General features: G+C 42.3%; 48 protein-coding genes (1 of these 48 running past the window's edge). 28 read left to right on the top strand and 20 right to left on the bottom strand.

The features are described from left to right. Positions 1–245 precede the first annotated feature (245 nt). The 12 genes from MKHDV_RS08475 to MKHDV_RS08530 all read right to left on the bottom strand — a co-directional run bounded on the left by MKHDV_RS08475 (position 246) and on the right by MKHDV_RS08530 (position 15,953). Positions 246–1,808, bottom strand: coding sequence for a hypothetical protein (locus MKHDV_RS08475; RefSeq protein WP_160714273.1), 1,563 nt, complete (start codon positions 1,806–1,808; stop codon positions 246–248). Positions 1,809–2,378: 570 nt separating this feature from the next. Next, positions 2,379–3,443, bottom strand: a complete 1,065-nt coding sequence (locus MKHDV_RS08480; RefSeq protein ID WP_160714275.1) for a Gfo/Idh/MocA family protein — start codon at positions 3,441–3,443, stop codon at positions 2,379–2,381. 84 nt (positions 3,444–3,527) lie between these two features. Then, positions 3,528–3,992 (bottom strand): DapH/DapD/GlmU-related protein, encoded by a 465-nt coding sequence (locus tag MKHDV_RS08485; protein WP_160714277.1) that lies wholly within the window; start codon positions 3,990–3,992, stop codon positions 3,528–3,530. 9 nt (positions 3,993–4,001) lie between these two features. After that, entirely contained in the window at positions 4,002–5,363 is a 1,362-nt protein-coding gene (locus tag MKHDV_RS08490; protein ID WP_160714279.1) for a hypothetical protein, read from the bottom strand. After that, positions 5,311–5,814, bottom strand: a complete 504-nt coding sequence (locus MKHDV_RS08495; RefSeq protein ID WP_160714281.1) for a hypothetical protein — start codon at positions 5,812–5,814, stop codon at positions 5,311–5,313. The genes MKHDV_RS08490 and MKHDV_RS08495 overlap by 53 nt, the downstream gene beginning before the upstream one ends. Beyond that, positions 5,814–7,142, bottom strand: coding sequence for a glycosyltransferase (locus MKHDV_RS08500; RefSeq protein ID WP_160714283.1), 1,329 nt, complete (start codon positions 7,140–7,142; stop codon positions 5,814–5,816). Before MKHDV_RS08500 ends, MKHDV_RS08495 begins: the two co-directional genes overlap by 1 nt. Before the next feature lie 63 nt (positions 7,143–7,205). Next, positions 7,206–9,611 carry a glycosyltransferase gene (locus tag MKHDV_RS08505; protein ID WP_160714285.1) on the bottom strand — a complete coding sequence of 802 codons (2,406 nt, stop codon included), beginning with the start codon at positions 9,609–9,611 and terminating at the stop codon, positions 7,206–7,208. Between the two features lie 75 nt (positions 9,612–9,686). Continuing rightward, entirely contained in the window at positions 9,687–10,457 is a 771-nt protein-coding gene (locus tag MKHDV_RS08510) for a hypothetical protein (protein ID WP_216846893.1), read from the bottom strand. Positions 10,458–10,459: 2 nt separating this feature from the next. Further along, entirely contained in the window at positions 10,460–12,601 is a 2,142-nt protein-coding gene (locus MKHDV_RS08515) for a tetratricopeptide repeat protein (protein WP_160714289.1), read from the bottom strand. Further along, positions 12,582–13,715, bottom strand: a complete 1,134-nt coding sequence (locus MKHDV_RS08520; RefSeq protein WP_160714291.1) for a DegT/DnrJ/EryC1/StrS aminotransferase family protein — start codon at positions 13,713–13,715, stop codon at positions 12,582–12,584. Before MKHDV_RS08520 ends, MKHDV_RS08515 begins: the two co-directional genes overlap by 20 nt. Positions 13,716–13,728: 13 nt before the next feature. Then, complete coding sequence (locus tag MKHDV_RS08525) at positions 13,729–14,868, bottom strand: glycosyltransferase (RefSeq protein WP_160714293.1); 1,140 nt, start codon at positions 14,866–14,868, stop codon at positions 13,729–13,731. After that, the gene (locus MKHDV_RS08530; RefSeq protein ID WP_160714295.1) at positions 14,862–15,953 is read right to left on the bottom strand and encodes a glycosyltransferase family 1 protein; all 1,092 of its coding nucleotides are present in this window, start codon (positions 15,951–15,953) and stop codon (positions 14,862–14,864) included. The genes MKHDV_RS08525 and MKHDV_RS08530 overlap by 7 nt, the downstream gene beginning before the upstream one ends. Before the next feature lie 335 nt (positions 15,954–16,288). Between MKHDV_RS08530 and MKHDV_RS08535 the strand changes: the two genes are divergently transcribed. From MKHDV_RS08535 to MKHDV_RS08595, 13 genes are all read left to right on the top strand, one after another. Beyond that, positions 16,289–16,864 carry a D-sedoheptulose 7-phosphate isomerase gene (locus MKHDV_RS08535; RefSeq protein WP_160714297.1) on the top strand — a complete coding sequence of 192 codons (576 nt, stop codon included), beginning with the start codon at positions 16,289–16,291 and terminating at the stop codon, positions 16,862–16,864. Positions 16,865–18,192: 1,328 nt separating this feature from the next. Next, entirely contained in the window at positions 18,193–19,758 is a 1,566-nt protein-coding gene (locus MKHDV_RS08540) for a type II secretion system protein GspL (protein ID WP_160714298.1), read from the top strand. 1 nt (position 19,759) lies between these two features. Then, entirely contained in the window at positions 19,760–20,263 is a 504-nt protein-coding gene (locus MKHDV_RS08545) for a hypothetical protein (RefSeq protein WP_160714300.1), read from the top strand. An 11-nt stretch (positions 20,264–20,274) separates the two neighbouring features. Next, positions 20,275–21,825 carry an AAA family ATPase gene (locus MKHDV_RS08550; protein WP_160714302.1) on the top strand — a complete coding sequence of 517 codons (1,551 nt, stop codon included), beginning with the start codon at positions 20,275–20,277 and terminating at the stop codon, positions 21,823–21,825. A 10-nt stretch (positions 21,826–21,835) separates the two neighbouring features. Beyond that, the gene (gene gspG, locus MKHDV_RS08555) at positions 21,836–22,294 is read left to right on the top strand and encodes a type II secretion system major pseudopilin GspG (RefSeq protein WP_160714304.1); all 459 of its coding nucleotides are present in this window, start codon (positions 21,836–21,838) and stop codon (positions 22,292–22,294) included. Continuing rightward, positions 22,257–22,721, top strand: a complete 465-nt coding sequence (locus MKHDV_RS08560) for a GspH/FimT family pseudopilin (protein ID WP_160714519.1) — start codon at positions 22,257–22,259, stop codon at positions 22,719–22,721. Before gspG ends, MKHDV_RS08560 begins: the two co-directional genes overlap by 38 nt. Before the next feature lie 68 nt (positions 22,722–22,789). Next, on the top strand, positions 22,790–23,737 hold the full coding sequence (locus tag MKHDV_RS08565) for a tetratricopeptide repeat protein (protein WP_160714306.1): 948 nt from the start codon (positions 22,790–22,792) through the stop codon (positions 23,735–23,737). Positions 23,738–23,981: 244 nt separating this feature from the next. After that, the gene (locus MKHDV_RS08570; RefSeq protein ID WP_160714308.1) at positions 23,982–26,012 is read left to right on the top strand and encodes a hypothetical protein; all 2,031 of its coding nucleotides are present in this window, start codon (positions 23,982–23,984) and stop codon (positions 26,010–26,012) included. A 275-nt stretch (positions 26,013–26,287) separates the two neighbouring features. After that, a complete protein-coding gene (locus tag MKHDV_RS08575; protein ID WP_160714310.1) occupies positions 26,288–28,153 on the top strand; it encodes an STT3 domain-containing protein in 1,866 nt (621 codons plus the stop codon). After that, positions 28,143–28,856, top strand: a complete 714-nt coding sequence (locus MKHDV_RS08580; RefSeq protein WP_216846894.1) for a glycosyltransferase family 2 protein — start codon at positions 28,143–28,145, stop codon at positions 28,854–28,856. Before MKHDV_RS08575 ends, MKHDV_RS08580 begins: the two co-directional genes overlap by 11 nt. Next, on the top strand, positions 28,853–29,218 hold the full coding sequence (locus MKHDV_RS08585) for a DUF2304 domain-containing protein (RefSeq protein ID WP_160714312.1): 366 nt from the start codon (positions 28,853–28,855) through the stop codon (positions 29,216–29,218). The genes MKHDV_RS08580 and MKHDV_RS08585 overlap by 4 nt, the downstream gene beginning before the upstream one ends. A gap of 31 nt (positions 29,219–29,249) precedes the next feature. Then, entirely contained in the window at positions 29,250–30,488 is a 1,239-nt protein-coding gene (locus tag MKHDV_RS08590) for a type II secretion system F family protein (RefSeq protein WP_160714314.1), read from the top strand. Between the two features lie 8 nt (positions 30,489–30,496). Continuing rightward, on the top strand, positions 30,497–31,657 hold the full coding sequence (locus MKHDV_RS08595) for a glycosyltransferase (protein ID WP_160714316.1): 1,161 nt from the start codon (positions 30,497–30,499) through the stop codon (positions 31,655–31,657). Positions 31,658–31,725: 68 nt separating this feature from the next. Here MKHDV_RS08595 and gspN read toward each other — a convergent pair whose 3' ends face one another. The 4 genes from gspN to MKHDV_RS08615 are packed head-to-tail and all read right to left on the bottom strand — an operon-like array spanning position 31,726 to position 37,172. After that, a complete protein-coding gene (gspN, locus tag MKHDV_RS08600) occupies positions 31,726–32,667 on the bottom strand; it encodes a type II secretion system protein GspN (protein ID WP_160714318.1) in 942 nt (313 codons plus the stop codon). 16 nt (positions 32,668–32,683) lie between these two features. Beyond that, the gene (gene gspE, locus MKHDV_RS08605; protein WP_160714320.1) at positions 32,684–34,372 is read right to left on the bottom strand and encodes a type II secretion system ATPase GspE; all 1,689 of its coding nucleotides are present in this window, start codon (positions 34,370–34,372) and stop codon (positions 32,684–32,686) included. 8 nt (positions 34,373–34,380) lie between these two features. Next, positions 34,381–36,339, bottom strand: a complete 1,959-nt coding sequence (gspD, locus tag MKHDV_RS08610; RefSeq protein ID WP_254060441.1) for a type II secretion system secretin GspD — start codon at positions 36,337–36,339, stop codon at positions 34,381–34,383. 2 nt (positions 36,340–36,341) lie between these two features. Next, positions 36,342–37,172 carry a type II secretion system protein N gene (locus MKHDV_RS08615; protein WP_160714324.1) on the bottom strand — a complete coding sequence of 277 codons (831 nt, stop codon included), beginning with the start codon at positions 37,170–37,172 and terminating at the stop codon, positions 36,342–36,344. A 359-nt stretch (positions 37,173–37,531) separates the two neighbouring features. Here MKHDV_RS08615 and MKHDV_RS08620 point away from each other — a divergent pair, with 359 nt between their 5' ends. From MKHDV_RS08620 to MKHDV_RS08635, 4 genes are read left to right on the top strand one after another with little or no spacing between them, the layout of a single operon-like run. Next, positions 37,532–38,452: a glycosyltransferase gene (locus MKHDV_RS08620; RefSeq protein WP_160714326.1), complete on the top strand. Its 921-nt coding sequence runs from the start codon at positions 37,532–37,534 to the stop codon at positions 38,450–38,452. Between the two features lie 48 nt (positions 38,453–38,500). After that, a complete protein-coding gene (locus MKHDV_RS08625; protein ID WP_160714328.1) occupies positions 38,501–38,902 on the top strand; it encodes a prepilin-type N-terminal cleavage/methylation domain-containing protein in 402 nt (133 codons plus the stop codon). Continuing rightward, complete coding sequence (locus tag MKHDV_RS08630; protein WP_160714330.1) at positions 38,871–39,551, top strand: type II secretion system protein GspJ; 681 nt, start codon at positions 38,871–38,873, stop codon at positions 39,549–39,551. The genes MKHDV_RS08625 and MKHDV_RS08630 overlap by 32 nt, the downstream gene beginning before the upstream one ends. Next, a complete protein-coding gene (locus MKHDV_RS08635; RefSeq protein WP_160714332.1) occupies positions 39,551–40,582 on the top strand; it encodes a general secretion pathway protein GspK in 1,032 nt (343 codons plus the stop codon). The genes MKHDV_RS08630 and MKHDV_RS08635 overlap by 1 nt, the downstream gene beginning before the upstream one ends. Positions 40,583–41,230: 648 nt before the next feature. On the opposite strand, the gene MKHDV_RS08640 is transcribed toward MKHDV_RS08635, so the two are convergent. The 4 genes from MKHDV_RS08640 to MKHDV_RS08655 form a co-directional block, all read right to left on the bottom strand. Then, the gene (locus MKHDV_RS08640; RefSeq protein WP_160714334.1) at positions 41,231–41,893 is read right to left on the bottom strand and encodes an HAD family hydrolase; all 663 of its coding nucleotides are present in this window, start codon (positions 41,891–41,893) and stop codon (positions 41,231–41,233) included. A 298-nt stretch (positions 41,894–42,191) separates the two neighbouring features. After that, complete coding sequence (locus MKHDV_RS08645) at positions 42,192–44,531, bottom strand: xanthine dehydrogenase family protein molybdopterin-binding subunit (protein WP_160714336.1); 2,340 nt, start codon at positions 44,529–44,531, stop codon at positions 42,192–42,194. Next, positions 44,524–45,024 (bottom strand): (2Fe-2S)-binding protein, encoded by a 501-nt coding sequence (locus MKHDV_RS08650; protein WP_160714338.1) that lies wholly within the window; start codon positions 45,022–45,024, stop codon positions 44,524–44,526. The genes MKHDV_RS08645 and MKHDV_RS08650 overlap by 8 nt, the downstream gene beginning before the upstream one ends. A gap of 14 nt (positions 45,025–45,038) precedes the next feature. Further along, entirely contained in the window at positions 45,039–45,908 is an 870-nt protein-coding gene (locus MKHDV_RS08655) for a xanthine dehydrogenase family protein subunit M (RefSeq protein WP_160714340.1), read from the bottom strand. 404 nt (positions 45,909–46,312) lie between these two features. On the opposite strand from MKHDV_RS08655, the gene MKHDV_RS08660 reads away from it, so the two are divergent. The 11 genes from MKHDV_RS08660 to MKHDV_RS08705 all read left to right on the top strand — a co-directional run. Next, on the top strand, positions 46,313–47,680 hold the full coding sequence (locus MKHDV_RS08660; protein ID WP_160714342.1) for a sigma-54-dependent Fis family transcriptional regulator: 1,368 nt from the start codon (positions 46,313–46,315) through the stop codon (positions 47,678–47,680). A gap of 376 nt (positions 47,681–48,056) precedes the next feature. Further along, on the top strand, positions 48,057–48,986 hold the full coding sequence (locus tag MKHDV_RS08665) for a DMT family transporter (protein WP_160714344.1): 930 nt from the start codon (positions 48,057–48,059) through the stop codon (positions 48,984–48,986). Positions 48,987–49,117: 131 nt separating this feature from the next. After that, on the top strand, positions 49,118–49,618 hold the full coding sequence (locus MKHDV_RS08670) for a (2Fe-2S)-binding protein (protein ID WP_160714346.1): 501 nt from the start codon (positions 49,118–49,120) through the stop codon (positions 49,616–49,618). Continuing rightward, positions 49,611–51,980, top strand: a complete 2,370-nt coding sequence (locus MKHDV_RS08675) for a xanthine dehydrogenase family protein molybdopterin-binding subunit (RefSeq protein ID WP_160714348.1) — start codon at positions 49,611–49,613, stop codon at positions 51,978–51,980. Before MKHDV_RS08670 ends, MKHDV_RS08675 begins: the two co-directional genes overlap by 8 nt. Continuing rightward, positions 51,980–52,663: a xanthine dehydrogenase family protein subunit M gene (locus MKHDV_RS08680; RefSeq protein ID WP_216846895.1), complete on the top strand. Its 684-nt coding sequence runs from the start codon at positions 51,980–51,982 to the stop codon at positions 52,661–52,663. The genes MKHDV_RS08675 and MKHDV_RS08680 overlap by 1 nt, the downstream gene beginning before the upstream one ends. A 10-nt stretch (positions 52,664–52,673) precedes the next feature. Then, positions 52,674–52,964, top strand: coding sequence for a hypothetical protein (locus MKHDV_RS18705; RefSeq protein ID WP_256370007.1), 291 nt, complete (start codon positions 52,674–52,676; stop codon positions 52,962–52,964). Positions 52,965–52,973: 9 nt separating this feature from the next. Continuing rightward, on the top strand, positions 52,974–53,597 hold the full coding sequence (locus MKHDV_RS08685) for an NTP transferase domain-containing protein (RefSeq protein ID WP_160714350.1): 624 nt from the start codon (positions 52,974–52,976) through the stop codon (positions 53,595–53,597). Positions 53,598–53,607: 10 nt separating this feature from the next. After that, positions 53,608–54,417 (top strand): selenium-dependent molybdenum cofactor biosynthesis protein YqeB, encoded by an 810-nt coding sequence (gene yqeB / locus MKHDV_RS08690; protein WP_160714352.1) that lies wholly within the window; start codon positions 53,608–53,610, stop codon positions 54,415–54,417. A gap of 3 nt (positions 54,418–54,420) precedes the next feature. After that, positions 54,421–55,215 (top strand): selenium cofactor biosynthesis protein YqeC, encoded by a 795-nt coding sequence (gene yqeC / locus MKHDV_RS08695; RefSeq protein WP_160714354.1) that lies wholly within the window; start codon positions 54,421–54,423, stop codon positions 55,213–55,215. 41 nt (positions 55,216–55,256) lie between these two features. Then, complete coding sequence (locus MKHDV_RS08700; RefSeq protein WP_160714356.1) at positions 55,257–56,825, top strand: BCCT family transporter; 1,569 nt, start codon at positions 55,257–55,259, stop codon at positions 56,823–56,825. Positions 56,826–56,844: 19 nt separating this feature from the next. After that, positions 56,845–57,671, top strand: partial view of a molybdopterin-binding protein gene (locus MKHDV_RS08705; protein WP_160714358.1) — the 5' portion only. The gene runs 193 nt beyond the window's last position; the window shows 827 of its 1,020 coding nt (coding positions 1–827); its start codon is at positions 56,845–56,847; its stop codon lies off the right edge, out of view.

Raw genomic sequence — 57,671 nt, forward strand, 5'->3', positions numbered from 1 at the left:
CAACGTAAAGAAGCAAAGTTGTTTTCTTTTTCTGGAGGGCAATTCCAATATGAAATGTAGCCAGAGTGCAAATAAGTAAGACCAAAAGATGTTGGGGCTCACCCCAAGCATAAAACAACAAACTACAAATAAATAAAAATGCATTCAATACAATGGTATGGCTATATTTTTTCTGTAAATGACAAAAAAGCCATGTATGAATAAATAGTACAAGTGGAAGAAAGATAAAGACGAAGACTAACGAGCTAAAAACCATTTGCAATTTCCTCTTGGAACATCTCTTGCGGTGAGAGCAAGGAAAGAATGCGATATGTCCCCTTCACTGCGCCTGGATCAAATCGAAGCTTTATTCTCTGGCTAGGCCTTGCATATATTGGGAGGTACACATAGTTAACTCCTTTATGGATACCAACCTTCAAAGAACGCTTTTCGCAGAACTGCTCCTCCTTACCTTGTGCATAGTATACTTGTGAATATGTGTCTTCAGATGAAGACAGTCTTGCTATAATTACCAACCGGCCATCCTTGTTTGGCATTTTTGCTCGCATAAACACTCTAGGATCCCTCGATGTGGCATCAAGTTGGATGTAATTTTTTTTCTTCAAAACATTAACATTGCGAAATGTTAATTTTGTTAATGGAGATATCTCTAGAATAGGATCTGCTAGAATTCTATCACCAGCAATTAATAATCTGGGATCATTTTCTTTATATATTTCGGTATATAGCCTGAAATCATTTTCTTTGTATATTTCTGTGGATAGTCTAGGATCGTTTTCTTTTTTTTGAGTAAGAACTTTCGCCTGCCTTTCAGCAAAAACTTCAAAGACCATGTCTGGTTTTTCATTAGAAACAATTTTCTGAATAAGAGATAATGACTCATTTGTCCTAATATGAATTAGTTTTTGCACATTATGTATCAAAGGAAAAACAAATTCGTTTTTACTGTTAGGAAAAGGGGTTTGATGGGTAGTTTTAAGATATGAATCTGTTATAAATAAAAGAGACTTTTCCCCTTTTGGGTTGATTGAAATGGTTGGTTTCCAGTGAGGTCGTCTTTCGTTCACAGACATGTCTTTGTAATCTTTTGCAGGTAGTAACTTAATACCACTCTGGTTAAGCGTTAGCCACGGGACTCTCTCCTCGCCGTAAGCGGCGATTACTTTTTTATTATCTATCGAATAAGGTTTAATTGCTGAAGAAGGCAACTTAAGTTTTTCTACTATTATCTTGTATGCAATATCTAGTGCATTTGCGTTCCAATGTTCTATGTCATATGTCTTGTCAAAAAATAGAAGCTGATTATGATTATTTAAAATTTCTGTGAAATCCAAAAAGTGAAGAGGAGATTCTTTCAATAGAGAAATTAGAGGATCTCTCCAGTTTTGTTTTTTCTTAACCCAGCTTGGAAGAAATTCAGGATATAACGTTGATTTGTTTGGTGCTAGCGCCACAAAATAAGGTATCCCTTTTGTCTTCCAATATTCTTGATTTCCCAGTAACAACGATCTTAGTTCATATCTTTCTTCCATTTTCAAAGGGTGCAATCCTAAATAATTCTCAACTATTTCTTTAGAGTAAAGATGTCCCTCCGTCCCATTAACAGCTTTTCGTGCTGGTGCAGATAAGCCAATCTCCCATAAATTTACGTACAGAGAAATAAAATTAGTACGTAGTGGCATGTGGTCAGAAAGATAATCATTGAGTAGCGAAAATGAAAAGTCATCTAGCTTAGGCGACTTAGTAAGAGCTCGGTTTTCAAAGATTCTCACTTTGGGAACAGAAAGATCACTCAGTTGAATTAGCATTGGGGTAGACGAGATCAATAAGAAGCAGAAGACAAATATTTTTTTAAAGTGCATTGTTCGAGCCGAATATTTTAGAATTACGATATGATTATAAATAGTTGCTGTATTGACAATCTACAATCCTCTCCAGCAAGTCAAATAAATGGGGGTGGCCAAACAGTGTTTCCAAAAATAATGACCGTCACTTTCGATTGTTAATATGAAAGATAAATATAACAATAGCGGTTAGTGGAGATGAATTCTCTCTTGCTTTCATCTCATACAATTCGTTCAAAACTATCGAATGGCATGAAAAGATTCAGTTGAATGCAGAAACAATGTGATCAAATCAAAGACGATAGGACCACCACATGCCTCCAGCCCTATTAAGCAAGTTCAAGATTATGTCACTCTTGTTTATTACTTTACAACAAGCCCCTTACGTATCACCTACTCAAAAAAACAACTTGACTGCCATATTATTAGGATTAGTAAAAATCACATTATGGAAAAAATTGACGCCCAAAAGATACCTTTTGGACGTCAATTTTTATAAAAAAATAGGGAGAACTATCCGTCCCCTTAAATATCCTATTTGCCTCCAAGCCTACAAAGCTTAGGCACAAAACGAAGTTTAATTTCTTGTCCGGTCTCGATGGACTCATAAATTGCCGAAATCAATTCCAAACTTTTCCGACCTTCAAGACCATCAACAAGCTGGCGTGATTTACCCTTGATACAAGATACAACATGATTATAGTATTCTTGATGACCAAAGCCGTAAACATTCGGTGGGTTAACTGAATATTTAGTCAACACATCTTCATCTTCAGGACGAGACGTTTCAAAATTCCACGTTACCATCTGGTTTACAGCAAAACCACCAATAACAACCGTTCCCTTTTCGCCTAGCACAGAAATGCTGCCCTCAAGATCAACAGGACGTGTGGCTGTTGTAGCCTCAATAATTCCAAGCGCCCCATTTTTGAACTTCAGCATAACTACTGCCGTGTCTTCCGCTTCAATATCAACTAGCGCAGTTCTACTCTTTGCAAAAACACTCTCGACATCTCCCATCATCCACTCAAGCAAATCAACATGATGGCTTGCTTGGTTCGTCAACACCCCGCCGTCATACTGCCATGTTCCACGCCAGTCATCCTGATCATAATAGCGCTGTGGTCTGCACCAGCGAACACGTACAGTCCCCATCACCAATTTACCAAAGCGGTCTTCTTCTAGAGCCTCTCGTAATTTTACAACCGGAACATTAAACCTATTTTGCTTAATCACAAAAAGCTTAACATGGTGTTCATCACATACCTTAATCATTTCATCAGCATCTTCAACAGTGAGTGCCATCGGCTTTTCAACTATAAAATGCTTATTGTAAGGCGCCAGTTCTAAAACATTACGGGCATGATTTCCACTTTCAGTCAAAATACTCAACGCATCAATTTCATCACCGTGCTCTTTCATCATCTCATGCATATCGGTAAACCAAGGAACTCCCCATGCTTCACCTAATGCTTTAGCGCGTTCCTCTACAATATCACAAACTGCAGAGAGCTTAGCTCCAGCAATTTGATCTCCTCCCAGTAAATCAGAATGCCTTTTAGAGATGCGACCACAACCGACTAAAGCAATACGAATCATTATACCCTCTACTTTACTGAATATATTAACTAAAAATAACTAGTAATAGTGCAGCACTGAACAAACACATACTTAAAAAAACAATTACAAGTCACGGATCTTTCTAGCTGGACAACCGGCGTATATTCCAGAAGTTTCAATATCAGACACAACAACTGCTCCTGCCCCGATCACTACATTTGCACAAATCGTAACAGGAAGGATTGTCGCGTTAGACCCAATGCTAACATTATCATCAACTTTAGTTTTCTTCCAAAGCTGTTGGTCGCCACGCGCAGGTCCACCAGTTGCAAAGGTGTCATTTATAAACATCACACCATGCCCAATTACGCAGTCTTTCCCAATATTGACAAGCGAACAAATGAATGAATGTGACTGAACCCTAGTTCGTTTACCAATAACGACATCAGATTGGATCTCCACGAAGGGACCAACAAATACATCATCATGAATAACGCAACCGTACAAGTTAGATGGGGTTATAACAGTAACATTTTCACCAAATATCACATTAGATGCAATACTAGCTTCTCGAAGCTTTACACTCATATCGCCTCCCTACACAAAATCGCACAATGATGAGACGTCATCAGCGAGTACGCCACTATTGGCCGAATGTTGCATTAACATCGACTTAGAATTGCCTATTCTAGTCTTAATAATATCAGCATGCTCTAAGCACCATTCCACAGAGAGCAACTCTGTTCCACCCAAATGGTCATACAATATTGCGATCTCCTCTCCCGACACACAATAAGCATTTGCCTGTGTTCCATAAACAATAACAACTTGGGTCTTATCACTTAGTAGATCCAAAAGAGGGCGCCCCTTTGCTGGCAAGTGATTTAACACAAGGGAATCTAAAATAAGAAGTTCTACTGGTGCAACGATTGAATTAATTAAAAAAACAGCTATTAACGAACGTTTATGCAATCGGGACCAATCATTTTGTGATATCGGCTCTGAAAAATCCAACCGAATCATTTTTTCGAAGTCACTTTCATGCTTTTCCCAATAACCGACATCTTTCAAAATTTTTTCTGTATACTGAGGAGTAACATCTTTATGCAGTCTAAATGTACTTTGAAAAGATTCTCCACCAACAGGTTCAAACACGTTGCTAAAACAAGCTAATTTATCAGAAGAAAAACGTATCTCTTCTGGATTCAAGGACAACGTTTTTGCCAAAATCCAATCTAATGAATTGCTATCAAGCTCAAACGGAATCATAACTGCAATACAGCTTTGTCCTCCTAACACACTATCTTCAAAATTTATTTGCGAGAATTCTCCTTCCCTTTTCAAACCCGTGGCCTCTTGACCACCAGCTCTTTCTAAGAAAATTGAAACTCGCTGGATCTGTGGGAAAAATCTATTTATTGCTAGTAAAATAGAAGAGACCGTTTTTAAACTGCTCACCGAAAAACGTAACCCAAGCAAATAGGCTGTCAGCCTATGCCATTCACCACCAGACTCCACAAGCTGAAAACCAATAAAAATAAGAATGAAAAAGAAGCCTGCCCCTAGTATTATCGAATTAATACATACAGCTAAGTCAGAACTAAGCATATAGCGACGATATGCTTCAATTTGATCATGCGTCTTTCCTTCATGTAGAAAATGATCAACAATCCTTGTTACAGACGAGTGCTTCCCAGATATCCCAAGATAATACCTCCAAGCACTCCGTTTTTCTGCACTTGCAAAAGGAGAAATTTGTTCATAACTTTGATAAGCTTTTGCAGACTCAACGTTAACCTTTACTAAACACCAACCCCCTATAGCAGCCACGGGGAACAAAACTAACGTAGTTTCCCAATCTAAAAATAACAAAGCAGAAACAGAAAAAAGCAAAACACATAACGGCTCAATAAGGTGTAGCAGTTTTAAAAAAAGCGCGAGAACATAGCTTACAATCACTATTTATTATCCGGCTAAATACGACCTCAGGATATCGAACACACGCCATATCATTATCGACAGCAGAACCACGCACCCAAGCTTCAAATGATTTTTTAATTAAAAATCGCTCGTATACTAAAGATAATACTAAAGCTTTGCTTTTAACTTTGAACACGAGATAAGACGATATTGCAATGGAAAGTAGGATTCCGCTTGCAACTCCCACCAAGAGAAACAGAGATTCTCGCGGATAAAGCGATATGCCCCCAAAAGAAAACTCCCCTCCTTTGTCTAGCAATTTTGCGTAATAAAGAACCTGCCCGATAGCAAAAGCCTGAAATGCCAAGCCTGCAAAACCAACAAGCACGATAAAAAGAGAACGCTTTTTAAAACGAAGTAGAGAGTCCTTTGCAAGCCATTTAATGACTTCAAAATAGGTAGGAACAGATTGAGTAAAAAATTTTCGCATCAAACCCTACCAATAGCCCGCGTATAAACCTCACGCATTTCTTCCAAAAAATTATCGTAGGCCCATGCAGACCTTGCAGCGGCCACTTTTACGTTCCAATCCTGTGATTCCTTCAACGACATTGCTTTTTTCAAAGATTGAACAATCACATCAGTCTCGTACGAAGGACATATGACCCCGACGTCAAACGCTGATACATGCTTTCTAAGTTCTGGAAAATCAGGCACAACTACGGGCAACCCCGAAAATATACTTTCAAAAAACTTATTTGGCAGAACATAGTAATGACTTAAACAGTTATTGTGGAAAAAGACACCGCTCACATTGGCTGTGGAAACGTAGGAGATAACCTCGTCTTGCGGAACAGCTGGCAAAAAATGTACACGGTCACCCGTACCATTATTATTTGCTATAGACTTTAACTGTTCTACTGTGGCAATCCGCTGTGGGCCAACAACCGCTAAATGCGCATCTCCTAACTGTTTGAGGGAAGAAAGTAATATTTCAACCCCTCGGTTGTATGTTACATAACCTACATAAAGCAGCAAAGGAATCTTGTCTGAAAGCCCACAGTCTTCTCTCACGGTTCTCGCACTGTTCTTTATTCCCCAAGCTTTCCAAGGGCTGTTATATACAATAGAAACAGGGATGCCTTTTGCTTTGCCCTTCAAAACCTCCGCAATACTTTCGCAGACCGTCACAATACCATCAACAGAATTTAACAAACGAGCTTCATAACGGGTCCAAAGTTTTCTCTCAGCAATACTCCAATCAATATTCCTATGAGCCTCTAATTCATGCGAATCATAGATCACTTTGGCTTTTATTTCTTTTTTTACCTTCACCGAAGCGGAGAGCGGCCACATATCGTGACAATGAATAATGTCAGGCTGAAGCTCTTTTAGTGCCGCAGCAAAAGTCTTTTTATGAATAGCTTGCTGTAACACAGCCCTCAAACCTGTAATCTTCAAAAAAGCCCAAAAACAACCCTCAACTATATTTAAGACAGTTGTATAAAAGTATTTCAGCGTAAACTTGTTTGCTTTAGTACTGGCTAACAATGGTTTCTGACTACTTGTTTTTTGTTGCGGAGTAGACTTACCTTTACGTAAGTGTTGTAAAGGAGAATAGGGAGTGACTCTGCATACAGAAATATCCTGATACAATTCCCTAGCGGGACTATCTCCTAGTTTTACACCAAGCAAGTAAACATCATACCCTAATTGCAACGCCAATTTTGCAGATTTAACTACACGTCCGTCTGATGTACCTGCATTATTAACAACAAACACAATTCTCGTTCGAGATAGATTGCAGTCCTTTTCCATTATCACCCCAAGCTGCTTATTGCAGATTAGCTACCACAAAACAAAGTCGTTCACCAAACCGACCTATTCACCAAGCAGCCTACTAACTTCATTATCAATAAGTGCAAGCTGCTCCTCTGCATCAAATCTTGCAACAGAATCTCGCATCATTGAAATCAGGCTATCAGGATCATTCTCTTCATACAACGAACGAACGATCCGTGCCCAGGATATATAATCTTCATTATTATCAACTAGATGCTTTTTAGGCACAACCTCTCCAATACCTCCACTATCAAGGGAAACAACCGGTGTTTCACAATGATATGCTTCCAACACAACCCGCCCAGTACCACAGGGAATCTCTCCAAATGGAAAAAGGAGAATACGGGAATCATCATACATCTCTGTATAATCACCAGAATGATATGGGCAAATAGTAACATTGGGAGGCATCACAATTGAAGGCTGTCCATAAGTGCGAAATGGTATATGTGGCAAACGCATCGCCAACTGTCTAAGAACCATTTCCCCTTTTGCTTTTCGTGGGTTGATCAAAGTCACATATTTCCGACAATAAAAAGGCTTAGCAGGCCTATTTTTGGGAGAACGAACAGGGACATAGGACGTCAGGCACTTCGCTCCGAAACGACGTTTCACAAGTGCTGCTGCATGCTCGGCATTGCAAATAACCGTATCAATATTTTTATACAGCTCGCCATATTCTTTTGAGTCTTTTTTATCATAACATTCTGAAATACTAGAATATGGGGGACGAGAGACTACATCCCAATACCTGACAAACAGGACAGCAGGAACTGGATACTCTTCCAACAACGGACCCACAGTTAAAGCGGATGTACCGTGCAAAAAAATAATATCCGGAAAATACGTGTGGTATGCATGCTGTAGCAATCCAATAGCATTCTCATGCCTACCAATAATATAGGGAATGCCATCGTACATCTCACAAAATGATTCTAAATTTTTTCTGTTTGGTACGGCAACCAACACCTCGTATCCGAGGCGCTGCAGACGTTTCACTATCTCACAAGTCGAAAATTCTCCACCATGCGGTTCCCATCTTTGCATATGGTGATGATTTAGAAGCAAAATCCTCTTAGGTGCACGAGTCTTCTTTCCTTTAATTACAAATGCCCTCGGCCAGGTTGGGCATCCTTGTATAGCGCCTAACAAATCACTCTCTGAAATTCTATTCACGTCAATACACAAAGGAGAGAGATTATCATCGAACTGACTAATATGCTTTACCGAGTGATCAACAATCAAAATATCTAAGCAAGACCTGTCGTTGACAAACGATTCGAGTTCATCACTATAATACACGTAAAGATCAGCAATATTAGCCACAACTCTAAATGTCTCGGGAAGAAGTTCACCATTATTCAATAATACACCGACAGAGGGCTTGTCTTTATCTGTAAGCTGCTGACGATGCGCGGCATGTCTGCAAATTGTAGTATCTGTCAATTGATCAACTTTTGAGGCTAACTGCGGGGAATAAGACTTAGCTTCTTTTAAAGAATTTTCAGCAGCAACAAGCTTACCCTGCTCTAACAATCCCAATCCCTGCTCAAAAAGAAATATTCCCTTCTTATTGTCATTCGCCACTTTGGTTGAAGAAAGCATGTCATGGAATAAACCCCATTTTTTGTTTCTCCTATAAAACCGAATTAGGGCTAATGCAGAAGTTGCTTCATCGGGATGCCTTAAAAAAATATCCTTAAGATACTGTTCTTCTTCACTACGACACGCCTTACGAGCAAGCTGAACCTGATACTGTAACAGGGTCAAATCCTTTTCTTCAGCTGGCAAATCAACAACTTCCTGAACCCGCGCTAATTCACCAAGCTTCATCCAACCTGCAGCCAGATGCGAGGCAAGCATTCCATTAAAAGATTCAGCACCACCTAGTGACAATAATGAGTGCCTGCCTTCATTAGACAGTCTATCAGTTTCTCGATTAAATAGATCAATAGTTAAAACAGGAGGAGACGTATTTGTTGCAACGCCATTTGCTTTTATAACCGCGTTCTTCAATTCATCAAAGGTTCCCAAGACTTGCTCAACGCTTATATTAGTCATACAATCTGGGCGATCACAACTTTTGAACTCAGAACGCCATAGGCAAGGAGAACACTCAAGTCCCGAATGAACAACTCTTGAAAACTCAGAAAACGGAGCATTCTTAACAACACCAGCCGGACCGAAAATTGCAATTGTCGGAATCCCCATGGCATCTGCCAATTGCATTAAACCACCGTCGCTTGCAATAACAAAAGAGCATTCCTTAAGGTGCTCTAAAGAATTACGAAGTGGCATATTTGTATAATTCTCAGTCCCAGAAATATACTCATTCTCTACACCATAAGAACGAACCTCATACCCTTGCTTCCGTAATTGTGCTGCAAGTTCTTCAAAGTACGGCCACGCTCTTTTTTTGCCAAGCCCCCCCTTTACCAGTACCACATAAACCAACAATCATATTATTTGGGAAAATATATCGAGAACCACTATAAAATTTTTGATAATAGTCACTGTCAGCTATGTGCAACCCTTCAAAAAAAGTCTTCTGCACCTAAAAAAATTATACATCAATTCTGGCATAAAACGACACAAAGTCCAAAAAACATAATGCCTTCGTTGCACATACGTTTTTTCTGCGACAATAGGAGGAAGTAAATCTCCAAGACAAGATGTCAAAAAAACAGACTTGTACTGTTTATATGTTGCTAAATGCATCTTCCCATACGATTTCCCCACCCATTCATTTTGAGTAAACAATTGATGAGAATTAGGAACGGAAGGATTACAAACTACATCAATAACTACACCAAAATGTTTTGATAATTTTTGGATTAACGGCATCACCTTGCACATGTTGCCAATCCCAGCTCCTACCCCTACAGCAATAGTATATTCGACCGACTTAAGCGCTTTCTTTAATGAAATATTTGGTGTCACTGAGACTTGAGTCAATGCCTCAAACTGCTGTCCCTGCTCCTCAGTACAGACAACAACACCAGCAAAAGCCAAAGCTTTTTCTAATTCACTAAGGTTTGCCTCCCATTCAGCACCTCCTCCCTCCCTAGGTAACACCCAAATGGATTTAGCCTTAGTTCGCTGAAGTTGCAGCAAATCTCTCGGATTAGAGGAATGCACAATAACGGTAGAACAATTATTATGAGTTAAAAAATCTTTTCTCGCATTCTGAACATTGCCAATCCCCCATTCAATACCCTCAAAGTTTTGGTATCCATTATTCAAAGCAAAAAAATTATCAGCTCTATCAAATAACAATATTCTGTTTTTCATCACTAAATCGTCATAGTTTGAAGTTTATTCATCAAAAGAGGCAGAACATCCCAAACCTTTTCTCCCTCAAAAACAGCCAAGTCTTCAGAACTAACAAAGTTTACTATCGAGATATTAGTATTAGGAATAACCTCTGTAGAATGCAGCATGCCAGTAAAAGTCGCTATAGCCTCTGGAGGGATGAATTCCTTCTCGCGGGATTCTTCAATAAGCATTACCCAATCACTAGAATATGTTGACGGCACCAATGTATTTCCCCCAAACAACAAAACAGCCCCAACCTCTTCATTACTTTCTAGGCCATGTAACAAAATTGTATCAGCTAACTTTTTACCTGGCGCATAGTCTGGACGCTGTTCTGAAATTTCATCCAATATCTTAAGCGCTTGAACAACATGCCCACATTCATAAGTCAGGGCTGCTTGCACTCGTTTTCTATCAATGGCAATCTTTCCTAGCTCAGAAGCCTTTTCTAATAATTTAAGCGCATCATGAGGCTGCCCTTTTGCAAGCATTACATCAAAAAGGAAAAGCAACATTGCCAAGCTATTTTTTGCAGAATTTAGATGTTTACTTACTGCGCCATACGCCTCATCAATTTTATGCATAGCAAGATAACAGCGGCCAAGCTGAATAGCCACGCCGAGCGGCATCGGCTCAGGAATGCGCGACTTACTCAAAGCAGCCAATCCAAGTTCCGGTAAGCCTCGTTTTATCAACACACGAGCCAAAGCCATCCCAATTTGGTAGTCAAATTTGGCACCAGCCCAAGCGCTTATCAAATACTCCGTTGCCTTTGCTTTACAAGCAGTTGCAGGATAAGAACCTTTTCCTGCTGCCACTTCCGCATTAAGGATCAACTCAGCTTGGGTGCGAGCTTCAACCCCCAACGAAGAAAGCCCCGTTAAAGATAGCTTTGAAATTGCATCAAAATATTTAAGAGACTCAGCATAACGATTAGCAACTTGAAGTTCTTTTGCTTTAGCCTGCAAAAGCAATTCAAAAAACTGCCCTAATCTCAACGCGTATGATTTTGTAAATGGACACCGATAAGTCCAGTTAAGCAATCCCAAAATTCGTGTCCGTCCCTCGACAACTCCAATAGCCAATGAAGCCAAATAAGCAACCACCATCGGACGATACTTGGGAAATAAAAAAGAAAGGCCTTCTTCAGAGGTCAATAACACTAACTCAAACTCTCTATTCTCTTTCTCAAGAGCATGTTGCAATCGGCACCTATATCGAGGATTATCTGGCCTCAATTTAAGAAGCTTTTTATAATATGTTATAGCTGTCACAGCATCAGAACATTTAAAGCATGCATCTGCATAAGCACTTTGTGCTTTTTCGCTATTAGGCCTTTCTTCTAAAGCTTGACAAAAAAGTTCTCGTGCTTCCGCGTATTGAAGATTATGAACACAAGCAAATCCCCAAAGTCTTAACAACTCGTAACTTGATCCACTTGTTTCAATTCCATCTTGTGCGAATGCTGCCGCCTCACCGAAATGTCCCTGCCTAATCATCTCCCAGCCTAATCGGGTGGAGTCCATATCGTCGTTAAAATGAATTCCATGTATTTTACGAAACTCATCCGTAACCTTCACCACAGAGTTATTGGTAAAAACCTTTCTAGTATACCTTACCAACTTCGACTGAAAAGACTTTGGGTCAAGTGTCTTTTTAAAAAACGTGCGTGCCTGTTTAATTATAAACAAACACATATCTGGAGGTAAAAACGCAAGCTTTCTCATCAACGGATTTAAAAAAATATCGGTTTGATCAGAACTCTTGTCTGCAGCCTTTCGATATACTTTTGCAAGTCTTGAATGAAAAGCTATTCCGCACTGCTCCATAAAAACAAGAACTTCAGAATATCTTTTAAGCTCCATCAATGTATTGGCTAGTGCCAACTTCGCCGCGGCATCATTCGGCCGCAAAGTATGGGCGTCTCCAAAGCAAAGCAAAGCACTTTCATAATCACCACTCCGACAATGTGCAAAACCCATAATCCTATATAATTCGTAACACCCGCCATTTTTCTCAATTTGCTTTTCAATATCCAAAATGGCCGAGTTCAATTCATTATTCTTAATTTTGTCCCATAATGATGATGAGTTTTTAAACTTACCCTTCTTTCTGAACATCCTTTTTTCCCTCAAAAAACTTAACAACCTGAGAAACTACATAAGCAACCTCATCATGAGCCAGCTCTGGACACATAGGGAGCGAAACGCATTCTTTTGCTAATCGTTCGGAATTTGGAAAATCACCTGATTTATGCCCCAGATTCTGATACGCTTCCAGTAAATGCAAAGGATATGGATAATGAATACCCGCTTGTACACCATTTTCTTGCAAATAATCTAAAAGCTGATCTCTGCAGTTAGTACGAATCACAAACAAATGGTATACATGCCCATCACATTCAGCAGGCAACTGGATCTCTTTATTCTCCACAAGGGTACTGAGCCCTGCACGATAAAGTCGCGCAACCTCTCTCCGAGCCTCAGTCCACTCTCGGAGAAATTCAAGTTTGATCGAAAGAACCGCTCCCTGCACTCCATCCATGCGAGAGTTGTGTCCTTCAAAGCTGTGGCTATACTTAGCATCTCTGCCGTGGTTCGCATTCATCCTCACGTGCTTTAGCAATACATCGCTATTTGATACCACTGCACCAGCATCACCGTAGGCACCCAAATTTTTCCCAGGATAAAAAGAAAAAGTTGCTATATCTCCAACTGTACCAACCTGCTTCCCATCAAGAGTCGCTCCATGGGCTTGTGCACAATCTTCGAGAAGCCAAAGTCCTTTTTCCCTTGCAACATCTTGTAATTTAAACAATTCCGCTGGATGCCCATATAGATGAACGGCGATAATACCTTTTGTCTTCTGCGAGATCGCTTTTATCACACTTTCAACAGAAATACAGTTCGTGATCGGATCTATATCGGCCAATACAATATTGGCACCAGCCTTAGTAATCGCTTCACTCGTTGCTATAAAAGTACTTGCTGGAACGATTACTTCATCTCCAGGCTTCACCCCTAAAGCTTCTAGAGCGAGAACAATTGCATCTGTACCGTTCGCAACACCTACACAACCAGATGCATCCAAATACGAGGCAAACGCCTGTTCAAAACGAGAAACAAAAGGCCCTCTAATAAAAGCAGTTTCCTCAAAAACATTCTCAACTGCAGGAATGATCTGATCCTTAAGTTTTGAGTACTGTCTTTTCAAATTCATAAGTGGAATATTCACATCAAGATCCTTTTTACTTAAGCCTTTTGTCTAGCCACTGTTGCATTTTTAAATATTCATTCTCAGCACAATTTTCTTCTGCACAGCGAGAAGAATTTCGTTTCATCATATTTATATCTTCTACTGTAAGCGCATTTAGTTGAGCAGCTAATTCCTCAAGCGAAAACCTCGAAGACACGATACCATTTTGGTAATGCTTGACTATTTTTTTCATTTCAGGAATTGGCCAAATTGCAACTCCAAGCCTAGCCTGAATAAATTCAAAAAACTTATTCGGCAGTCCATTTAGGTAATTAAAACTTTTAGGAGACTGAGGGTACACCCCAATATCATAACTATTCAGAGTGATACATATTTGGTTTTGAGCAACAGGAGAGAGGAAATTTATTCTATCGTCAGCAGCACTTTTATTAACTAGGTGAGAATAATATAATTCATCTTCAGGAATTAATATAAAATCCAAGGTGAAACGGGAATCAAGCATCTTCATCAGATCAATAATTCCAGAAAGCCCTCGATGCCTATTGCATATTCCAATATGAACAAGTTTTACAGTAACTCCAGAAGTCCTACTTGGAACCATGTTTACGTACGGAAGCACGTTTCTCAATACTGTACTATCAACATTAAATTTTTTTTTATATTCTTTCGCGATACGATTTGTAACAGTTGACATTGAATCAGCTTGAGAAAGATAGGTCTTTGCAATATGAGTATTTAATCTCTGAAAAAATACTTTAAAGTATAAAGAATTATCAAACTGACGCGGAGCGTATTCGTGAGCATCTATATGCAAAGCAGCATTATGAAAATCAGCCAACTTACAGGCCAAAGGAAGCATGTTCAAATCATTTGCGAACACTACATCAACAGGAAATTCACAAAGTGAATCAAAAGCTTTATTTATATAATCCAATGACCAATAATATCTCTCATTGAGACCTACAAAAAGCTTTGCAGCTCGTATTGCTTTGTCAAATAGAGTTGAATTATCAGCAACAAGCTGGAAAAAAGGCACATCCATTGGTGGAGGCGCAAGACCAGCTACAGATACATCATAATGCTCACCAAGAAATTTAATATGCCTACAAACTCTAGAATCTGTCTTTAAATTGCTGTAGGATAAAATCAGCATTTTTGCAGAACTTACCATAATTTTTTCACCATATTATCAACAATAACAGACCATGCCATTTCGTGTCCGACAAAACTTTTTTTAGTACAGACTGATGCACATTCTATCGCTTCTGCAAACTCTTCAGCGGTTTGACCATAACAAGGATAATCTCGCATCCCTTGCTTAAATCCAGTTAAATTACTCGCCGCTATTCCAAGTCCAACTGCAGCAAATTCATAGGCTTTAAGCGGACACTCTAAGTAATGTTGAATTCCAACCGCGTCCTTATAGGGCAACAACCCGACAGCATGCTGAGCCAAAATTGTTGGTACAGCATCATGGCATGCCAAACCACGATAGAAAACATTTGGAGCAGTCCCAATCCAAGGGGTATCCAGCGGACCATAAAAATTAAACTCCCATTCAGGTAGTAATACTGCCGCTTCGTTTACCAACTCAAAATCTACCCACTTACCGATCGCTCCCACAAAGACTGCCTTTCGACTTTCCCGAGAGGCTACCTTTTTAAAAAACTCCCCTCCCACACCATTTTGAAAAAGCGTTACCTTTGATGAATATTTTTTCGCCCAATCATATAGTGCAGACGAAACCGTCCAAACTTCATCGGCAGATTTTATCACCTCATACGTCTTTTTCAATAACCATTGAGGAAGATCACGCTCAAAACGTGATGGCAAATCGTTAATACGAATAATCTTTTTACTCGCTTTAACCTCATCAAACCAAGCAATATTTGGCCCCACATCAAAAAGAGCACTATCAAATTCTTTCCTCAACAACTCCTCTGGATAAAAGTGCATAGAAAGATTATGTATAAATGACGACCAACAAGTATATTTTGTCATAGGCACCAGAGCTTTAATTTCATATTCCAGCACATTACTTGACACCTCCCATCCCTCAACGCTACCACCAAACCAGACTCGTTTAAGCCTTTTTCGACGCTCTGCGCCAATGAAATCAAGCGGTGAAGAAGGAACAGGCAAATAGGAGACTCGAAGACCTTTTTGACCAAGCCAGTAAGCAATATGCTGAATTCCTGTAACCCGATGGGGAGAATTGTATGAGTGAACTCCTACAACCAATATCTCTTTAGACACAATTCAAACCCACATAGTCCCGCAAGGAACGTTAAAATTTGGTTATCATTTACTTTTAATCGCATTTATCAGGCCGCTGAGACATTACTGCTAACATTTTTTATTTTCAACCCCAAAAACAATCTCAACTTTAAATTATAATGTTAAGCTTTACACTTAACAAACAATGACCCAATGCAAATTCTACAATACAGAAAAGTAGCTGCCAGCTGCATACAATGGTTCAAATAGCTCAACCAAAGTGTCATTCTGAAAAAACTCTTGCACTTGCATGGAAAAAGAATCTATATGCGTAATGCAATGTACTGCTAACATTATAGAAATAAGAGAAAGTAATGAACGAATATTCTCTACAATCCCTTCTTGCCTCACACATTTCCGTTGCTCAACAGCTTTACCAGCATGTTGACGAGTTAGATGCTATTCAACAGGCCATCACCAACACTCTTAAAAAAAAAGGGAAAATACTTCTAGCTGGCAATGGAGGAAGTGCCGGAGATGCACAACATATTGCAGCAGAGTTTATAGGAAGATTTAAGACAGAAAGGCGGGCTCTTCCAGCCATAGCCTTAACGACAGACACGTCTATCCTTACAGCTGTAGGTAATGACTATGGTTATGAAGAAATTTTTTCCCGACAAGTGGAAGGACTGTGTCTTTCAGAGGACTGCTTCATAGGTATATCCACCTCAGGTAACAGCCCAAATATTATCAAGGCGTTTAGTAAGGCAAAAGAAATCGGAGCACTAACCATCGGGATAACAGGAGGGACTGGGGGAAAGATGAAAAAAATAAAAGAGTTATGCGATCACATATTTATCGTCCCATCAAACGATACCGCTCGGATTCAAGAAATGCATATATTTGCGGGGCATGCCATATGTGAACTTATAGACAAGAAAACATGGTAAATTTTGGATCTAATCCAACCAGTGGTACCCATTGCACAATACGTAGGCTTGAAAAACATCGTGCGTCAACTTGGTTAATTAATATGAAAAGAACAAGAAAATGATTATACTTATGTCATGCACTAATTCTAAAAATTGATGGGAGCATACTGACCTTAAATTGGCTGAAGGCCAACGCTGTTCTTCAGAGTTTTTTTTTCTTCCTGAATGAAAAAGCCCCCCCAAGCTCATTAATGTCACTCTAAAAAATGTTGAAAGGTTAAAGCCGAAATGCAATGTAATTGACCAGTAAATTTTCTCTCTCAAACCTTGACCATTCACGAAATTTAAAAAAATACTTTCATAACTATTTATGGTTGAACAATGCGCTGCTAAATTTCACAAAATTTAAATTAGGCCACTCGATTTGAACATATAAAAGGTTAACGTACGCCATCTCAGAGTTGCTGAATTAACCTCAACAGTTGAAGACAAACCTTGTGCCTCTAAAAGGTTCTACGATAGATATTTAGCTGTAACCATCTCAATATGATGCGTTAAAATCAGACATGCAAACAGTTGATGTTTGTTCATGACTCCTAGTCCCTCCCCAGCTAGCAAAGAAAAAACAAGGGCGTAAATGGAAATCTACGATCCTTGTTTCGTTTTTTAAGACGATTAATTGTACATAATCTCAATGTGAGGCAACCTATGCCTACTTTCCTGAACCTCACTGGCATCAAAATTCGCAACTTCCCCGATAAAAAAATGTGCCTTAAAACAATCCAGCGCTCACACTAACTAGGTCCCTAGTCGCCTAGAACCAGCAAGAGATATTCCAGAGGCAACGCTCACAGATAATGCTACTCCTATCCTACTCGCCGCTATTCATGTCCAATACACAGTATGCATCTGTGTTAGAATAGTTCTAACCGTGAGTAATTTTTGAATTTAACTTTCTTAACCCCAACATAAGTTATGACCATACAACGATCTGACAACGAATATTTCGATCAACACACCATAAACCATCAGACCAACCCAGAACTGTGTAAGGCTAATAGCCATGGCAAAAATATATCTAAAAATCAAAACAAATTAGACTACTACAAAAAAACAATCACTAGGCTGACATCAATACTGTAAAGCCATCTCTCACTAAAACCTGATTCTAAAAATTTATAAAAGTAACAAATCCCGACACGTAAATGACGTCAAAAGTAATTTCAGCTTGAAATAATTTGTTTTTTAATAGAGGAGTATTCCAAGAATTCGCGTTACTAACTCTACTTATTGTAATTCTGCATTAACAGTTCGTTCACCCTACTGTCGGGTCAATTTCAATAACTATGCTCAAAAAAATTCTTTGTATTGCCTGCTCAGAGGAACGGATAGCACTTTGTCAGTTCACTACGAACTGGCGGGGCTCTCAACTGCTGGATCACCAGATTATTCCAATAAGTAATTTGGATGACCCTCAAAGCTTGGCTAAAGACCTAGCTGCCGCTATTGATCGCCATAACCTTTGGTCAAATCAATACAGGCTCTCTCTCCCTGCACATACTGCTATTCTTCGCAATTGGGATTTTCCATTCAGCACTCCGAAACAACTAGCTCAAGCTCTTGAATTTGAGCTTGAGCAGGAAATTCCTTTCACCTCAGAAGAAGTAATTACAGACCTACAATTTGGTGCGAAAACACCACAGGGGCGCAAAGCTGTATCCGCAACAGTTCATAAAGAATTCCTTTCAGCAATAGTGCAAGAATTACAAACCTGTGGCATTGACCCTCAGCACATAACCATTGATGCATTTTCACTTGCTAAGATAGCAGGAGATATTTGCACAAAGGCACCAACGCTTCTTATAAACATTGATGCTCAAAGCACGCAGTTGGTGTGCCTTGAAAACAATGTTCCATGTGCTGTTTCTCAGATTCCTTACGGCATACAAAACATTAAACAGGCCCTGCAGCTCCAGCTTAGTGCAACCCCAGATGCCATAGAAAGACTCTTATTCTTTTCTGACATATCAACGCTAGACGAAACGGTTCCACTAGACGAACAGACATTTAAAGAAGCGTTAACCTCGCAACTACGACGTCTTGCTAAACAAATTTTATTATGTGCAAATGCAGATATGCCTTCCGCAGATTTCTTATTGATTTGTGGAGATCTTGCACGATTACAAGGGATAGAAAAATTCTTCACAGAAGAGCTTGGTCTTCCAACCACAGCAATTCACAAGCACCCAAATGCTTCCAAATTATTTTCGATCGAAGATAAAACGGATTGGCTTGAGTGTCTGCCAGCGCTTGCCTTGGCACCTGCAAAAAATACAAATTTCCAGCAGCAAAAGACCGTCAACTTCCGAAAAGATGAATTTTCATTTTCAAAAAAACGTGACCCATTAGTCTACATAACTACTTATGCGACTGTCCTTGCATGTATCCTTATGGCTACGTTATCTCTTTCTCTTTTTGCTCAGGGACATCAGAATGACTTACGTGCCGCAGATCTCAACGCTAACCTTAAGAAGACGTTGCAAAAAACGTTACCTAAGGTAAACAAATCGTTCGGCACCATCCAGTACACGAGCATTCTAAAATCACGCCTTGCTCAGCTACATGGCAAATCAAATGCGAACGGCAACAAGACAGAAATTGATTCATTAGATCTGTTATTAGCCTTACATAAAAACACACCGAAATCGCTTGACATTTCCATGGAAGCCATCAGAATTACAGAAAAAAATATCGGACTAGTCGGGACCACTAACAGTTACAACACGCTTGAAAAGTTACGCTCTCATTTAGCAAAGAACTCATATTTTAAAGCTGTAACTATTCGCGGCGCCACAAACCAAAAAAAACAAAAACGCATTCGTTTCGAGTTAGAAATAGAAAAGGCAGGCTAGCATGAGACAGAATCATCGCACACTTATTCTTGGCATCTGCGGTGTTCTTTTGTTGAGCATTCTCCAGTTCATTCTACTACCAGCCATGGACTATAAAGAAGACATGGAGCGACAAGTTATCCGGAACACCAAAGCGATAGGAAAACTTGAGACTCTTACAAAAGAATATTCCCAACAGCTGCAAAAACGCAAAGCACTGTCCAAGGGCTTAGACAAAAACAAAGGGACACTTTTTGCAATTGTTGAAAAAGTTGCCCGTGATTTGCGCATAAACCGCAATATTGATGCAGTGCGCCCCAAAAAGCATGACCTTAAAAACAACCTAATAGAAGAAGAAGTTACGCTTCGATTCAAAGGGTTGTACCAAAGACACCTCGTGAGTTTTCTATATAAAATAGAAAAAAATCTTCAGGGCATCACTGTCAAAAACCTGAACATAAAACAAACAAAAGCAAAGATGCTGGATGTTGACATTGCACTTACTATGGTCACTTCAGTAAAATAGTAGGCCACGCCATGCAGGTATCTCCACAGGAAACGGCACAAGTAAACCCATTTGGGGAACAATTCCGTGCGTTCCAATTTTACCCGTCCGAAAGTCACAAAAAAGTAGTCCACAGAATTACTCGAGGACTTGAATGTAACTGTGGACTTATTTTGCTCACCGGAGAAATTGGCATCGGCAAGACTTCAGTCTGCAGACATATTATGCAGTCCTTCGGGGATAAATATATTTTTGCAGAAAGCGGGAACCCTTTCTTCAAGCCCTCAGAACAGCTCTACAACTTCTGCAAGCAATACGGCATTGATACCACAAGCCGGAACTCCATTAGTGACCTTACTGAGGGGTTGCATGACTTTTTTATGCAGCAGGCTGAAGTAGGTAGAAAGCCTGTTATCATTATTGATGAGAGCCATCTGCTGGGCGAAGAGCATTTTTCTTTACTTTTGGTCTTATACAACATGCGACTTGGCGCCATTCCACTTGTCCAGATCATTCTCATCGGCCAAGTCGAGATTATGGACAGGCTAAAACAGCCGGGATTAGAAGCGCTAAATCAACGAATAGGGGTACGTTGCGAACTGTTTCCAATGAACATGGAAGAAACAGAAAACTATGTGCAATTCAAGCTTGTTAATGCAGATTTTTCAGATATTGCAATCTTCGACAAAAAAGCACTTACCCGAATTTGGAATGTAACAGGTGGACTCCCCCGTCTTATCAACCACATATCGTCTCATGCATTAGACACGATAACGTTTTCCGGAACCTCAAAAATTTCTTCTGCGTTGATAGATAAGGTTGCATCTGACCCTATGTATCAAGGCCTATTTACAATCCGCACAAAAAAACACCATCGTAAGTATGGAATGTTCATTACACTGGCTCTTGTAAGTGCGCTGCTTGGATGGTCGGCATATCAATTAAATGTTTCTGCACTTCTAAAAACGTACGCAAAGCAAACGCTTTTTCAGAAAGAAATTACACAAAGCGAAATAAGCGTTCGTCCAGAAACAAGCTCCAAGACAGCGGCTCCATCATCAGCAGCGCTTTTACCCAAAATTGAAACTAACATTCTGGCAATACTCCCACCACTACCTGAGGCACCGGAGCTTACAGAGCCAGATTCTAATTTCACTAAAGACACTACGGTTGAAAGACAACTGACCATACCAACGAAGAACAGCGCTGTTTCCGTAACTGTCTATGACACCCCCAAAGAAAAAGCTTTTTCTGAAGCGCCTGAAGAGACAAGAACACAACAAGAAGACAACGCTATTATTTCGCAAGCACTAAAAAGCATACAAGTTGAAGCCACATCTAAAGACAATTCTATGCAACTTTCCAATGAGATACTGGACGAACCATCCCATCCTGCACTAGAAGCTTTACAGATTGACGCACTTGCATGGTCAAAAGATCCTTCCACCCGAATGGTGGTTATCGGTAATCAAGTTTTGCATGAAGGAGATCAGGTTGGAAATTTTGTGCTCAAAACTATCGGGCGTGACCACCTCGTCTTCTCATTAAACGGAATAGACTTTAAGAAAAATGGTAGATCGTAAGGGGTACATAATGACTCAGAGTAAAGAAATGAAACAAAAAAAACAGTCAAAAGAAGCAGGCTTCACCTTAATGGAGCTAATGGTAGTTATTGTTATTCTTGGTATCCTTGCTTCTATCGTTGTTCCAAGATTTCTTGATGAGCCGCACAAAGCACGTGTCGTAAAAGTAAAAATGCAAATTCAAGGTTTTTCCACAGCTGCCAAACGCTTCTACCTTGATAACGGCTACTACCCTAGTACCGAACAGGGACTGCAAGCACTTGTAAATAAGCCAACTACAGGACGTGTTCCTAAACAGTTCCCAAAAAATGGCTACATTGGAAAAATACCAAAAGATCCTTGGGATAATGACTATGTTTACATTTCCCCAGGTTCTCACGAATCCTTTGATATTATCTCCTTTGGGGCAGACGGCGAAGAAGGTGGCATAGATGATGGTTCTGACATCCAAAGCTGGAATCTTGAATAAGACTCACGAATCAGGCTTTACCCTATTCGAATTAATTGTAGTTGTTGCCATTCTTGGAATAGTACTTGGACTTACTATTCCAAGCATCAACTTCTCAGATCCTGAACGTGACATGGACACTGTAGTGAGACGGTTAGCTGGGGCAGTTTCAGAAGCTCGTTCACGCGCGCTGCTTAAACGAGAGCCACTCGAATTACACCTTGAGCCTAAACACATATTTCTTGTTCAGCGCAATGGAATGCAACAGCTGGGAAAATCAGCCCTTCCAACTACGGTAACTATTTCCAGTGTAATTGTAGACGAAAAAAATCAGCGCACGCTGTTATTTACCCCAAAGGGTGTAACGCAACCTGCTACAGTTGAGATTAAGTCACAATCAGGAATTCGCACGTTATTCATCAAACCCATTCAAGGCGTTTCGTATTAGAAATTGCTTCAATAGGTTTGGTTGTTTTGTAACCATTTCTAATCAGCCAATGATTGAGTGAGCCACTTATGATTCGTAATACCTTATACACAATACTCATCAGCTTTGTACTACTGACCGGTTGTGCAAAGAAGAATACAGCTACACAGGAAGTGCCAGAGCTTAAGGAAGCAACTACAAAGGCTATAACGTTACAAAAAGAAGGTAGCCTTCAAGAAAGCCTCGTTTGGTACGCTCAAGCTTTGAAGATTAAAGAAACTCCTCAATTACGTAACGGTGCAGGTGCAGCATTACTTTCTTCTGGCGCCACCGAAGCAGCACTAAAAGAATTTGATCGTGCACTTACCTTTACTCCATCCTCACCGGACCTTCTCGCCAACAGAGGTACCGCGTTATACCTTCTTAAAGAATACGATGATGCTCATTCTTCTTTTGACAAAGCGCTTTCATATAATCCATCACACGCCGAAGCTCTTAACGGCAAAGCCCTCGTGCAACTTTACCAGAAGAATTACGAATCAGCACTAGTACTTTTTCTTCAAGCTAGAAAAGCTGCTCCTAAAAACGCCTACATTATATACAACACTGCCATCGCCTTTGAAGCAACAGGACTGTTAGAAGATGCAGAAAAAATATTTACACAGTACATCAAAATGGCTCCTAAAGATGCCAAGGCTTTTAACGGGCGCGGAGTAACGAGATTAAAGTTGGAAAAATATGCTGCATCCGCTCAAGACTTCAACAAAGCAATTGCACTAGACCCAACGGCTGGGAAGTTTTACTATAACAGGGGATTGTTGTGGCAAAAGCAACTAAAGTATCCTGATGCAGTAAAGGATTACACCCGAGCTATTGCATACACTCCTGACAATAGTGCCAGCTATGTAAACAGAGGGGACACCTACTTTTTACTTGATGAAAAAGAAAAAGGATGCAGAGATCTTAAAAAAGCATGCAACATGGGTCTCTGTGAAAAACTTGAGGCCTATAAAAATATAAATACATGTACAGATTAATATAAACAAAAGTAAAGCCGGCTAATGTCGGCTTTACTTTTTTTTTCAGGACGTTACCAATGTAAGCGCACACTAACACAGCGTTCCTATTACAACGCCCTCTTTGCCAAACTATACAATGCCAAAAAAATGACAACTAACATGCTGTCAAAATAGACTTTTTTCCATTATGCCATTGACGAAAAAGCTATCTCAAACTATAAGAACGAGTATTAATTAATGTTACCCGTTAACGGAGGTAGTTGTGAAGTCTAGATTATTAGGAATTCTTTCCTTATTGGTTCTCGTTCTCGCGTTGACCGCGTGTGATGGTTCAAGTGGTAGCAGCAGTAGCAGCAGTAGTGGTGCTAAAGGCGCTGTTGCTGCGGCACCAATGCAATTGGCAAAAGTGTTTGGCCTTTCCGCTGAAGGTGCCGAAGTACTTATTGGCACAACAAACAATCGTGGTGCTTTTACTGCAAACAGCAACACTTCAAAACTGCAGTTCCCAGCAGTTGTTTGGTCTGTTGGTGGTTGGAACGTCAATGACGATCCAACTGACGCAAGCAAAGAATTTAAAGGTACACTTAAAGGCGTAATGGCATCTGCTGACAGTGCTGTTTACCTTACACCTGCAAACTCCCTTGTTGCTGCTTTCTTTGAAAAGTCAGGCAACCTTGCTGAAGCACAGCAACAGGTTGAAAGCTTACTTAAAAATGAAATGGGTCTCAAGATGACAGATCCATTGGGTAACCCTCTTACCGACCTTAACGAATCTGAAATCGTTGCTAAATCCTTGATGCACCTCATTGGCGCTGGTGATGAAAACAACGCCGCATCTATGGAAAAGTTTTCCAAAACAATCAGCGACGTAGCTGAAGCGATGAACACAGGAATGACTTTTACTGAAGTTTTAAAAGTTATGCCAGAAAGTCCGTTCTTCGGTCACACTGACACTCTTTGCAATTGTGTTGAAGATGAAATGGACGCTATCGTTGCAGAAGCCAAAGCTTCTCTTGGTGACTTGGGTGACCTTACTGAACTTGAAGACAATGCTAAAATAACAGATACTTCAACGTACCCTATTGCTTTAGAGTTTGATGGCCTTAGCAGCACTGAAAAAGCATCTGGAACTCAAGGTGCTGTTGTCATTAAAACATTTAAAGCAGTAGTCACCAAAGCTGACGGCAATGCTGTGGTTACCCAGACACTTCATTTAACATCCATCGCTAATGGTGTGTTAAATGATGGTACAGCTGATATGGTAGTTGGCGTAGATTCAGATGTACCAGCAGCTCAGGATGTTACCTTTACAGTTGCTATTCCAGCAGACGCAACCTTCCCGTACACAGCGTCATTCACACTGGAAACTGTTGAAAGCGACGACACTCTGCCAACATTTAGCCGCACATACACTATCACCTTTATTGGTGCAGACGAATTCGCGGTCAAAGAAGTTGCGTACAATGGTGATAAGTTATTTGCTTTTGCTACTCCTAGCACTGATGATGGAAAAATTGCTGAAGGTGCTACCGCATCTATTGCTGCAGATTCTTTTAAGGCAGATGTAGAGCTCGTTAACTCTATTGATGAGTCTTTAGTTGATGGCAATATGGATGTTCGTTTCATCGCGCCAGCAGGTCTTGCTTTCAACGACTCATCTGAAAACTCAGATATCGTAACCGTTGAATCCTTTACCAAATCTGGTACGACCTACACAGCAACTCCTGATGCTGCATACAGCTTCATCGCTAAAGATGATGTGGATGCCGGCTTCAAAACAGTTCGCATTCAGGTTCTTGATCAGGACGGTGAGACAATCGCTCAGACAGCTAAAGACATTGTCTTTGTTCCAGAAGATCAGAAAAAGAACCTTACTCGTGCAAACTTGACCGAAAAAACTATCTCAAATGCAATACCTGCAGTTGGAAAGCTCCCAATTACAGGCATCTCTCTTGATGGTTCCTACAGAACTTGGGAAAAAGAAGCAGATCCAGCAAAAACAACTGGCGGACTCACTTCAATTCCAGCAGATAGCAAAGTAATTCTCATGAGCAAAACTGGTGATAAAGTATTCGTCAATGCAATGAATGAACTCGTTGACCGCATTGATATCACCGTTACTATGAAAGATGACTTTACATTTGAGTCATCGGCCCCATTCGCTTTTGACTACTACTACAACAACGCTAACGATGATATCAAAATGGTATTCATGTTGGATCCGTTAAATGATCCTAACAACAATATCGAATCATCCAACGTTCTCAAGCTTCGTTTTGATCCAGCACCTTAGTCTCTTATAGACTAAAATGCATTCAAGGGCTGTGCCTTACGGCACAGCCCTTTTTTTATTGACCATTCTTACTCATTATAATTAACTATCGCATGCAAGCTCAATCATCACTCTCGTATTTTCCAACTTCTTTTCGCAATATTGCCATTGCGATTTGCCTTGTATTGGCTTTCCAAACGTACCTACATATTGCAAACAGTACAGCATATACTAAATCCAGTTTAAATACGTATGCAGGAGAGCCGTTACTCACAACTCCTGATGGGTATTTTTTCATGCGGTACGCTCGGGAATGGCAACAAGGAAAATACGAAAGTACCCCTGAATTACGGCTTGCACCACGTCCAGCGCATGTTCCGCCATTGTCACTTATTGCTGGAGCAATATCTTCAGCAAGCACCATTTCGCTTGAAAAGGTTGCATTCTACCTCACACCCGTACTCGCATGCACCATTTTTATCATTACAATATGGTCAGGACTTGCCCTTAACTGTGGTGTTCTGCCTGCTGTTGCATGCTCCGCATTCACAGCCGTTTCTCCAGTTTGGTTCGCACGCACGAGGCTTGGGTATTTTGACACAGATAGTCTCAACCTCAGTATTTTTTGGTTAATTGCTCTATGCCTATACAAAGCAGATACTTCCTCAAAAAAAGCATACCCTCTTTGGATGGGGGCAGCAGCACTAAGCACACTACTGCTCCACTACTGGTGGCCACAAGCAGGCTTACCGTTCGCCGGAGTGTGGTGGGGAATCTACGCCGCCAGTATCTGCATTCCGTCTAATAAACGAGCACGAATTTTTAAACTTGTTCTTCTTGCCTGTGGCGCTTTGTTTGTTGGCTGGACTCTCTTTGGAGCGCTTGACCTAATTCCATCCCCATTAAAAGAAATCATGTCCAGCCTGCGCTCACATCTAGCTTTAAGCGCAAAAAAACAAAGCTCAATGTTTACAGGGACTGGCAGCACTATTGCTGAACTTACTCCGCTGACATTTAGCAAGCTGCCATTAAAGCTTGCAGGGCATTGGATCATTCTCTGCGCTATCCCCTTTGGTATAGTCGCAGCATGGCGAAAGAACGCATTATTAGCGTTCTATTTTACTTTACCGTTTCTCTTCTTCATTTTTGCTTCTGTGGCTATAGGGAACAGATTTTTGATGTTTGCCGTACCAGCATTCGGCTTTTTCTATGCAGCATTCCTCGTCGGACTCATAGAATTCGACATTTCAACTAAAATTAATAAATCACCAGCTGTTACAACTAAAATTATTGCCGCTTTATTTCTCTGCCTGCTCATCATTCCGGCAAGTGCTGATGTTAACAGGAAACTTAATCCAACATACAACCATAACGATGCTCTCCTCGCTCAATTAATTGACAAAAATGCATCTACTGATGCTAAAGTTTGGAACTGGTGGAGCCCGGGGTATTTTTTACAATATTACGCACAGCGCCCCACACAAATTGACGGCGGCCTTCAGGCTCCAGAGCGAACATTTATTTCTGCATTACCGTTTGCAACAAGCAGCCCAGTGCTGGCCAGGAACTGGATTAAACTATTTTCTGACAAGCCGTATGCATTACGTAAAATTACAAACTATTTGCATTCAACGCCCAAAGCTGTTGATTTCTTAAAACAGGCTCTCAGTAATCCACAAAGTGTTCCTGAATTAGTACTGCGGTATAAATTGCCAGATACTATTAACTGGCAAAGCTGGTTGTTCCCAAATCCAGAAGTCTACCTTTCGCTCTACAGCGATATGCTTGTAAAAAACACATGGCTTCCAATTGGATTATGGAATCCAAAAACACAACGCTCCCCAAGTGCGCCGATTATTTCAATCCCGCTTCAAAGTGTTCAAGTCGACCAGAAGCAAGGGGTTGTCGCTTTTTCAGCTAAAAAGTATCTCCCCTGCTCTCGAATGTATTACGTGACTCCTTCTTCACTCAGTCATGACAGATTCAAGCACAAAGGATTCGTGAGTATATTTGTGCAGAACAGTGCAGAAGGTTTCGCAATTCAAGAAAAATATTTTAATGCGACAGCATTTAAATTACTTTTTGTTTATCCGTCTAAAACTCCGGGCTTTACGCTTGTAAAGTACAACCCGTTTATTGGAGGAGTATGGCGTGTCAATTAACACAATGAATGACAACAAGATTGCAATCATAATCCCTGCTCACAATGAAGCCACAACAATTACAAATGTTATTTGTACGGTTAAAAAACATACAAATGCTATTGTGATTGTGGTTAATGACGCCAGTACCGATGAAACAAGAATTTTAGCAGAACATGCTGGCGCTACTGTTATTGACCTTCCAGTTCAACTCGGAGCCTGGGGAGCTATGCAAGCCGGAATGCGGTATGCTCAGCAAGAAGAGATAGACATAGTTGTTACCTTTGATGCAGACAACCAACATCCTGCAGAAAGTATCTGCTCATTAGTGAACTGCATTAACGATAACTGTGATGTAGCAATTGGCTCTTGTGTAGGGCGAGGAACAGCTTTACGTCATTTTGCATGGACATTATTTCGCAAATTATCTGGCCTTGAAATTAAAGATCTTACATCTGGATTTCGCGCATATAATCGTAAAAGCTATGCTATACTTACAAGTTCAAAAGCAAGTTTAATTGACTATCAAGACCTCGGCATATTGCTTCTTTTACATAATGCAGGCATGAAGATGTCTGAAATTTCAGTTACTATAAACGAACGGCTGAATGACAAATCCAGAATCTTCAATTCGTGGAACAAGGTTGCAGAATACATGGTGCTTACAACCATTTTAGTACTCTGCCATAAGAGAATAACTCTACCCAAGATACCTACCCAATGATCACCTACAAATTTACGACTCTTGTTCTCGGCCTCGTTACTGCTGGAAGCATATTTTTACTTATTAGAAAGAATATGCTTTATATCCGTTATGCGCTCTGGTGGGTATGCCTTGCTATCATTATATTTACTCTTGGAGCATTCCCTGAATCATCTGACATTTTAGCCAAATACGTAGGTGTAAACTACCCTCCGACACTTATTCTCACGGGCGCAGTCGCTCTCCTCTTTGTAAAAGTGCTTCTTATGGATATTGACCGTTCCCGTCAGGAATCTCGTTTTAGACGTCTTATCCAACGTAACGCCATTCTCGAGACCCAATTAGAAAAAACAAAAGAAAAGCAAGCTGCGCAAGATAGCTAGGCTCATTTCAGAATGAAAAGGACAGCCAGCAATGCCTTCATTTAAATATAAAGCCGTCAACACCTCCGGTCGTAATACGAAAGGTGTTATCGAGGCGGACAACGACACTCACGCCGCGAGAAAACTTCGTAACAAGGGGCTGTATCCTCTCGAAGTGAAGTCTCTTGGAAAACGTAGCCCAAAGAACAAGAAACAAAACTCTTCTTTCAATCTTGATTTTTCACGTTTTTTTCAGCGTATCCCAAAAAGCACTGTTGCCAGTACAATTCGACAACTTGCGACACTTTTGAATGCAGGGCTTCCTCTTGAAGTTTGCTTGAACACCATGATTGAGCAAGGTGGTAAATCTCCAATACGAAGTGTTCTTTCACAAGTTAGAGACAAAATCCGTGAAGGTTCCGGCCTTGCCACTGCGTTTTCCGAATTTCCCCATATATTCACACCTACATTTATCACGATGATCAAGGCTGCCGAGTCTTCTGGCACGCTTGAAATTGTTATGGAACGACTTGCAGAGCATGCGGAGCAGCAAATTGCTCTTAACCGTAAGGTGCAAGGAACATTAGCATACCCTACACTCATGCTTATTGTGGGGCTTGGAGTTGTTGTCTTCTTGCTGACCTTTGTTATTCCTAAAGTTACACAAATTTTTCTAGATCTTGATCGCGCCTTGCCAACACCAACACAAATATTACTCACGATAAGTCATACTCTTCGCTATAACTGGATGTATATTGCAGGAGGTATCGGGCTGTTCGTCACGTCATACAAGCGTTTCATTAACACACCTAAAGGCAAAAAAATCCACCATGCTCAAATCTTGCGGGTACCCATTCTTGGGAGTTTACTTCGTATGATGGTTGTTGGCCGAGTATGCAGAACTCTTGGTATGTTGCTGAAAAACGGCGTAACACTTGTAGAGTCTCTCAAAATCGTCCGAAATGTTGCGGGCAATGTCATTCTTGAACAGAACATCGTAGATATGAACAAGGGTGTACAGGAAGGCAAGAGCCTTGCAGAATTTATGGGACACTCAGAGGTATTTCCAACCACTGCTGTGCAGATGGTAGCAGCAGGTGAAAAAAGTGGGCAACTCGCACACATGTTACTTGTAGTCGCGGATGATTGTGACAATCAGGTAAACGCCAAACTCCAGATGCTAACTTCCCTCATGGAACCAGTCATGATTCTTATTCTGGGCGGCCTTGTTGGGTTTGTTGTTATGGCAATTATTCTGCCTATCTTTGAAATGAGTAGCCTTGTCGGGTAAACAACTTTATGCGAGTCCTTCACATCGGTAAATATTTTCCACCCGCACCGGGTGGTATGGAAAGCTATCTTGGCGAACTCGTATCAGCACTAGAAAAAGAAGGAGTCACATCCTACGTTCTTGCCCACAGATGGGACTCTTCAGAACCGGCGGTGACGCAAATATCAGCCAACGTCACGGTGGAACGAGTACCAACCTACGGACAAGTTTGTTACGTTCCGGTTGCTCCAGCCTTCGTGTTTTACTTGATACGTGCAATTCGGAAATTCAAGCCGGATTGTATTCATATTCATATGCCCAATGCATCTGGATTATGGAACATCCTCACCTCATTCTCACTCCCTATAGTCATACATTGGCACGCAGACACAACCTTCCCGCCAGAAAAGAAGCTCCATAATACTCTGTATGCATTTTATCGTCCCTTCGAGAATATGCTCCTGCGCAAAGCACGGAGCATAATAGCGACCTCAGAAAAATATGCGCAATATAGCCAGTCGCTTTCTGCCTACCAGCATAAATGTCATATTATTCCTTTAGGAATTAATCCGAACATGCTTCCAACACCTTCCAACACGGAAATTGAAAGCTTACGCAAAACGTATTGTAATAACGATGAAACACTGATCATAAGCGTTGGACGTTTTTCTTATTACAAAGGGTTTCATAACCTTGTGGAAGCCATGAAACAGGTACAGAGCGGGCGCCTCGTTATAGTTGGGGACGGAGAAGAATTTAATAACATATCGCAGCAAATAGAGGCGTGCCGTCTTGAAAGTAACGTAACACTGGCTGGCCGCCTAAGCACACAGGAACTTCATACTCTTTTCGCTGCTGCAGATATTTTTTGTCTACCATCAATCGAACGAACTGAAGCATTCGGCATGGTCTTACTTGAGGCGATGCACCACTCTACTCCATGCATCAGCACAGATTTAAAAGGCTCTGCAACAGGCTGGGTCAACGAACATATGAATAGTGGCCTTGTGGTTCCACCTAACAATGTTTCAGAGCTTACAAACGCCATAAACAGCCTTATACACGACACTACACTCAGGGCAGAGCTCGGGGAAAACGCTAACAAGCGCCTTCTCGCCAATTTTCAGATAAGCACAACTGCAAAACAGATTGCAGAGCTGTACAAGAATTCACTTCTCCCCCCTTCATAACTGCGAATATAAAAAAGCTGCGCAACTATATGCTGCGCAGCTTCATAAATATCTTCTCTGTAGTATTTCTACTTCAATGCAAAACGTGGATTCGTTAATGGCCCGTTTATAGCAATTTTCACACGTTTGCCCGCCTTCAATTTCTTCAATGACTTTTTATCAACGAGTGTTTGCACCAATTTGTCAGGCTGTACATAAAGGCTGGTACGAAGTGCAACATTTGAACGGAAGAGATTCTTCAAATTCAGCTTTGCTGTTCCCTGCAATTCACCATTTACGGGCTTTCCTGCTACCTTTACAGATTTAATATTCAGGTTACCGTTGTTGTAGGTCAAGGTACTCGTGAGATCTATTTTATCAAAAACTGAAATTTTTACTAACGGCACAGGATTAGTTACTCGAAGATTTTTCCCAGTAACTTTAAGCGTTCCCCGTCCTTGCTCTATCTTCTGTGGAGAGCCGGAGTATACTAGAAGAACATCGCCAGTTCCTCCAACACGGGGATCAAGCGCTGCGACAAAAGGAATACGCTCTAACGATTGCTGCATTATTTTCAAATCAACATCAATTGTTTCGAAATCAAAAAAAGAGCCTGAAGAAACACCAAGCCTCACTCCCCCACCATACGAAGCAGAGGTAAGACTCAATTCAGCTGTTCCTGTCAGTAACGCAGAAAGCTTTGGTGTAATAACTACTCGTTGCATCTCATACAAAAGATTCTTGCTTTTAGCGTCGCTTATGAGCAACGTTTCCAGCTTCATGCGCGGCGGAAGAAGTGACAGAGAGACGCCTTCTGTCTCTATCTTAACAGCCTTTATACTGCGTACGCCTTCATGAAAAGATGTTTCAAGTACATCTTCAGCAACATGCATACCTAAAAACAGGCTAAAAGTAAGGCAACCAAATAAAACATAGCAAATCACTTTGGTAATACCGCTACGTTCCAATCCTGATCGAATTGAATCAAGCCCCAATGAAAAAAAAGCACTCATGCCGGATAAAAAACGCATACAGTCTCAACAGTTTTTATAAATTGGAAACTCGCAGCACTTCCGCTACAGAAGTGACTCCGCTCAACACTTTCAAGCAACCATCACCTTTCAGCGTGCGCATACCATCTACAATTGATTCACGACGAATTTGATTTGAATCTGCGTTCTTTAAAATCATACTTTTTATTGGATCACTAATCTGCATAATTTCATATACAGCCTGTCGTCCCTTATACCCAGTATCCATGCAGTGTGGACAGCCAGCAGCTCGGTGCAAAGTCTGATTTTCCATTTTACTCGCCATTTCACCACACTCTGCAACAACCTCGGCTGCAGCTGTATATGCCTCTTTACAATGCGGACAAAGAATACGCACAAGACGCTGGGCTACCACCGCTCGCAATACGGATGAAAGCAAAAATGGCTCCACGCCCATATCAATAAGACGTGTCACAGCACTGGCAGCATCGTTTGTATGTAATGTTGAAAAAACCAAATGGCCGGTCAGTGCCGACTGAATAGCAATATCCGCAGTTTCTTTATCGCGGATCTCACCAATAAGAATAACATCAGGATCCTGTCGCACAATAGAGCGCAACCCTGCAGCAAAGGTAAGCCCTGTCTTTTGGTTCACCTGTATCTGGCCGACCCCTTCAAGCTGATATTCAACTGGATCTTCAATGGTCATAATATTCTTATCAGGTGAATTAATGTCACTCAGTGCTGCATAAAGAGAAGTAGTTTTACCACTACCTGTAGGACCAGTTACAAGAATAATACCGTGGGCAATGCGTGTAACTTTTTTCATAATTTCAAGATCAGCAGAACCGAGCCCAAGCTCCGTCAGGTTCAACACACGTGATGTCTTTTCCAACAGACGCATTACCACTCGTTCTCCATGAGATGTCGGTAACGTTGACACACGCAGATCGACCTCACGGCCGCCAAGGATTAGAGCAATACGGCCATCCTGTGGCAGTCTTTTCTCTGCGATATTCAACTTTGCGAGAATCTTAATGCGAGAAACAATTGCTGCACTGAACCGCTTATCAAAACTATGTTTGTTATACAGAACACCATCCAGACGAAAGCGGACACGCAAAAAATCCTTAAAAGGTTCAATATGCACATCACTTGCCCCGGCACGGACTGCTTGCGTTAATACCATGTTAACGAGCTTAATTAATGGTGCATCACTCGTATCATCAAGCAAGTCGTTCAGTGTATCTTCATCAATTTCATCCAACCCAAGGTCATTCGCATCATTCAACACATCACTAACATTGGCATCTTCCTGAAAGTCACCAAAAGCACGGTTGATTAAACCGGTGATCACATTGCGAGGCAAAAGAACAGGTGAAGGAGTTCCGCCACCTAGTAGCAGAGAAAAATCGTTAAGAACCTTCAATGAATACGGATCGGCCATTCCTACAACAACACCCTCTGCCCCTCTAAGCGGAACAATCTGATGTTTTTTTAAATAAGTAATGGTAAAACGGCAAATAAGTTCCGTATCGACCATTTCCTCTGAAACAGCTGCAAGCATTTCCAGCCCATAAAACTCGGCCTGTGCACTTTTAAATTGAATCTCTGTGAGCAATTCATTTTCTAGTACAACTTCTTCAAAAGTTTTTCCTTGCTCAGAAGCTTCTTGATCCAGCCATACAATATCGTCTGCTGTAATAAGGTGCTTTGCTACAAGAGCATGTTCTAGCGTTCTCATAAGCAGCCCTACTGAAGGATAATAGGCGGTAACAGACTTGGATCACTCATCATAGGCAGACCTAAACCATCCTTACCTACGCGGGTCGTATGCACACTCAAACGTTTGTTCTCAGCAAGTTTTTCAGCTTCATCAAAGCTGTTGATGATATGTGGCGTAATAAAAATGTATAAATTACTCTTTGCATTAGTTTTTTTCCTCTGCTTAAACAACCAGCCAAACAAAGGAATATCACCTAACCCTGGAGTCGAACTATTGTTCTTCGTACCATCTTCGCTCAACAAACCTGCAATTACAACAGTTTGACCATCTTTCATACGGATAGTCGTCTCTACCACGCGTTTACGGGTTGTCGGTGCTACAAGGCTCTGTCCATCCCCAACAGCAACGAGCGAGTTAAGCACGCGGCTTACCTCCTGCAATACATCAAGCTGAAGAGTCTGGTTCTGTCCAATTCGCGGTGTAATTTTCAGCTTAACACCAACATCCTTGTAATCAACACTTTGAGTATTAATGGCGGTTGCAGTAGTAACTACAGTTTCTTTCACAAAAGGTATGTTATCAACAACATCTACACGCGCTTCTTCATTATCTAGAGTAAGCAGCTGTGGAGTGGCAAGAATGGTGTAATCGTTGTCACCTTTCACAGCACTCAAGATAGACTGGATACTATATTCTGTCCCGCCAATGGAAAATGCATTTTCTATAATCGCACCAATGGAACCGCCAGCTGGAAAAGCCGGAAAGCCAGTGCCACTTGACGATGGCAGAGAAACGGTACCACCACCTTGGTTAGATGAACCAAAAAGGAACACTTTCCCAGCTTTTTGCCCACCAGCCCAGTTTACACCGAAAGAAAAATTCGAATCACTGGAAGCTTCCATAAGCAAAGCTTCAATGAACACTTGTTTTCGTTCAACATCTAATTTTTCAATGGTCGACTTGAGAATCATAAAGTCATCTGGACGTGCAGTAATCACAAGGCTGTTTGTAGCTTTGTCTGCCACAATTTTTACCTCACGAGAAAGTACTTTCTCTTCCTTTGTATTCCCCTGACGTTCAACTAACGTATTAATAACCTTAGCCACATCTTCTGCTTTAGCATTTTCCAGCGAAATAAAATGAATATCACCCTTGCCGGCCGGAGTAGGGATATCCAATGTTTTAATCATAGTTTTGATAGTCATCATGGTTTCAGGATCAGCAAGAACAAGAACCACGTTTGTTCTCTCGTCTGCTTGCACAAGTGCCATGGCTTTTTTGCCAAATTTTTCCTGCTCTTTAACTTGTGTAGTCAAAATTTTACTCAAGTTCGCTGCCACACTTTTTGAGTCACCAAATTTTAATGGGAACTGCCTAAACTGTGGTGCGTATTGTGATTTATCTATCTCATTAATGACTTTTTGAGCTTCTTGAATACGTGCAAACGGTGCAGTAATAATAAGTGAGTTTGTAGGAGGATACACGGTCACAAGCCCGTTTTTACCTATAAGCTTTGGAATAACCTTTCCAAGCTCTGATGCACTGGAATGCTTCAAAGAGATGAGCAGTGTAACAAGTTCGTCACCTGTAGGTTTGTGCTGTCTTAAAGAAGAGTCTGAGGTAAGGGTAGGAACCCCTTCACTACGCCCAACGGCAAGTGGCATAATCTTATACACTTTTCCACTTGGAACAATCGTGAAGTTGTTTACCTGTAAAACAGATTCAAACACACGATACGCTTCTTCCACGCTTACCTTTGAAGGAGAATAAATAGTTACCCTTCCTCCAACGCGGTTATCGACAATAAAATTTTTTCCGGTCAATTCGCTAATAAATTTAATCAGTACATGAATTTCAACTTTCTTAAAATCCATGCTGATATATGCATGTTGTGATGCACTGCCAGAACAGACTGCGGTACCAGAAAGCATGCAGACAACCAAAACTACGCCAAGTATACGCATCATTTTATTCGCTATCATCATTTTTACTTCAGCCTGAACGTCAAGGTTTGGCTTTTTCCTTTCCGAATAATATTTAAGGAAATATTATTCTTATCTAACATGGACATTAAAGAAGCCGCATCACCAAAGGATGTTAAAGACTTGCCATTTGCCTTTACAAGCAAATCGCCTTTACGCAATCCCATATTATATAAGAAACTTCCAGACTGTAGCGCCTGCACATGCAGCCCTTTCCTTCCCCCTTTAGTCTGAGGAACGATTTTAATACTGCTCGCGACCTTACTTAAATCTTTCAATTGATTTTTGATATAACTTCTTGCAACAACACGCCCCCCAGAGCTTCCGCGAGAAGCTGTTGCTTTTTTCCCGTCTATCAGAAGACGTTCTTTTGCCCTTCCCCGTTGTAAAATGATCTCACGTCTCTTTATCTCTACAACTTTCCAACCACTGATTTTTGAGCCATTCCTATATAGTGATTGTTTGTTTTTATACAAAACAATCGCCCAACTTTCAGATGGCTTTTCAGCAAATATTGTCCCGAGCAGATGAAACCCACGCTTACTAATGGAAAGAGCCTGGGATGTAGTTTTTTTCTTAGGCTTTCTTTTCTTTGGAACTGGGGGAGCATTTTTTACTTTGAGAAGATTTCGTTGCTCAATAATTTTAAAAGAACTTAATGCAACCTGCTTCTCTAAGATTTTTTTAGTAGTAACATTACGTGTCACATACTTGGGAGCTATGTCCTGTTCTACAAAAAAGAGAGCATAACAAGCATCGGCCATAAAATATGAAATTGCTGTAACTACCAGCAATTCAATAAAAATTTTCACTTTATCCGTCAAAATGCCTGTCATCTAGCTCTCGTCAATTGAAAATTGTAAAGATTTCAAGTAATAACCAAAAGATTCTGTATTACATCGCTTGCAAACGGCTATAAAACAGCTGCGATTACAAGGCAAGACTTGAATGATATAAACGAACTAAAGCAAATACAGCCTTTTTAAACACAATTCAATATAACTCTCCATGTACACACCAAAAAAAAAATGCCCAACTCGCCATACTTCATGACTACATTGAACATACAGACGGGGGCAGCAGGCTCTGCACAATTCTCGGTAGACAACTTGGCGCAGACTTGTATTACGGTTTCCGTCGCGCTGAACACCCTTTTTTTACGCCTCCTTACGGACCTGGAGCAGAACAAGCACTAATGCACGCAATTAACATTCCTTTACTGCGCCAATTTATTCTTACACGCACTTTCAGCAAGCGCACTCAATTTGTACGTAAATATCCCACCACTATTTTTAGCGGATTTTATGCTCCCCTCGCGGCACCATACCTAGAGGGACAGCAAGGAATTTACTATTGTCACACTCCACCCCGTTTTGTGTACGGCGAACGTGACTTTTTTCTTTCTACAGTTCCTGCTGTTGCAAGACCTCTTCTTAACAGTTTTATAAACTGGTATGCCCCACAGTTCAAAAAAACGCTGCCACATATTCAAACATTTGTGGCGAATTCAAAGAACGTCCAAGAACGCATCAAAAATTTTCTGCACAGAGATTCGACGATTGTATATCCGCCTTGTGATACCGAACAATATCATAACGCAGAATCACAAGGGTACTACCTCTCCATGGGGAGACTAGACCCTCTTAAACGGATCGATGTCATCATTAATGCATTTAAAGAAATGCCAACGAAAAATTTGGTGATCACCTCTTCTGGGCCTTCTGAAGAACAACTGAAAAAACTTGCAACAGACTGCGATAATATCAAATTTGTTGGGCAGCTATCCGAAAAACAACTGCAAAAAGCTATTGCGGAATCGATTGCAACTATCTACATTCCAAAGCAAGAAGATTTCGGCATGTGCGCTATCGAATCAATGGCGGCTGGCAAACCGGTAATTGTGGCTGCTGAGGGTGGACTTCTCGAAACTGTTACCGATGGTGAGACAGGCATTTTCACCCCTGCAAATCCTCAGGGCAAAGACATTATCGAAGCCGTAAACTCGCTCTCAGCCAGCAAGGCAACATGCATGAAAACAGCATGTCTTGACCGGGCAACACAATTCGATACTTCGGTATTCGTTAATGCCATGAAGCGTCTTATCTTGGAACGCTAACTGCACACTTCGATCACGTTCTCAGCACCATTTGAAAAAGAGAATTACATGCCCTGCATCCAGCCTGACAAAGCTCACTCCATCTCCAAACAACCCTCCGGCAATGAAGGTTTCACCATCGTTGAAGTTCTGGTTGCCTTAGTGCTGTTAGGGGTAGCAGTCATGATGACAGTTACTCTGACCACACAAAATCAGGACAACCTTGCCCAGACCCGCTTGCAGGATACTGCAATTGTTCTTGCGCGAGAAAAGCTCTTCGAACTGGAAAACGACGGATTTTCGGCAAGTACAGGAAAGTCTGGCGATTTTCGTCCGGACCATCCTGGGTTTACGTGGAAGGCTTCAGCGCATGCTACAAACACAGCGGCTATCTATAGATTACTCTTGACTGTTTCATGGGGAGATGAGGAAGACAGAGATGTTACCATTGAAAAACTATTCAAAGAATAGAATGCCTACTCAGATTACCCCTCCGAACGGGCAAGCAGGTTTTACTTTATTTGAAGTACTCATCGCCATGACGCTAATGGCGACCATTATCACAACTCTTTTTGCACTGTTCGGCAATGTAATTGACGCATCGCAACATGCTCGGAAGCGTATGGCATACGATCAAGCCGGCAGAACAATTTTAAGCATTGTTGAAGATGATTTTCGCTATATGCTTCCAGATATGAAGACTAGTGGACTGAAGTTTGATGCAACGATGGATAGCGATACATTTGAAGAACAAGACCTGCTTGGATTTGCCAGCACATCCTCCCTCGCTTTTCGTACTCATGAACATGTCCGCTCACTACAATATGTTACCTACTCCCTTAAAGAACAAGACAACGATCTCTTCACACTTATCAGAACAGAACGTCCAAACCCCACAGTTACAGGGGACTTTAAGGAACTGAAATATCCTCTTATTGAGGACGTCTCTGAATGTGTATTTGAGTACTACAATGGTGAATATAATGAATTTCAAAAAGATTGGGGCGTAGAAAAATCGCAGCTTCCGACAGCCATACGCATGACCCTTACTCTGGGTACAAAAGACGAACCATACCAATATCAGCTTGTAATTCCATTACCGCAGGAGGATGAATTATAATGCGACTACCTGCGCCATCCATTGAACGTAATAACGAGCAAGGCACCATTATCATCATCGTCTTGCTTGTACTTGTAGTGTTATCCTTTCTTGCCATGGAATTATCCAAGGAAACACTTATTGATCACACAAGCTCCGTCTATGTAAAATCATCCATCACTGGAAATATTCTATGTGATTCCGGAAGGATGCTTGCGAAAGAAATACTGGTTACTGACTTAGAAGAAAGCAAAGGTGACTACAATTTTGAAACATGGGGCCTGTTTAATACAGAACTCGAGGATATTTCTGAGGAGTTAACAAGCGGTACTCTTTCTGGAGAAATAACAGACGAGAACTCACTTTTCCCTATTAATAAGCTTGCGCTACTTGATAAAAATACAAAAAAAATTACTGAACAATATCAGGGTGTCTTTTTGCGCATGCTGAAAACGCTTTGTAGCGATTTAAATTTGACCTCAGGAACAGCGGAAGATCTCCTCATTTCAATACGCATTTGGCAGGGTGAACAGCTCTCTAGAGCCTCAGAGGACGACACTTGGTACGCGGCTCAAAAGATACCGTACACTCGAACCAAAAAAACATTCCGTTCACCAGACGAAATGCTCCTCCTCTACTGGCCCAAAGCCAAAGAAAGCGATATTAAAAAGCTTTATTATGGCACGGATTCAGTAAGCGGCTTACGCGACCTCATAACGATATGGGGAGAAGGGCCTATTAACATGAACACTGCAAATGAAACTCTGACTACTGCCATTCCTATTGCGAACAATAATAAAGAAGACTTTCTGAATAGGATGGCGCTTTACCGCAACGATCCTACCAGTAACTTCGAAACAACATGGTATCTTAACGCAGCTAAGTTTAGTGGAATTGAAGAAAAGAATATTCCTAAAGATATCTTGGATTTTAAATCCAACACATTTCGCGTCACTCTCACCGCTGATATTGGCAGTGGCAGTAAGAAAGAAATAATTTTTCTGCGCCGAACAGATAAAAAAGTCGTCCTTCTGGGAAGCCATGGAGAATAACTTCCCAGACAAGGAGTTATGATCTTAAATTGTTACTTACCCAAAACGCTCGTTGGTGACTCAATATATGCATCTTTGTTTATAAATACATATTCTTCCTGAGGGTAAAGAATACCGTATATATAATTTTGTTCTTCCGTTGGAATAATTGTAGGTTCAAAAGCCCTAGCTGCGACTAACATACATCGGCCTTCACATAGCATTCTGTTCAACGAGATGACATCATGTTGGTTAAGAAACCTGAAGCACATATTAAAATCACACATTGTATACGCAGCAATTATCTTAGGAGCAGGAATAGGCTTGTCCGGCAAAGCATCCCAACGACTACATGCGCAAACAAAAAGCAACAGACAAATCATTATATACCGCATAACAACTCCTTAGATCTTTCTTACTGTAAGATTAGAGGTAAGACCTTGTTAGCTCAAGCATATGTCTTTAGTCGTTTTTATAATCATCCCAATTTTCATACGGAAATTTTTCACTCGCTACTAAAACGAAGACTAGATCATAGATAAAAATCTATGATCTTTTTTTGCTCTCAATGACTTCTTTCCACGCCCATTCCACTTAGCCCCACCCCAAACACATTCATAATAAAAAAACGGACAGCCATCATGACTGTCCGTTTTTTATTATTTACGATTAAAGCAACGATTCCAAATCAACCGGAGCTTCAAGAACGACTTTAGCACCTGCTGCTGTAAGTTCTTCACCCCCTCTAAAGCCCCATGATGCCCCCACGGGAACCATGCCTGCATTTTGAGCCGTTTGCATATCCACATCTGAATCGCCTACGAAGATTATTTGTTCTGGCTCCAACTTCATCTTTGCAGCAATTCCTATTGCACTATCTCCAGCCGGCTTAAGGGGAACATCTGGAAGCCCGCCCTGAACGACAACAAAGTCAACTGTTGGGAAAAATTTCTTAACAGCCGCTTTTGTTAGCTCATCCGGCTTATTTGACAGTACAGCCAACTGCTTACCTGCCGCAGCAAATGTAATCAGCACATCCTGCACGCCATCATACGGGCGAGCAATGGTGTTCAACGAACGAGCATATTCTTCACCAAGAACAGCGTACAAAGCTTCACATTCTTCCTGACATTGCTTCTCCTTAGGGAGCACTCTCCAAGCCAGTTTTTTCGCACCGCTACCTACAAATTGGCGATACGCGTCAACAGAATGCTCAGGATACCCAACACGAGCAAGAGCCGCGTTGGTTGCCGCTGCAATTTCTTCCAGAGTATATAACAAGGTACCATCAAGATCGAAAATGACAGCAGAAAAATTCAGTGAACTACTCATAGATATTACCTTTATAAAATCACAGTCTCAGCTGTGGCGTATTTTCTTCAACATACTGCCAACCCCATCGATTAACGCAGTAAAATACACTGTAAAAATCACCATGAATAATTGCAACCACCAAATATGTTGAAGGCTAAGGAAAGGCTGTACTAATCTGAAAATATAAAAGCCCTGTAGAAATTCTTCTACAGGGCTTTTCGTGTATTGCTATTTTATTCGACTAGCTCAGTACGGCGTGCTGCAATACAGCACAACAATGTATAGCAACCTAATATAGTTATCTGTCGCGCAGAGATTAGTCTTCCGGATGCAATCGAGCAAATATGCGCTCAGGTGTCATCGGTAACTCTGTAAAGCGCACTCCTGTTGCATTCGCAATAGCGTTACCAATTGCAGATGCAGGACACACGAGGCTGCACTCACCAGCGCCCTTAGCTCCGAAAGGCCCAGTCGGATCATGAGATTCAACAATAATAGATTCCATCGGTGGAATATCTTCAGCAGTCGGCAACATGTAGCTATGCATATTGCTATGGGTCTGAACACCTTTATCGTTGTATCTAATCTCTTCAGTTAAAGCATACCCTAAGCCCTGAACCACTCCACCTTCAATTTGCCCTTCGACAATCATCGGGTTCACTGCGGTGCCTACATCATGTGCTGCCGTGAGTTTTAAGACTTCAACCTTACCAGTCTCAGTATCCACTTCAACATCTGCAAAACACACATGCCATGGCGGTGCATTCTTAGGAACAATTTTACCGACACTGATAAACTGCTTGTTTCTCACATGAGCGTGATATGCAATATTCTCTAAAGTCACCTTTCCAGTTGGATGCTCTTTGGCGTCGTCCAACGTCACACAAGGTGCTTCGTCGATTGCTGTAACTGAGGACATAAAAATATGGCCATATTGTAACGTAAGGGCATCAGGAGAAGTATCGAAGTATGGCGCAGCATATTCCAACATTTGCTGCTTAGCATCCTCCGCTGCCGCTTTAATCGCCAACCCGGCGGCATAACAGGAACGACTCGCATGCCCACCAATATCAAATGGAGAAGTTAAGGTATCACCAAATGACAATGAAATATTTTCCATGTCAGTACCGAACGCTTCTGCTGCAATCTGTACGAGAGAAGTACAAATACCTGTGCCCATTTCCGGCACGCCAGAAGACACCTGCACAGTTCCGTCAGACTGAACTGTAAAGTAGGCATTGTCGTAGTCTACACAGAAAGGCCAAGCGTTACTTACGTGCGTACCTACCGCCATACCCATGCCACGAACTTTGTTCGGCGCAGACGACTTAAGCGACGCACGATCCTTCCAACCGATACTCTCCGAGCCTTGTTTCATGCACTCAGCCAGTTCAGAACTCAAACATGGGAATGGCAGACACCAAGGGTCATTCACCTTCATAATGTTTTTCATACGCAAGTCGTACGAATTCATTCCCAGCTCGTCCGCCATCATGTCTACCACTTGTTCCAGCGCAAAGTTACCCTGCGGGTTACCGAAACCACGCATGGCTCCAGAACTGGTGTGGTTGGTGTAAACGCTATGTCCAAAGTATCGCTGATTCGGAATACGGTAGATTGCCAGCGTCATGGCTCCACATACTCCGGGGAGTTCTGTGCCGAAGCCACAATATGCGCCAGTGTTAAAGATAGCCTTCAGATCGAGTGCGTTGAATGTACCGTCTTTCTTAGCACCCAGTTTTACCGTTATGGTTGCCGGATGCCGAGTATCTGAGGCAATAAAATCTTCTTTTCGTGAATAGACAAGCTTAACGGGACGTTTTGCCAGTAATGCCAAGCCCATTGCAATTGGCTCAGCAAGGCCGCTTAACCCGATACGTACGCCAAACCCACCACCTACGTATGGGGGAGCCAACACACGAATCTTACTGGCGGGAACATCAAATATTTTCCCGAGAATTGCGCGTGATGGATGCGGAGTCTGTGTTGTAGACCATACGGTTACTTCGCCACTACCGTTTACCTGAGCAACAGCGCTCTGCGTTTCCATCTGCACTTGTTTTACAATTGGAAGCTTAAAGGACTTTTCGATGACAACATCAGATTCTTCGAGACCTTTTGCTACGTCACCGTAAGGAATCTTAATGATCTCACCAGGGATGTTTTTCCCCTCAGGGGTACATCCCTTCTCACCATGCAATACAGGCGAATCCGCCCCCATTGCTTCTTCAGGATCAAACACAGCGGGCAGTAATTCGTACTCTACCTTAATCAGCGTTAACGCTTGCTCAGCTATGGCTTCAGTTGTAGCAGCTACCGCCGCAACTTCATCACCAACATACCGTACAATTTCATCAAATAAATATTGATCCAACACTCGTTCCAAATTGGAAACTGTGAGGAACATCGGAGCGGCTGCGTTGAATAAATTTTTAGGACCATTCTCATGCGTCATTACAGCATGTACGCCGTGCAGTTCTTCTGCCTCAGACGTATCAATACTTACAATCCGAGCATGAGCATGGGGGCTGCGCAACACTTTAGCATGCAGCATACCCGGCAAAGCCATATCACTAGTGAAAAGAGCACGGCCTGTTGTTTTATCAACACCATCGCGCCGATCAACATTCTTACCTACTACGTGTAATTTAGTCATGGCTCCCTCCTTTCACCGCATCCTTGCGCAACGTACGGGCTGCATCCTCAATTGCGTCTTCAATTTTCACATATCCTGTGCAACGGCATATGTTTCCTGAAACAGCTTCGAGAATTTGTTCTTTAGAAGGTGACTTGTTTTTATCCAAAAGCGCCTTCGCAGACATAATCATACCGGGGGTACAAAAACCACACTGCACAGCGCCCTTCTCGATAAAGCTGGTCTGAAGCGGATGTAGTTCTCCGTTCTCTTCCACCCCTTCAATTGTCTCTACAGAAGTTCCATCAACCCGCATTGCCGGCAAAAGACAAGAGTTTACAGCTGCACCGTCAACAAGAACTGTACAGGAACCGCAGCCACCTTCGCCGCAACCTTTCTTTGTACCTGTTAAGTAGAGCTTATCGCGCAAGACATCCACAAACAGTTCAAACGGATCAACACGAACAGAAACAGGTTCACCATTCAAAACAAACGAAACGAGCTTAGTATACATACAGATTCTCCCATCTAACCTTGCTGTGCATCAGCTATTGCAGCTTGCAGCACTCGTTCAACACATACAGGAAGAACTCCTATGCGGTATTCCTTGGAACCACGAACAGCACTACTTCTGAAGGTAGCCTGCTCTCTTGCCAGCACGCCTGCTTGTTTTATGTTTTCTTCTGTAATCTCTGCTCCCTGCAAAAACTCTTCTGCTGCTACTGCATGTTGAGGACCGGCACCGACAGGTGCCATCAGCAACTGTACCCCATCAAACTTCGCATCAGTAACACGAACCTTTGCAGAAACATTCAGCATAGGGAGCGATAACGCTTTACGCTGTTCCATACGGATATAGGCAGAGCCTTCTCCATCATTTTTTTTGGGGAACGAAATATTAGTCACAACCTGACTACTGCTGTTAATGCAGGAAATACATATTCCAGCATATAACTCACTAAATGGAATACTTCTGGAGCCCTGCTCATCAACAACCGTTGCGGTTGCATCAAGACAGGCCAAAGCAACAGCTGCATCAGCAGCTGGGTTGCCATTCACAACGTTTCCAACAACAGTTGCAACGTTACGAATCTGTAGCGAACCAACCTTTCGGCAAGCATCTACTAAACCCGGTGCATGATGCCTAAGAAGAGATGATTTTACGACTTGAGCATGAGTGACGTTGGCTCCAATTGATATGGAGTCATTTTCCTCTGTTATGCGTTGCATTCCATCAATTGCACGTAAATCAATTAGTGTGTCGACAGAAATTTTACCATCACGCATGTCGAGAACAAGGTCTGTGCCACCTGCAATAATTCTAGCCCGTCCCTTAGACTGGCCTAACATAGATACTGCCTGTGCAACTGTTCCCGGAAAAACATAATCCTGAGCCATACAGTGCCTCCAAAGATCTGGTAAGAAAAACTAGCAGCGATAAAAAGAAGACTCCTTTACCTGCTACATAACTTTGCTTGGAAAGACCAAACCGTCCTTATATATTTATTTAAATATAGGATCGTTATAATGATTCTGTATAGCTATTTGATTATAACCCCACCGAAAAAGCTGTGTTTAATTTAACACAGCCACTCTAACACCACCCTCCCCAAGCCCCGAATAGAGCGGTTTCAAACTGAATCTAAGTCGAAGAGACTGTACAAAATTCGATTGACGAGTAAGTATGCACTTGCATCAACAGTAACCACAACAATCTCAGTGCAGTAGGAAAACAATTCGTACTCACAGATTGCCACTCATCTATATGAAACTGTTTTTGACTACCAAAACGAGATTACACAATGAGCAAAACAAACCACTTTGGCTTAGACTTCGAAACCTTTGCCACACTTATTGACAACCTGCATGATGAAATAATTATTTATGACAACAACTACCGCATGCTTTACGTCAACAAAGCATGCGAACGTCATTATGGTTTCACCCAGCAAGAGCTCATAGACATGCCGTTCTGGGACGTTGTACGAAAGCATAAAGCATGGGATCGCCCAATGCTTCCGCTTATCTACGAGAAAAAATGTCCAGCAAAGCAAATGCAACAGACATATCTCGGATTACAAGTACTCACCATTGCTACACCTTTTTTTGATGATAAACAGGACGTTCAATACGTCATGCTTAATATTCGTGATAACTATCATGACAAAATGATTCCAAGGGCTGAAGACCTAGTGACTGAAGAGCCACAATCTTCAAAAGCGCATCCTGAGTATCTTATCTACCGTAGTGCAGGAATGGAGAAAGCTATTTCTGATGCACAGAAAGTAGCTAATGTAAACGCACCTTGCCTGCTGCTTGGGGAATCCGGTTGCGGCAAAAGTCTGCTCGCTAAATACGTTCATGCAAATAGTAATCGCGTCGACAAACCATTTGTTACGGTAAACTGTGCAGCCATTCCGCACGAACTTTTTGAGTCAGAACTTTTTGGACATGTTGAAGGCGCTTTTTCAGGAGCAACTAAAACTCGCGGCGGGCTTTTTGCCAAAGCAAAAGGCGGCACGCTGTTCCTTGATGAAATTTCTGAACTCCCTCTCCCGATGCAGGCAAAACTTCTTTATGCTGTGCAGGAGTTGGAATACCGCCCTGTTGGAAGCTCCGAAACCGTCAAAGCTGATGTGCGCATTTTAGCGGCATCAAACCGTAACCTGAACCTTATGGTTGAAAGCGGTGCATTCCGTCAGGATCTTTATTTCCGCCTGAATGTTTTTGACATTACCATCCCTCCACTCAGAGAACGCCCTGAAGATCTTGTCCCCCTTATCCATCTATTCTTTAATAGATACGGAAAATTGCATGGCAAAGGAAAACGGCTCGCATCTGGCGTACGTAAACTTCTCAGCCAATACACATGGCCGGGTAACGTCCGTGAACTTGCTCACCTTATAGAGCGCCTTGTTGTAACTGTTGAAGACGAGATTATTTCAGTCGATCATCTTCCAGCCTCTATTTACGAAACACAGGGAAACCCTGCCGCACTTGTTATGGCTTCGGATAACCTTGATGAAGCACTTGAAGCAGTTGAACGCCAACTCATTATTGATTCTTTCAAGGCTTACGGAACCAGCAGAAAAGTTGCTACAGCGCTCAACATTAGCCAATCACGCGCATCACGCCTCATCCGAAAATATGTTCCGGCAACAAAATTGTAACTTCATGAGTCACCTCCGACTCTAAGACCCGCTTTTGATTCAAAGAGAGTCCCTGCAAAGCCATAATTCTCTTTATTTTGAGTCTTCAACGACTCAAGTAGCCTTAAAGATTGAGTGTTTAAACAGCTTATTATTGCTATAACTATTTGAAATTTAAACGATTTTTAACATCGCCTTTTGTGTCAATATTGGCACATCCCTTGCTCTATAACTACCACAAATGATGGTGCATACTTTTAAGAACAATCGTCACAGTATCTTTAAAACGTAACGATACATTGCTCTGTTTTTATCCGTGCATCATCCCCCGAGAGAGGATGCTGTTACATCAACAGCACACTAACGAGGTGAAACTATTTAGAAGGGAGATGTTTTAATGTTTAAGAACAAGACATATTTCGGAATTGCCTGCGCATTACTTGCCACAATGCTCTGGGCTGGTGCTTTCGTTGTTGCACGCCTTGCTGTAGGTCAAATTTCCCCTATGACACTTGGCGCTACACGCTGGTTTGTAGCTCTGCTCATTCTCTGTACGTTCACTCTTCCAAAAGTAAAAAAAGAGTGGCCGATTGCTAAAAAATTCCTGCCACAAATTCTTGCCGCTGCCTTAACAGGTGTTGCCGCTTACTCTCCGCTCAGCTATTTCGCTGCTCAGACAACATCAGCAATCAACTTGTCACTCATTTCTGTTACTACACCGATCTTTATTGTTATTATCTCATCAATGATGGGACAGAAACAAACTACCAACACATGGCTCGGTTGTACTGTCGCACTTATTGGTTCCTTCTATCTCGTCTGTAATGGCGAAATGTCCCGACTCCTCGGTCTCCAGTTTGCAGCAGGCGACTTCCTTATGCTTCTGGCTGCTGTCGGGTTTGCTGTATACAGCCTTATCCTGCGTAAAATCCCAGAAGGGCTCTCACAACTTACTATTCTGTCCCTCATGTCATTCTTTGCTGTGCTGATGCTTCTCCCATGCGTTATCTGGGAATCTACACAGCCATCAATGGTCTTTAACATGAACGGCATCGTTTTCTTCAGTATCGTTTTCTCAGCAGTATGCTCATCCATCATTGCATGGTTCACATGGAACCTCGGTCTCCAATATGCCGGACCGGCAACATCCGGCATGATCTACTACAGTCTCCCGTTATGGGGTGGATTATTCGCCTTTGTATTCCTCGGTGAAACAATGGGCACAGTTCATCTCATCAGTGGAGCGCTCATTATTGGCGGTATTGTGTGGGCAAGCCGCACTCCAAAATCAGTTGAAAAAACTGAGACCGTTCTTAACGAGGCGTAGTCGATAGCTCCTTTTCACGGGTGGAGAAATTCTCCACCCGTACTTTTCATCCCTGCCAAGCGCCCATCGGTGCGCCCCTGTGCGACCTACCTTTACGCCGCACATAATGAACAATGTAAGGATTTGTCATTATGCAAAAGACCAAACAGCAAAAACTCATACACCTCAATATCAACGACAAAACACATTCGCTGTATGTTGAGCCGCACTGGACTCTTTCTAAAGTTCTTCGAAACGACTGTGGTCACACAGGAACTAAAGAAGCATGTGGAGAAGGTGCCTGTGGTGCATGTACTGTCCTCATCGACTCAATAGCAGTCCCTGCCTGTATGATTCTCGCCATTGAGCAAGAGAATAAACACATCGAGACCATTGAAGGTCTGTCAGCAAACGGTGAACTTCATCCTATTCAAGAAGCATGGCTTGAAGAATACGGCGCACAATGCGGCTTTTGTTCACCGGGCATGATCTTGTCTACCAAAGCATTACTTCTTAAAAATCCATTGCCAAGCGATGAAGAAATCAAAGAAGCGCTCGGTGGCAACATATGTATTTGCAACAATTATGAACACATTCTTAACGCAGTACGCAGTGCAGCAAAAAAAATGTCCGGAGAGCAAGCACATGATTAAAGCCAATTCCATCGGCACCTCTGTGCGCCAGAAAGACGGTGCTGCACGTGTTACCGGCGCTGCAAAATATTATGCTGACTTCATCTTCCCCGGTATGTCGCAAACCCGTATTTTACGTAGCCCATATCCCGCAGCTACGATCCTCACGATAGACACCGAAAAGGCAGAAGCACTTGAAGGTGTCCACCTCGTAATGACGTACGAAAACTACCCAAAAGCGTTTCGTAATACCTTATATTATGTAGGTGATCTGGTTGCTGCTGTTATCGCAGATGACGAAACCATTGCAGAAGAAGCTTTAGAGCTGATTGATGTTACATACGAAAAGAAAAAATTCGTTGTCAGCCTTGAAGACGCAATGAAGCCGGATGCACCACAAGTTTTTGATGGAATTCCAAACTGCAATGATTGGGAATTCCACGCCCTGCTTAGCGACCGCGATCCAGAGACGCGCTTGTTCAAGACGAAAACTCCTGCCGAATACAACGGCTTTGGAGATATTGAAAAAGGCTTTGCAGAAGCAGATGTGATTGTTGAGCAAAAGAACCTCAAATATGCGTACTGCAAGTCTCCGGCAATGGAGCCACGCGGCTGTACAGCTAACTTTGATGGTCGCAAATTGCATGTCCACACACACTCCCAAGGCATGCATGATGAAAAGTTGTGTCTGGCGCAAGCACTCGGCATCAGCTCAACTATGCTCAACTATGTATCACCGTTCACCGGCTCAAGCTTCGGCGGAAAAAACGCATTCCCACTCGATCGCAACATAGCCTCCCATTATCTGCTTATTGCCAGCCTTGCCTGCCTTGATCTTAAAAAGCCAGTTCATTGCGCCTACTCGCGAGAAGAAGAAATGGTTTCCGGCTGGTCTCGAGGCAGCATAACCGATGTCAAAATCGGCTTTAAAAAAGACGGTACATTAACCACCATGGATCTGGCACACTGGCAGGAAACTGGCTCCGGCGGAGACAAGTACCCTGCTAAAAACGCCATGCTCGCAACCGGTTCTGTGCTCTATGCACATAACTGCAAGCACCAGCGAGGCAAAATCCATTACGTGCATACAAACCGTTTTCCAGCTGCCGGTTGGCAGGGATACGGAGCACCTGAAGGTGTGTTTGCTGTAGAAACCACCATGGACATTGCCGCAGAGCAAATGGGAATGGACCCTGTTGAAATTCGCAAAAAAAACTGCATGCGCACAGGCGACATTGATTCCGGCTGGGACCCGCTTGTTTACAAGTCTGCATACATTTCTTCTTCCGGCATCAGAGACTGCCTTGATGCAGGTGCAGAATATTTAGACTGGAAAAACAAATGGGTTCATCCAAGCAAAAAGACAGGTCGAATCCGCCACGGACTCGGAGTTGCTATTTTTGCAATGGGCGCAGGTCGCCCGGGCCCGGGTAACTCCAGTGAAGCAATGGTCAAAATTTATCCGGACGGTTCCGCAGCTCTCGTATGCGCGGTTGCTGATATCGGACAAGGACAGCACACAGTTCAGTGCCAGATTGTTGCAGACGTACTTGGCCTTCCATACAAAAAGGTCGGTTTGGTTTGTGAGGATACTGATTCAACACCGTTTGCGACACTTGTTGCAAACAGTTGTGGCACATGGATTCAGGGCTGGGCAACGTATGAAGCCGCTATGGATGCAAAACGACAGGTTCTTGAGCTTGCCGCGACTAAACTGGGTGTTCCTGCTCTGGCATTAAGCATTAATGAAAAAGGTATCTTCATTACGGCTGAACCAGACAAAGGGCTCTCTTTTGCTGAAGCATTCGGTGCGCGTGGACACTACGGTGGCATCCATGAAGTCACTGGCTATTACGTCAACAACTCACCGCATCCTAACGGCTTAAAAGACGGTAAAGAAGACCAAGTATACATTCCGAAAGAAAAAGGTGCTCAGTTTATCTCTTTAGATATTGATACTGAAACAGGCATGATTTCGAATGTAAATGTAGTCATGGCGCAAAACGTCGGTAAAGCACTCAACCCGAAAATTGTTGCAGGCCAGCTTTCCACATCCCGCCACGGCGTCGATAACGCCATGCTTGCGAACGACTGCATTGCAGACAAGCGTAACGGCTGGCTTATGACTCCTAACTGGATTGATTACCGCCACTGCACCACCATGGATTGCGACGTAACACCGATTGTAATCGAAAAACCGGGTGATCCGACCCATCCGTTCGGCGCAACAGCCTGTGGTGAAGGTGCGGCTTGTCCATCCCTTGCAGCGTTCTCTAACGCAATTTTCAACGCGACTGGTGTGCGAATTATTGAGACCCCGTTCACCCCAGATAAAATCCTTACGGGTCTTGGTAAGATTCAGCCTTCCCGGAGGAAAAAGTAATGAAACGCTTCAAGCATTTTGACGCTTCAACAATTGAAGAAGCTGTAAAATTATTAGACACATACGAAAATTCATCCTACGTAATCGCTGGCGGCAGTGATCTAATGGGTTGCCTCAAAGATAACCTCTGGATGGAATTCCCAGAAGCCATCATCAATATCAAAACCATTCCCGCGTTGAACACCATTACGGTTGAAAAAGATGGTTTACATATTGGTGCGCTTGTTACGCTTACCGAGATTGCAGAATGCGAATCTGTTAAGAAAACATGGGCGGGACTCGCTGAAGCGGCTCGTCGAACTGCTTCTCCTATTCTCCGTAACATGGGAACCATCGCAGGCAACATTTGTCAGGAAAACCGATGCTGGTACTACAGGTACCCGGACAAAATTGGTGGCAGTATTGATTGTGTACGTAAAGGCGGAAAACGATGTTTAGCTGTTCCGGGCGATCATCGTTTCCACTCAATTTTCGGCGCAGTCTGCAAATGCATTGCAGTTAACCCGAGCGATACAGCTCCGGCTCTTGTTGCACTTAATGCTGTTGTAACAACCACCAAACGGCAAATTCCGATTGATGAATTTTTCAGCGCAGAAAACGGTGCAGGTTCAACAATTCTTGATCGCAATGAGATTGTGACAAAAATTTTCGTGCCAACACCTGTCGAAAACGCAAAAAAGTAGCTTTATAAAAATAGCATACAGAAAATCCGTCGATTTCGCGTTAGTAAACTGCTCAGCTTCACTGTCGTATTCCGACGGCAAGGTGACAGAAGCCCGTATTTGCTTGAATGGAGTGCATAATAACCCTCGCAGATGCCAAGACGCTGAAGCGCTACTTATAGGGAAAGAGCTCACAGAAGAGACAGCACAACTTGCCGCTGAAGCTGCTGTTGCAGACGCTAAACCGCTCTTCCAAAACCTGTATAAAGTGCAGTTAGCAAAAACCAGTGTCCTCGATGCACTCATTGGATGCGCAAAATAGCGACTACACATGACTGAAAACTTACAGCAAAAAAAAGCTGCCATTACAGGCGTCATTTTAGCTGCCGGTACTTCAACCCGAATGGGCAGGGATAAGTTGTCTCTGTCTTTTCGAGGAAAACCAATCGTGCAGCATGTAATTAATGCCGCACGCGAGTCTCTTTTGGACTCTATCGTTGTTGTTCTTCCTGTCGATTCTGAACTTGAATCACAACTTGATCTTGCGAAGTGCACTGTTGTGTACAGTCCAAGAAGAACAGCCGGCCAAGCTGAATCACTGAAGGCTGCAATCCGTAGCCTTCCAGATGACACACAAGGCGCGATGGCGTTGCTCGGAGACCTACCGTTGCTTACTCCTGAGGTCATAAACCACCTTATCTGGTCGTTTTCTCAGGAACCGCACAATTGGGTCATTCCCATGCAAGAAGGGATGCGCGGTAATCCTATTACGATTCCGCAACAGTGGTTTGAAAAAGTATTGGAGCTTGAGGGCGACACTGGCGCAAGGCCATTGCTTGCAACTCCGAGACTTCCTATCAGATTAGTTAAAATTAACGAAATCGGCCCGTTTGTTGATGTAGACACTGAGGAGCAATATGAACTGCTTCTCAAACGCTACGATACAGGACTGTAGAGAGACTTTTATGAAAACATTGATACCTACAATCGCAATCCGTGGTGCTGGCGATCTCGCCACTGGCGTAGCACTCCGACTTTACCGAGCCGGAATGCGAAACATTGTCATGCTTGAAACAGAAAAGCCGCTGGCTGTTCGCCGCAAAGTTGTGTTTTCAGAAGCGATCTACCATCAGGAAGTAATGGTCGAAGAAATTACAGCCAAACACTGCACTCAGTGCTCTGAGATATCAGAAGTATGGGCTAAAGGTATGGTTCCAGTTATTTGTGACCCTAAGGCTACATGTCTGGAAACTGTCAAACCCGATGTGCTTATTGATGCGATTATTGCCAAGAAAAATATCGGCACCAAAATTTCAATGGCACCGCTCGTCATTGGCCTTGGACCTGGCTTTACTGCGGGAGAAGATGTTCATGCTTCTGTAGAAACCAAGCGTGGGCATTACTTAAGCAGAGTCATTACAGAAGGTTCAGCAATTCCCAACACGGGCGTTCCAGGTTCTGTAAAAGGCTTTACAACAGAGCGTGTTCACTGGGCTGATGAAGCTGGAGTATTCACAACTCAAAGCGATATCGGCGCAATGCTCAAAAAAGGCGATCTTATCGGGTACGTAAATACTCAGCCGATTGCAGCAACCATTGACGGTGTTCTCCGTGGTCTTCTTCCAAACGGAACACCGGTACAAAAGGGCACTAAAATAGCTGATGTAGACCCTCGTAACGATCCGGCCTACTGCGGTGAAGTTTCCGATAAAGCTTTATCCATTGGTGGCGGCGTGCTTGAAGCAATTTGCGCACACCTTTTCGCAAAGAAGTAGCCCATGTCCAGCCAAGCTATCCCAAAACATACAGTACTTTTCCCCACCCTACCTCAGCTTATAACGCTGACAGGTGCCGGTGGTAAGACATCTATTATGTTCTGGATTGCTTCGGCAATTAAAGGAATGGAAAAACGCGTCATCACCACGACAACGACAAAGATGTTTTTTCCAGAATCAGGAGAAGTAATTCTTCAGGCAGATGCATCCGACTTTTTAGCCGAGATTGCATCTGCTCTGGAAATTCATTCTACAGTGACCGTGGCGTCCCGTTATGATGCTCAGTTACAAAAACTTATTGGAATATCGCCAGAAGATATCTCAATGCTTCTACATTCAAAACTTGCTGATTGTATTCTAGTGGAAGGCGACGGTGCGGCTCGCAAACCACTAAAAGCACCGAACCAGCATGAGCCAGTTATCCCCGTTGAAACAGAGGTCTGCATCGGTGTTATGGGACTGGACGCTCTCAATACTCCACTTTCAAATAACACGGTGCATCGACATGAACTGTTCACCGAACTTACGGGACGCGGCTACGGGGAAACTATTACCCCAGCCGACCTAATCACATTGGCGACATCGCCCAAAGGCTTGTTTCAGCACTGCCCTGCAACAAGCCAGAAATATGTTTTTTTAAACAAGATGGACATCCCGAACACACTTGAGGCTGTTGAAACCATTCACTCAAAACAGAGCCAACACCCAACTGACATCATATGGCTTGCGTGCTCTGCTCAGCACAGAAAAATTTTCAACATCTCTGACACACAAACCGAAGTGGTTATCACATCATAGCCATTCCATAACTTCAGTATCATGCTGCAAGGGGGCACTACATGGATTCTCAAAAAAGCACTGAAGCTTTGCTTGCCTCTTCACAAATTTCGAATCGTACCATTTGCCAAATATGCTTTTTCGGTGCGTTCTCTCTCATTATTGCGAGCTGTTTCCCGCTACTTGTTTTCCCTAAAAAGGGAGAACTCATTATCAATAATCTGTTCGATTTTGTTACGGTTGAAATGGGCTGGCTTTATATGCTGGCTGCTCTTGGAGCCTTTGGAATTATTCTCTGGTTTGCCTTTGGCCCACTGAGCCAAAAGCGACTGGGTGATACCATTGAATATTCCACCTTTTCATGGATAGGTATGCTGTTCTGCGCTGGTGTCGGAGCTGGCATCATGTTCGGCGGTTCTATTGACTGGGCATACTACATGGCATTTCCAATGCACGGTGAACCTGCCGGAACATGGAAAGCTGCAGAGTGGGGATGCGCCTATGGAATGTTCCACTGGGGGCCTATCTGCTGGTCTATTTATGCAATATTAGCCGTCCCGATTGGCTATAGCTATTACGTAAAGAATGTCCCAATCCTCAACATATCTCAAACCTGCAAAGGCATCCTTGGTAAACGCGTTTACAGCTGGCCTGGTAAAGTTATCGACATACTCTTTATGGCCGGACTCATTGCAGGATCAGCAACAGCTCTCGGTCTTGGTATTCCTATTGTCGCCGCCGGTGTTGTGTCGGTCACAGGAATCAAACATTCCTTTGGGCTTGAGGTAGCTATTCTTGTTGTCATTACACTAATATTCTCCACCACATCCTGCCTTGGACTTAAAAAAGGGCTCAGCAGGCTTTCCGACTTCAACGTCTATATTGCACTCGGACTCATGCTGTTTGTTTTCATTGCAGGCCCCACAGTCTTTTTGACTGACATGGCAATTTCTTCTGTCGGTCTTCTCGTTTCAGAATTCTTCCGCATGGCAACATGGATGGACCCTGTAGGACATAAAGGATTCACGCAGGCTTGGACAATTTTCTACTACGCGTGGTTTGTCGCATATGCGCCGTTTATGAGCCTGTTCATTGCTAAAATTTCTCGCGGGCGCACTGTACGTCAAGTTGTACTAGGCCCTGTGATCGCGGCATCTTCCGGCTGCGCCATGTTTTACCTCATCTTTGGTAACTTTGGATTACACCTGCAACTGACAGGACAGCTTGACGCCATCAGCATGGTACAAGAAATGAAAGGTGCAACAGTCATCATGGCTATTGCAGACTTCCTTCCGTTTGCTTCATTCTACAAAACCATGTTTGCGCTTGTAACGGCTATTTCAATGGCTACTACCTTTGATGCTGTTTCCTTTGCCCTTGCAGCCACAACAACAACCATGCTGAAACCAGATCAGGAGCCTGCCCGTTGGAACAGACTTTTCTGGGCTGTTTCACTCAGTATCCTGCCTATAGGCATCATGCTTATTGATGGTCCATTGTCAGTGCTTCAAACAGCATCAATTGTTGTGGGACTTCCAGTTCTTGGCATTGTTGCCCTTGGACTGGCTTCTTTCTTTAAAGAATACTGTGCGGAAGGTTGGACACCGAGCCGATCATCATCCCGCTACTAACCTACTTTTCAGGTGAACTATGAAGACTATACATGTACAAGACGCCATTGGAACAATGCTCTGTCATGACATTACACGCATTGTTCCCAACGGAGAAAAAGGGCCTGCATTTCACAAAGGGCACATTGTCACTCAAGAGGACATTTCAACTCTCTTAGATATTGGCAAAGAGCACCTCTATGTTTTCGACCCAAAAGATGGATATGTGCACGAAAATGATGCGGCAGAGCGCATCGCATCCGCTGCAATGGGACAAGGGCTGAAAGATAGCGCTCCTTCTGAAGGAAAAGTAAACATTACCGCTGCCCATACTGGCTTGTTGGATATTAATGTTGAAGCGCTCACAAAGCTCAATTCTGTGCAGGATGTCATTTTTGGAACTATCCATACTATGCAGCTTGTTAAGAAAGGACGAGGTCTTGCTGGAACACGGGTAATCCCGTTGGTTGTTACAGAAGACATTGTAACTGAAGCTGAAGAAATTCTTCGCGACAATGCCCCGCTCATCCAAGTACGCCCTCTCAAGAAATGTAAGGTCGGCGTCATCATAACTGGCAGCGAAATATACAAAGGCCGCATAGAAGATAAGTTTGGACCAGTTATCCATACAAAATTTTCTTCATACGGAAGCACTATACTAGGTCAGAAGCTCGTGTCAGATTCACAAGAGCTTACCGTTAACGCTATCAATGAATTCGTTGAACAAGGTGCCGACTTTATTGTGCTGACAGGCGGTATGTCTGTTGATCCAGATGACCAGACTCCGGCATCAATTCGAGCATCAGGGGCTGATGTAATCACATATGGCGCTCCAATGTTCCCAGGTGCTATGTTTATGTACGCACA

This window comes from Halodesulfovibrio sp. MK-HDV (assembly GCF_009914765.1).
Taxonomy (GTDB): domain Bacteria; phylum Desulfobacterota; class Desulfovibrionia; order Desulfovibrionales; family Desulfovibrionaceae; genus Halodesulfovibrio.

Excerpts from the sequence above, each read along its gene's own strand:
- MKHDV_RS08475 (WP_160714273.1), bottom strand. The coding sequence starts at position 1,808 with ATGCTAATTCAACTGAGTGATCTTTCTGTTCCCAAAGTGAGAATCTTT.
- MKHDV_RS08480 (WP_160714275.1), bottom strand. The coding sequence starts at position 3,443 with ATGATTCGTATTGCTTTAGTCGGTTGTGGTCGCATCTCTAAAAGGCAT.
- MKHDV_RS08485 (WP_160714277.1), bottom strand. The coding sequence starts at position 3,992 with ATGAGTGTAAAGCTTCGAGAAGCTAGTATTGCATCTAATGTGATATTT.
- MKHDV_RS08495 (WP_160714281.1), bottom strand. The coding sequence starts at position 5,814 with ATGCGAAAATTTTTTACTCAATCTGTTCCTACCTATTTTGAAGTCATT.
- MKHDV_RS08500 (WP_160714283.1), bottom strand. The coding sequence starts at position 7,142 with ATGGAAAAGGACTGCAATCTATCTCGAACGAGAATTGTGTTTGTTGTT.
- MKHDV_RS08510 (WP_216846893.1), bottom strand. The coding sequence starts at position 10,457 with ATGAAAAACAGAATATTGTTATTTGATAGAGCTGATAATTTTTTTGCT.
- MKHDV_RS08515 (WP_160714289.1), bottom strand. The coding sequence starts at position 12,601 with ATGTTCAGAAAGAAGGGTAAGTTTAAAAACTCATCATCATTATGGGAC.
- MKHDV_RS08525 (WP_160714293.1), bottom strand. The coding sequence starts at position 14,868 with ATGGTAAGTTCTGCAAAAATGCTGATTTTATCCTACAGCAATTTAAAG.
- MKHDV_RS08535 (WP_160714297.1), top strand. The coding sequence starts at position 16,289 with ATGAACGAATATTCTCTACAATCCCTTCTTGCCTCACACATTTCCGTT.
- MKHDV_RS08540 (WP_160714298.1), top strand. The coding sequence starts at position 18,193 with ATGCTCAAAAAAATTCTTTGTATTGCCTGCTCAGAGGAACGGATAGCA.
- MKHDV_RS08545 (WP_160714300.1), top strand. The coding sequence starts at position 19,760 with ATGAGACAGAATCATCGCACACTTATTCTTGGCATCTGCGGTGTTCTT.
- MKHDV_RS08550 (WP_160714302.1), top strand. The coding sequence starts at position 20,275 with ATGCAGGTATCTCCACAGGAAACGGCACAAGTAAACCCATTTGGGGAA.
- gspG (WP_160714304.1), top strand. The coding sequence starts at position 21,836 with ATGACTCAGAGTAAAGAAATGAAACAAAAAAAACAGTCAAAAGAAGCA.
- MKHDV_RS08560 (WP_160714519.1), top strand. The coding sequence starts at position 22,257 with ATGATGGTTCTGACATCCAAAGCTGGAATCTTGAATAAGACTCACGAA.
- MKHDV_RS08565 (WP_160714306.1), top strand. The coding sequence starts at position 22,790 with ATGATTCGTAATACCTTATACACAATACTCATCAGCTTTGTACTACTG.
- MKHDV_RS08575 (WP_160714310.1), top strand. The coding sequence starts at position 26,288 with ATGCGGTACGCTCGGGAATGGCAACAAGGAAAATACGAAAGTACCCCT.
- MKHDV_RS08585 (WP_160714312.1), top strand. The coding sequence starts at position 28,853 with ATGATCACCTACAAATTTACGACTCTTGTTCTCGGCCTCGTTACTGCT.
- MKHDV_RS08590 (WP_160714314.1), top strand. The coding sequence starts at position 29,250 with ATGCCTTCATTTAAATATAAAGCCGTCAACACCTCCGGTCGTAATACG.
- MKHDV_RS08595 (WP_160714316.1), top strand. The coding sequence starts at position 30,497 with ATGCGAGTCCTTCACATCGGTAAATATTTTCCACCCGCACCGGGTGGT.
- gspN (WP_160714318.1), bottom strand. The coding sequence starts at position 32,667 with ATGCGTTTTTTATCCGGCATGAGTGCTTTTTTTTCATTGGGGCTTGAT.
- gspE (WP_160714320.1), bottom strand. The coding sequence starts at position 34,372 with ATGAGAACGCTAGAACATGCTCTTGTAGCAAAGCACCTTATTACAGCA.
- gspD (WP_254060441.1), bottom strand. The coding sequence starts at position 36,339 with ATGATGATAGCGAATAAAATGATGCGTATACTTGGCGTAGTTTTGGTT.
- MKHDV_RS08615 (WP_160714324.1), bottom strand. The coding sequence starts at position 37,172 with ATGACAGGCATTTTGACGGATAAAGTGAAAATTTTTATTGAATTGCTG.
- MKHDV_RS08620 (WP_160714326.1), top strand. The coding sequence starts at position 37,532 with ATGCACGCAATTAACATTCCTTTACTGCGCCAATTTATTCTTACACGC.
- MKHDV_RS08625 (WP_160714328.1), top strand. The coding sequence starts at position 38,501 with ATGCCCTGCATCCAGCCTGACAAAGCTCACTCCATCTCCAAACAACCC.
- MKHDV_RS08630 (WP_160714330.1), top strand. The coding sequence starts at position 38,871 with ATGTTACCATTGAAAAACTATTCAAAGAATAGAATGCCTACTCAGATT.
- MKHDV_RS08635 (WP_160714332.1), top strand. The coding sequence starts at position 39,551 with ATGCGACTACCTGCGCCATCCATTGAACGTAATAACGAGCAAGGCACC.
- MKHDV_RS08640 (WP_160714334.1), bottom strand. The coding sequence starts at position 41,893 with ATGAGTAGTTCACTGAATTTTTCTGCTGTCATTTTCGATCTTGATGGT.
- MKHDV_RS08645 (WP_160714336.1), bottom strand. The coding sequence starts at position 44,531 with ATGACTAAATTACACGTAGTAGGTAAGAATGTTGATCGGCGCGATGGT.
- MKHDV_RS08650 (WP_160714338.1), bottom strand. The coding sequence starts at position 45,024 with ATGTATACTAAGCTCGTTTCGTTTGTTTTGAATGGTGAACCTGTTTCT.
- MKHDV_RS08655 (WP_160714340.1), bottom strand. The coding sequence starts at position 45,908 with ATGGCTCAGGATTATGTTTTTCCGGGAACAGTTGCACAGGCAGTATCT.
- MKHDV_RS08660 (WP_160714342.1), top strand. The coding sequence starts at position 46,313 with ATGAGCAAAACAAACCACTTTGGCTTAGACTTCGAAACCTTTGCCACA.
- MKHDV_RS08665 (WP_160714344.1), top strand. The coding sequence starts at position 48,057 with ATGTTTAAGAACAAGACATATTTCGGAATTGCCTGCGCATTACTTGCC.
- MKHDV_RS08670 (WP_160714346.1), top strand. The coding sequence starts at position 49,118 with ATGCAAAAGACCAAACAGCAAAAACTCATACACCTCAATATCAACGAC.
- MKHDV_RS08675 (WP_160714348.1), top strand. The coding sequence starts at position 49,611 with ATGATTAAAGCCAATTCCATCGGCACCTCTGTGCGCCAGAAAGACGGT.
- MKHDV_RS08680 (WP_216846895.1), top strand. The coding sequence starts at position 51,980 with ATGAAACGCTTCAAGCATTTTGACGCTTCAACAATTGAAGAAGCTGTA.
- MKHDV_RS08685 (WP_160714350.1), top strand. The coding sequence starts at position 52,974 with ATGACTGAAAACTTACAGCAAAAAAAAGCTGCCATTACAGGCGTCATT.
- yqeB (WP_160714352.1), top strand. The coding sequence starts at position 53,608 with ATGAAAACATTGATACCTACAATCGCAATCCGTGGTGCTGGCGATCTC.
- yqeC (WP_160714354.1), top strand. The coding sequence starts at position 54,421 with ATGTCCAGCCAAGCTATCCCAAAACATACAGTACTTTTCCCCACCCTA.
- MKHDV_RS08700 (WP_160714356.1), top strand. The coding sequence starts at position 55,257 with ATGGATTCTCAAAAAAGCACTGAAGCTTTGCTTGCCTCTTCACAAATT.